Annotated in this window: 50 protein-coding genes and 1 other RNA gene (2 of these 51 cut by a window edge); 19 read left to right on the top strand and 32 right to left on the bottom strand. The window is 65.8% G+C overall.

Annotated elements, in window-relative coordinates; translation table 11 throughout:
- The 5 genes from AB5K84_RS13095 to AB5K84_RS13075 form a co-directional block, all read left to right on the top strand.
- Nucleotides 1–376, top strand: the 3' portion of a protein-coding gene (locus tag AB5K84_RS13095) for a D-galactonate transporter (protein WP_441232462.1). It extends 923 nt beyond the left edge of the window; the window shows 376 of its 1,299 coding nt (coding positions 924–1,299); its start codon lies beyond the left edge, outside the window; it ends in the stop codon at nt 374–376.
- Between the two features lie 24 nt (nt 377–400).
- Nucleotides 401–1,474, top strand: a complete 1,074-nt coding sequence (locus tag AB5K84_RS13090) for a tartrate dehydrogenase (protein ID WP_028176220.1) — start codon at nt 401–403, stop codon at nt 1,472–1,474.
- A gap of 284 nt (nt 1,475–1,758) precedes the next feature.
- Nucleotides 1,759–2,214, top strand: a complete 456-nt coding sequence (locus AB5K84_RS13085; protein ID WP_110117081.1) for an Hsp20 family protein — start codon at nt 1,759–1,761, stop codon at nt 2,212–2,214.
- Nucleotides 2,215–2,333: 119 nt separating this feature from the next.
- Nucleotides 2,334–2,651 (top strand): hypothetical protein, encoded by a 318-nt coding sequence (locus tag AB5K84_RS13080; protein WP_161533711.1) that lies wholly within the window; start codon nt 2,334–2,336, stop codon nt 2,649–2,651.
- 26 nt (nt 2,652–2,677) lie between these two features.
- On the top strand, nt 2,678–2,920 hold the full coding sequence (locus AB5K84_RS13075; RefSeq protein WP_051000309.1) for a hypothetical protein: 243 nt from the start codon (nt 2,678–2,680) through the stop codon (nt 2,918–2,920).
- 340 nt (nt 2,921–3,260) lie between these two features.
- On the opposite strand, the gene AB5K84_RS13070 is transcribed toward AB5K84_RS13075, so the two are convergent.
- Together AB5K84_RS13070 and AB5K84_RS13065 are read right to left on the bottom strand one after the other, a co-directional pair.
- A complete protein-coding gene (locus AB5K84_RS13070) occupies nt 3,261–4,187 on the bottom strand; it encodes a LysM peptidoglycan-binding domain-containing protein (RefSeq protein WP_441232461.1) in 927 nt (308 codons plus the stop codon).
- A 182-nt stretch (nt 4,188–4,369) separates the two neighbouring features.
- On the bottom strand, nt 4,370–4,990 hold the full coding sequence (locus AB5K84_RS13065; RefSeq protein ID WP_441232460.1) for a CGNR zinc finger domain-containing protein: 621 nt from the start codon (nt 4,988–4,990) through the stop codon (nt 4,370–4,372).
- Nucleotides 4,991–5,121: 131 nt separating this feature from the next.
- Here AB5K84_RS13065 and AB5K84_RS13060 point away from each other — a divergent pair, with 131 nt between their 5' ends.
- Nucleotides 5,122–5,973 (top strand): alpha/beta fold hydrolase, encoded by an 852-nt coding sequence (locus tag AB5K84_RS13060; RefSeq protein WP_441232459.1) that lies wholly within the window; start codon nt 5,122–5,124, stop codon nt 5,971–5,973.
- 134 nt (nt 5,974–6,107) lie between these two features.
- On the opposite strand, the gene AB5K84_RS13055 is transcribed toward AB5K84_RS13060, so the two are convergent.
- On the bottom strand, nt 6,108–6,824 hold the full coding sequence (locus AB5K84_RS13055; protein WP_441232458.1) for a hypothetical protein: 717 nt from the start codon (nt 6,822–6,824) through the stop codon (nt 6,108–6,110).
- Nucleotides 6,825–7,111: 287 nt separating this feature from the next.
- Here AB5K84_RS13055 and AB5K84_RS13050 point away from each other — a divergent pair, with 287 nt between their 5' ends.
- Together AB5K84_RS13050 and AB5K84_RS13045 are read left to right on the top strand one after the other, a co-directional pair.
- Complete coding sequence (locus AB5K84_RS13050; RefSeq protein WP_441232457.1) at nt 7,112–8,035, top strand: ABC transporter ATP-binding protein; 924 nt, start codon at nt 7,112–7,114, stop codon at nt 8,033–8,035.
- On the top strand, nt 8,032–8,793 hold the full coding sequence (locus AB5K84_RS13045) for an ABC transporter permease (RefSeq protein WP_011089319.1): 762 nt from the start codon (nt 8,032–8,034) through the stop codon (nt 8,791–8,793). Before AB5K84_RS13050 ends, AB5K84_RS13045 begins: the two co-directional genes overlap by 4 nt.
- A 113-nt stretch (nt 8,794–8,906) precedes the next feature.
- Here AB5K84_RS13045 and AB5K84_RS13040 read toward each other — a convergent pair whose 3' ends face one another.
- Nucleotides 8,907–9,230, bottom strand: coding sequence for a hypothetical protein (locus tag AB5K84_RS13040; protein WP_161533706.1), 324 nt, complete (start codon nt 9,228–9,230; stop codon nt 8,907–8,909).
- Nucleotides 9,231–9,557: 327 nt separating this feature from the next.
- Between AB5K84_RS13040 and AB5K84_RS13035 the strand changes: the two genes are divergently transcribed.
- Nucleotides 9,558–10,337, top strand: coding sequence for a L,D-transpeptidase (locus tag AB5K84_RS13035; protein ID WP_038966441.1), 780 nt, complete (start codon nt 9,558–9,560; stop codon nt 10,335–10,337).
- 17 nt (nt 10,338–10,354) lie between these two features.
- Here the strand turns inward: AB5K84_RS13035 and AB5K84_RS13030 are convergent, their stop codons facing one another.
- Nucleotides 10,355–11,617 (bottom strand): hypothetical protein, encoded by a 1,263-nt coding sequence (locus AB5K84_RS13030; RefSeq protein WP_038966440.1) that lies wholly within the window; start codon nt 11,615–11,617, stop codon nt 10,355–10,357.
- A gap of 156 nt (nt 11,618–11,773) precedes the next feature.
- Between AB5K84_RS13030 and AB5K84_RS13025 the strand changes: the two genes are divergently transcribed.
- Nucleotides 11,774–12,757, top strand: a complete 984-nt coding sequence (locus AB5K84_RS13025; RefSeq protein WP_441232456.1) for a glycerophosphodiester phosphodiesterase — start codon at nt 11,774–11,776, stop codon at nt 12,755–12,757.
- A gap of 75 nt (nt 12,758–12,832) precedes the next feature.
- Here the strand turns inward: AB5K84_RS13025 and AB5K84_RS13020 are convergent, their stop codons facing one another.
- Nucleotides 12,833–15,112: a spermidine synthase gene (locus tag AB5K84_RS13020; protein WP_441232455.1), complete on the bottom strand. Its 2,280-nt coding sequence runs from the start codon at nt 15,110–15,112 to the stop codon at nt 12,833–12,835.
- A 306-nt stretch (nt 15,113–15,418) separates the two neighbouring features.
- Here AB5K84_RS13020 and AB5K84_RS13015 point away from each other — a divergent pair, with 306 nt between their 5' ends.
- On the top strand, nt 15,419–17,029 hold the full coding sequence (locus AB5K84_RS13015) for a phytoene desaturase family protein (RefSeq protein WP_441232454.1): 1,611 nt from the start codon (nt 15,419–15,421) through the stop codon (nt 17,027–17,029).
- Nucleotides 17,030–17,316: 287 nt separating this feature from the next.
- Here AB5K84_RS13015 and AB5K84_RS13010 read toward each other — a convergent pair whose 3' ends face one another.
- Nucleotides 17,317–17,472, bottom strand: a complete 156-nt coding sequence (locus AB5K84_RS13010; RefSeq protein WP_011089327.1) for a Flp family type IVb pilin — start codon at nt 17,470–17,472, stop codon at nt 17,317–17,319.
- A gap of 164 nt (nt 17,473–17,636) precedes the next feature.
- Here AB5K84_RS13010 and AB5K84_RS13005 point away from each other — a divergent pair, with 164 nt between their 5' ends.
- Nucleotides 17,637–18,524 (top strand): 50S ribosomal protein L11 methyltransferase, encoded by an 888-nt coding sequence (locus AB5K84_RS13005; RefSeq protein ID WP_011089328.1) that lies wholly within the window; start codon nt 17,637–17,639, stop codon nt 18,522–18,524.
- 232 nt (nt 18,525–18,756) lie between these two features.
- Here AB5K84_RS13005 and AB5K84_RS13000 read toward each other — a convergent pair whose 3' ends face one another.
- The gene (locus tag AB5K84_RS13000; RefSeq protein ID WP_375762299.1) at nt 18,757–18,936 is read right to left on the bottom strand and encodes a hypothetical protein; all 180 of its coding nucleotides are present in this window, start codon (nt 18,934–18,936) and stop codon (nt 18,757–18,759) included.
- A 188-nt stretch (nt 18,937–19,124) separates the two neighbouring features.
- Between AB5K84_RS13000 and AB5K84_RS12995 the strand changes: the two genes are divergently transcribed.
- Complete coding sequence (locus tag AB5K84_RS12995; protein WP_441232453.1) at nt 19,125–20,954, top strand: aminopeptidase P family protein; 1,830 nt, start codon at nt 19,125–19,127, stop codon at nt 20,952–20,954.
- 331 nt (nt 20,955–21,285) lie between these two features.
- The gene (locus tag AB5K84_RS12990; RefSeq protein ID WP_441232452.1) at nt 21,286–22,563 is read left to right on the top strand and encodes a multidrug effflux MFS transporter; all 1,278 of its coding nucleotides are present in this window, start codon (nt 21,286–21,288) and stop codon (nt 22,561–22,563) included.
- A 104-nt stretch (nt 22,564–22,667) separates the two neighbouring features.
- On the opposite strand, the gene ligA is transcribed toward AB5K84_RS12990, so the two are convergent.
- Nucleotides 22,668–24,815 (bottom strand): NAD-dependent DNA ligase LigA, encoded by a 2,148-nt coding sequence (gene ligA / locus AB5K84_RS12985; protein WP_441232789.1) that lies wholly within the window; start codon nt 24,813–24,815, stop codon nt 22,668–22,670.
- A 113-nt stretch (nt 24,816–24,928) separates the two neighbouring features.
- Between ligA and AB5K84_RS12980 the strand changes: the two genes are divergently transcribed.
- Nucleotides 24,929–25,216, top strand: a complete 288-nt coding sequence (locus AB5K84_RS12980) for a GIY-YIG nuclease family protein (protein ID WP_011089332.1) — start codon at nt 24,929–24,931, stop codon at nt 25,214–25,216.
- Between the two features lie 91 nt (nt 25,217–25,307).
- Here AB5K84_RS12980 and recN read toward each other — a convergent pair whose 3' ends face one another.
- The 18 genes from recN to rsmH form a co-directional block, all read right to left on the bottom strand.
- Nucleotides 25,308–26,981 (bottom strand): DNA repair protein RecN, encoded by a 1,674-nt coding sequence (recN, locus tag AB5K84_RS12975; RefSeq protein WP_441232451.1) that lies wholly within the window; start codon nt 26,979–26,981, stop codon nt 25,308–25,310.
- Between the two features lie 13 nt (nt 26,982–26,994).
- A complete protein-coding gene (locus tag AB5K84_RS12970) occupies nt 26,995–27,885 on the bottom strand; it encodes an outer membrane protein assembly factor BamD (protein WP_028176240.1) in 891 nt (296 codons plus the stop codon).
- A gap of 247 nt (nt 27,886–28,132) precedes the next feature.
- Nucleotides 28,133–29,095: a UDP-3-O-acyl-N-acetylglucosamine deacetylase gene (lpxC, locus tag AB5K84_RS12965; RefSeq protein ID WP_011089335.1), complete on the bottom strand. Its 963-nt coding sequence runs from the start codon at nt 29,093–29,095 to the stop codon at nt 28,133–28,135.
- A 357-nt stretch (nt 29,096–29,452) separates the two neighbouring features.
- Nucleotides 29,453–31,258, bottom strand: coding sequence for a cell division protein FtsZ (gene ftsZ, locus AB5K84_RS12960; protein WP_011089336.1), 1,806 nt, complete (start codon nt 31,256–31,258; stop codon nt 29,453–29,455).
- Nucleotides 31,259–31,345: 87 nt separating this feature from the next.
- Nucleotides 31,346–32,668: a cell division protein FtsA gene (ftsA, locus tag AB5K84_RS12955; RefSeq protein WP_011089337.1), complete on the bottom strand. Its 1,323-nt coding sequence runs from the start codon at nt 32,666–32,668 to the stop codon at nt 31,346–31,348.
- Nucleotides 32,665–33,693, bottom strand: coding sequence for a cell division protein FtsQ/DivIB (locus tag AB5K84_RS12950; RefSeq protein WP_028176241.1), 1,029 nt, complete (start codon nt 33,691–33,693; stop codon nt 32,665–32,667). The genes ftsA and AB5K84_RS12950 overlap by 4 nt, the downstream gene beginning before the upstream one ends.
- 339 nt (nt 33,694–34,032) lie before the next feature.
- The gene (locus AB5K84_RS12945; RefSeq protein WP_375762307.1) at nt 34,033–35,019 is read right to left on the bottom strand and encodes a D-alanine--D-alanine ligase family protein; all 987 of its coding nucleotides are present in this window, start codon (nt 35,017–35,019) and stop codon (nt 34,033–34,035) included.
- Nucleotides 35,020–35,175: 156 nt separating this feature from the next.
- A complete protein-coding gene (murB, locus tag AB5K84_RS12940; protein WP_441232450.1) occupies nt 35,176–36,093 on the bottom strand; it encodes a UDP-N-acetylmuramate dehydrogenase in 918 nt (305 codons plus the stop codon).
- Nucleotides 36,094–36,205: 112 nt separating this feature from the next.
- Nucleotides 36,206–37,609, bottom strand: coding sequence for a UDP-N-acetylmuramate--L-alanine ligase (murC, locus tag AB5K84_RS12935; RefSeq protein ID WP_441232449.1), 1,404 nt, complete (start codon nt 37,607–37,609; stop codon nt 36,206–36,208).
- Between the two features lie 289 nt (nt 37,610–37,898).
- Entirely contained in the window at nt 37,899–38,999 is a 1,101-nt protein-coding gene (gene murG / locus AB5K84_RS12930; RefSeq protein ID WP_011089342.1) for an undecaprenyldiphospho-muramoylpentapeptide beta-N-acetylglucosaminyltransferase, read from the bottom strand.
- Between the two features lie 48 nt (nt 39,000–39,047).
- The gene (ftsW, locus tag AB5K84_RS12925; RefSeq protein ID WP_028176246.1) at nt 39,048–40,199 is read right to left on the bottom strand and encodes a putative lipid II flippase FtsW; all 1,152 of its coding nucleotides are present in this window, start codon (nt 40,197–40,199) and stop codon (nt 39,048–39,050) included.
- Nucleotides 40,200–40,435: 236 nt separating this feature from the next.
- Nucleotides 40,436–41,836, bottom strand: a complete 1,401-nt coding sequence (gene murD / locus AB5K84_RS12920; protein WP_441232448.1) for a UDP-N-acetylmuramoyl-L-alanine--D-glutamate ligase — start codon at nt 41,834–41,836, stop codon at nt 40,436–40,438.
- 112 nt (nt 41,837–41,948) lie between these two features.
- On the bottom strand, nt 41,949–43,052 hold the full coding sequence (gene mraY, locus AB5K84_RS12915; protein ID WP_011089345.1) for a phospho-N-acetylmuramoyl-pentapeptide-transferase: 1,104 nt from the start codon (nt 43,050–43,052) through the stop codon (nt 41,949–41,951).
- 169 nt (nt 43,053–43,221) lie between these two features.
- A complete protein-coding gene (locus AB5K84_RS12910) occupies nt 43,222–44,601 on the bottom strand; it encodes a UDP-N-acetylmuramoyl-tripeptide--D-alanyl-D-alanine ligase (RefSeq protein ID WP_441232447.1) in 1,380 nt (459 codons plus the stop codon).
- Nucleotides 44,598–46,055: a UDP-N-acetylmuramoyl-L-alanyl-D-glutamate--2,6-diaminopimelate ligase gene (locus AB5K84_RS12905; protein WP_441232446.1), complete on the bottom strand. Its 1,458-nt coding sequence runs from the start codon at nt 46,053–46,055 to the stop codon at nt 44,598–44,600. Before AB5K84_RS12905 ends, AB5K84_RS12910 begins: the two co-directional genes overlap by 4 nt.
- Nucleotides 46,056–46,133: 78 nt before the next feature.
- Nucleotides 46,134–47,876 (bottom strand): peptidoglycan D,D-transpeptidase FtsI family protein, encoded by a 1,743-nt coding sequence (locus AB5K84_RS12900; RefSeq protein WP_011089348.1) that lies wholly within the window; start codon nt 47,874–47,876, stop codon nt 46,134–46,136.
- Complete coding sequence (gene ftsL, locus AB5K84_RS12895; RefSeq protein WP_011089349.1) at nt 47,873–48,265, bottom strand: cell division protein FtsL; 393 nt, start codon at nt 48,263–48,265, stop codon at nt 47,873–47,875. Before ftsL ends, AB5K84_RS12900 begins: the two co-directional genes overlap by 4 nt.
- Nucleotides 48,266–48,268: 3 nt before the next feature.
- Complete coding sequence (rsmH, locus tag AB5K84_RS12890) at nt 48,269–49,258, bottom strand: 16S rRNA (cytosine(1402)-N(4))-methyltransferase RsmH (protein ID WP_441232445.1); 990 nt, start codon at nt 49,256–49,258, stop codon at nt 48,269–48,271.
- Between the two features lie 510 nt (nt 49,259–49,768).
- Here rsmH and AB5K84_RS12885 point away from each other — a divergent pair.
- Nucleotides 49,769–50,548 carry an N-acetylmuramoyl-L-alanine amidase gene (locus AB5K84_RS12885; RefSeq protein ID WP_039185808.1) on the top strand — a complete coding sequence of 260 codons (780 nt, stop codon included), beginning with the start codon at nt 49,769–49,771 and terminating at the stop codon, nt 50,546–50,548.
- A gap of 114 nt (nt 50,549–50,662) precedes the next feature.
- On the opposite strand, the gene AB5K84_RS12880 is transcribed toward AB5K84_RS12885, so the two are convergent.
- The gene (locus AB5K84_RS12880; RefSeq protein ID WP_375762312.1) at nt 50,663–51,901 is read right to left on the bottom strand and encodes an RNA polymerase sigma factor; all 1,239 of its coding nucleotides are present in this window, start codon (nt 51,899–51,901) and stop codon (nt 50,663–50,665) included.
- Nucleotides 51,898–52,248, bottom strand: a complete 351-nt coding sequence (locus AB5K84_RS12875; RefSeq protein WP_441232444.1) for a YciI family protein — start codon at nt 52,246–52,248, stop codon at nt 51,898–51,900. Before AB5K84_RS12875 ends, AB5K84_RS12880 begins: the two co-directional genes overlap by 4 nt.
- A gap of 148 nt (nt 52,249–52,396) precedes the next feature.
- Here AB5K84_RS12875 and rnpB point away from each other — a divergent pair.
- Nucleotides 52,397–52,823, top strand: an RNA gene (rnpB, locus tag AB5K84_RS12870) — RNase P RNA component class A.
- Nucleotides 52,824–53,070: 247 nt separating this feature from the next.
- Here rnpB and AB5K84_RS12865 read toward each other — a convergent pair.
- A complete protein-coding gene (locus AB5K84_RS12865; RefSeq protein WP_161533691.1) occupies nt 53,071–53,784 on the bottom strand; it encodes an alpha/beta fold hydrolase in 714 nt (237 codons plus the stop codon).
- Between the two features lie 70 nt (nt 53,785–53,854).
- Nucleotides 53,855–54,313, bottom strand: a complete 459-nt coding sequence (locus tag AB5K84_RS12860; protein ID WP_161533690.1) for a DUF983 domain-containing protein — start codon at nt 54,311–54,313, stop codon at nt 53,855–53,857.
- Nucleotides 54,314–54,362: 49 nt separating this feature from the next.
- Here AB5K84_RS12860 and AB5K84_RS12855 point away from each other — a divergent pair, with 49 nt between their 5' ends.
- Nucleotides 54,363–55,733: a PLP-dependent aminotransferase family protein gene (locus tag AB5K84_RS12855; RefSeq protein WP_441232443.1), complete on the top strand. Its 1,371-nt coding sequence runs from the start codon at nt 54,363–54,365 to the stop codon at nt 55,731–55,733.
- Between the two features lie 7 nt (nt 55,734–55,740).
- Here AB5K84_RS12855 and AB5K84_RS12850 read toward each other — a convergent pair whose 3' ends face one another.
- Nucleotides 55,741–56,001: a hypothetical protein gene (locus tag AB5K84_RS12850; protein ID WP_039186092.1), complete on the bottom strand. Its 261-nt coding sequence runs from the start codon at nt 55,999–56,001 to the stop codon at nt 55,741–55,743.
- Nucleotides 56,002–56,229: 228 nt separating this feature from the next.
- Here AB5K84_RS12850 and AB5K84_RS12845 point away from each other — a divergent pair, with 228 nt between their 5' ends.
- Nucleotides 56,230–56,751, top strand: the 5' portion of a protein-coding gene (locus AB5K84_RS12845; protein ID WP_441232442.1) for a sulfite exporter TauE/SafE family protein. The gene runs 222 nt beyond the window's last position; 522 of the gene's 744 nt are visible here — the first part of the coding sequence; it begins with the start codon at nt 56,230–56,232; its stop codon lies off the right edge, out of view.

Genomic DNA, 56,751 nt, shown 5'->3' with positions numbered 1-56,751 from the left:
GCATGTGGTGTGGGCGTGCCTGCTCGCCGCAGCCGGGCTCGCCTATGCCGGCCTTGCGACCGGCGTCGTCGCCGTTTTGGTTGCGCTCGCGCTCGTCAACATCGGCATCTCCTCGGCAAAACCGCCGCTGTGGAGCATGCCGACGCTGTTCCTGTCCGGTCCCGCGGCCGCGGCCGGCATCGCCACGATCAACTCGATCGGCAATCTCGGCGGCTTCGTCGGGCCCGCCATGATCGGCTGGATCAAGGACCAGACCGGCAGCTTCGTCGGCGGGCTCTACTTCGTCGCCGGCCTGCTCGTTCTCTCCGCGGTCCTCACCCTGCTATTGTCGCGCGCGCAGACCGCGCCCGTCGAACCCGTCCCGCAATCCCACTGATCATCTCTCAAACGGAGCATTTCCATGCGCACCCATTCGATCGCAGCCATCCCCGCCGACGGCATCGGCCCCGAGGTCATCTCGGCCGGCGTCCGCGTGCTGGAGGCGCTGGCCAGGCGCAGCGGCGACCTCGCCTTCAACGTCAAGACCTTCGACTGGGGCTCGGACTACTACAAGAAGCACGGCGTGATGATGCCGGCCGACGGCCTCGCGGAGCTGAAGAAGTTCGACGCGATCTATTTCGGCGCGGTCGGCGCCCCCGACGTGCCCGATCACATCACGCTGTGGGGCCTGCGCCTGCCGATCTGCCAGGGCTTTGACCAATACGCCAATGTGCGGCCGACAAAAATCCTGCCGGGCGTCGCCTCGCCGCTGCGCAATGTCGGCGTCGGCGATCTCGACTGGGTGATCGTGCGCGAGAACTCCGAAGGCGAATATGCCGGCATGGGCGGCCGCGCGCACAGAGGTTTGCCGGAAGAGGTCGGCACCGAAGTCGCCGTCTTCACCCGCGTCGGCGTGACGCGGATCATGCGCTACGCATTCCAGCTCGCGCAGTCGCGTCCGCGCAAGTTCCTGACCGTCGTGACCAAGTCGAACGCGCAGCGCCATGGCATGGTGATGTGGGACGAGATCGCGGCCGAGGTCGCCGGCGAATTCCCCGATGTGACCTGGGACAAGATGCTGGTCGACGCCATGACGGTGCGCATGACGCTGCATCCGAAGAGCCTCGACACCATCGTGGCGACCAACCTGCACGCCGACATCCTCTCCGACCTTGCCGGCGCGCTGGCGGGAAGCCTCGGTGTCGCGCCGACCGGCAACATCGACCCGCAACGCCGCTTCCCGTCGATGTTCGAGCCGATCCACGGCTCGGCCTTCGACATCACCGGGAAGGGCATCGCGAACCCCGTCGCGACCTTCTGGACCGGCGCGCAGATGCTCGAGCATCTCGGCGAGAAGGACGCCGCGTCACGGCTGATGACGGCCGTCGAGCGCGTCTGCGCGGCCGGCGTGCTGACGCCCGATGTCGGCGGCAAGGCGACGACGAAGGAGGTGACCGACGCCGTCATCGACGCGATCCACGGTTCGAACGTGTAGTGGGTTCAGCAACGCCGGCGCGGCGACCATGGTGGGCTCCGACGGCGTTGCCGGCGGCGCCCGGCGCCTGACCTTGGTCGCAGGCACGACCACCTCCCTCCGCGAGGCGCGGGAGGGTCCAAAAATTTTAGCCCCCCTCTTGAAACCGAAACTGCGTTTTTTTATTTTTCCGTTGCCGCCGAGAGGTGGCGTCCCCGACGCCTCATGGGTCGGGAACGACTGAGACGGGCACCGGTCGTGTCCGGTGCCGCTCGTATCCATTTTGCTCCTTGGAGGATTTGGCTATGCGCACTTACGACTTCTCTCCCCTGTGGCGTTCGACCATTGGCTTCGACCGCCTTTTCGACCTCGTTGAAACGGCACAGCGTGCCGGCGAGGATAATTATCCCCCCTACAACATCGAACGCGTCAGCGAGGATCGCTACCAGATTTCGCTCGCGATCGCGGGCTTTTCGCCCGACGAGGTCTCCGTGACTGCCGAGCAGAATGCGGTGATCGTCGAGGGAAACAAGGCGGACAAGGCCGAACGCGAGTATCTCTACCGGGGCATTTCCGCGCGGCCCTTCAAGCGGCAGTTCAACCTGGCAGACTATGTTCAGGTGCAGAGCGCCGCGTTCGAGAACGGTCTGCTCAAGATCGAACTGATCCGGGAGATTCCTGAAGCCATGAAGCCGCGGCGAATTGCCATCAAAGGCGCGCCGTCCGGCACCGTGCATCAGATCGAGGGCAAAGCCGCCTGATTTTCGTTTGTCGAGGGCTTGGTGATCCCGCCTGATCGTCGGGCGGGACCGACCGTGGCCTTCGACCGCGCCCCCCAATGCAAACAGAGGTTTTAGCGAAAGGAGAAGGAGGACCTCTCATGATCGATCATGCTGACAACATCATCGACCTGAACGCAATACTGCACCCCGGCTCTGTCTATGCTCATCCCCGCGACGTCGTCGAGGATCCGGCTCTGTCGATCGGCGAGAAGCGAGCGATCCTCGCGTCCTGGGCTTCAGACGCCGCCAGCGTTGCCTCAAACCCGGCGCTGAGAGAACTGCCGGGCTCGGACAAGCCCGTCACCATCGACGAGATTCTGGACGCGCTTGCGATGCTGGACCACCATCCAAAGGGTCCTCCGGGCGGCAAGCCGGTCCGCACGCGGTCCATCTTGCGAACCGGTCTCGCAGCCTAGGCAACGGCCGCTCAAGGGGGATTGCGATGATGATTGATGAAGAGCTGGCCTTGTTGCGCGCACACCGCAACAACATCGGCCGTTACCAACGATTGCTCAAGACCGAACTGACGGAGGTCGAGCGGCGGTTCATTGAAAGGCGCCTGTCCGAGGAGCGTTCCGCGATCGAAAAGCTTGCAGCCTCTGCGTTTCCCCTCACCCTTCGAGCTCCAAAGAGGGCGATCGGGAAGGCAACCATGCTCATGACGCAAGCTGACACGGCGAATTGAAATGTCCGATAACCTCCCGACCTTCGAAATGTTCTTGAGGAGATACGGCCGAAGGACATGGCGCTGGCGTGTCTGCACGACCGAAGGACATCTCGTCATGCACGGGTCCGAAAATGGCCGGCCTGCGGCGAAATATGCGGCGGAAAGGGCATTGTTTCTGATGCTTCTCGCCGCGCCCTATCGACCGGCGAGCCAAGCTTCCGCCATGGCTCGCTCGTCCTTGGCGACACCAGCACCAAGATGGCTGCCGCGGCAGCGGTTGCGTGAATGACAAGGCAACACACGGAATGGCGCTCGGCGTCAGGCCACGTCCGTCCCGGCGATCTCCGCTGCTAACCGCTTACCGCCGCGCCGGAGGCGGCGGCGTCGTCAGCGCTGCCGTCGGCTCGGGCGGCGTCAGATGGCGCGGGACGACGATGGACTGGCCGGGCGTGAGGGTCGCGTTCTCTGCAAGCGAGTTGCTCTGCGCGATCGACCACAGCGGCACGCGATTGGCTGCGGCGATGCTCTCCATGGTGTCGCCGCGGCGTACCGGCACCCGCACGCCGGAGTCCCACAATTCCACCAGCGTATTCGCCGGCACGAGATAGCGCAGCGGCACGGCATCGCCCTGGGCCTGCGCGGGAATGCGCGGCAACTGCGTCACCATCTCGACGATCTGGCGATGGATGTCGTCGGACTTCTCGATGTTGATGTGCGAGACGCGGCTGTTCTCTTTGAGATCGTAGCTCGCGTAATGGCCGCGATAGCCGGGCACGGCCACGACATCGCCGCCGCCGAGCACGCTGTCGGACAGGAAGATGTTGATGAAGCGCTCGACATTGAGCGGCACGTCGCCGGTCGCATGGGCGGGATCGATAGCGATGACGAGGCTGATCGGGATGTTCTCCTTGGCCGCCATCTCGGAGATGACGACCGAGCACAGCCCGCCCATGGAGTGACCGATCAGCACGATCGGCGCCGGCGTTTCCTTGTAGCTGGAGATGGCACGATCGCCGATCCATCGGCAGATGGTGAATTCGTAGACGTCGGCGGAGAAGCCGGCCTTCGTCAGCTTCTCGCCAAGCCGGTCCATGCCGGTCGAGAAGATCGGCCCCATGGCGCCGCGGAACAGGTAGATCTTCGGCGGCGGCAGCGGCTCGGCCGGCGGCGCAACGGGCGCGGCCGCGGCAGGCTTTGACTTGGCGGGTGAGGCAACGGCCGCACCGGTGCTCAAGGCGAGCAGCGCAACCGCTGCCAGCACGAGGATTCGCCTTGGATCAAGCATCAGTCCAGCAGTCCCACCACGGAAGGCAAACGCCGTCCCCCGGTTGCTTAGTGACCACCGATTGGGTGGAATTTGGGGCACGGAACGCGGTCGCGACACGCGGTCCCCCCATCCCATCAGGAGCCCGTGATCTGCCGGACGCGCCCAACAGGCAGCACGAAGCCACCACCTGCCTGCCCTCGTCACTGCCTGCTCTTGAGCCGATTGCGGTGTGCGGCCTGCTTGGCGCGGTTGCCGCAGACCGCCATGATGCACCATCGCCGCGCGCGCCTGCGGGTGTGGTCGGCGAACAGCATCGTGCAGTTGTGGCCCTCGCACGCCTTCACGTCGGAAAAGTCCTCGTCGCAGACGAACGTGGCCAAGGCCTCGCCGACCGGCAGCAGCAGGGATTCGGCCGAGCGCCAGCGCCGCTTCGTTTGCAGCTTCAGAACGCCGCCAACATCACCGTGTCCCGGCTCGATCTGGCGGAATGACTCCTCGCGCTCCAGCAGGCCGTTCAACGGACCGAGTTCGCGCAATGCATCCGCCGTGAGCGGCCGGCCGGCATGCTCCAGAACGAAACCACGAAACCATTCGCGCAGGGCACGCGCCCGATCCGCGACCTCATCCAGCTCACCCGGCGCCGCGCGCGCCTTCAGTGCGTGCAGTTCATCCGCCGGCACCAGCTTCGCCTGCTCCAGCCAGTCGATCAGGCCATCGCCATCGTCGATCCAATCGACGGGCGTATCGACCGGCGTCGCCACCGAATTCAGGAAATCGAGGCCAAGCGAGTCGGCGATGAACATGGCGGGTGGGCGGTCCATGAGCGGTCCTTGGCCGGTCTGAAGAGGCAGGGCAGAAGTAACCTGATAAACACCAATTGACAAGTTACTCGCCAACGAAGTAACCTTATTAATGACATTAAACAGGTTACTTGGACGAACGGAGACTGGCTATGGCCCCGACCACCTATCGCACCGCAGACGTTGATGGCTTCAAGGTGTTCTATCGGGAGGCAGGCACTGCCGGCGCGCCAAAGCTCCTGCTGCTGCACGGCTTCCCGAGCGCCGGCCACATGTTCCGCGATCTGATCCCGCTGCTCGCGGACAGGTTTCACATCGTGGCACCGGACCTGCCCGGCTTCGGCCAATCCGACATGCCCTCGCGCGAAACCTTCCGCTACACGTTCGACAACATCGCTACGGTGATCGAACGCTTCACCGAGGTGATCGGCTTCGATCGTTTCGCTGTCTACGTCTTCGACTATGGCGCGCCGACCGGCTTCCGGCTCGCGCTGAATCACCCCGAGCGGATCACGGCGATCATCTCGCAGAACGGGAATGCCTACGAGGATGGACTCAGCGACGGCTGGACTCCGATAAAAGCCTATTGGCAGGATCCTTCGCCCGCCAACCGTGAGGCGCTGCGCGGCTTGCTCACGCCGGACGCGACGCGTTGGCAGTACACGCACGGTGTCCCCAATCCGTCCCTGGTGTCGCCGGACGGGCAGAACCTCGACAATTTCTACCTGGCTCGACCGGGCTCGGACGACGTGCAACTCGACCTGTTCGGCGACTACAGGAGCAACGTCGCGCTCTATCCGTCATTCCAGGACTATTTCCGCACCTACAAACCACCGTTCCTGGCCGTCTGGGGCAAGAACGATCCGTTCTTCATCCCGCCCGGCGCCGAGGCGTTCAAGCGCGACAATCCCAACGCAGTGGTTCAGTTCTTCGACACCGGACATTTCGCGCTGGAAACGCACGCGAGGGAAATCGCGGAGAGCATTCGCGCGTTCTTGGGATGACGATGTGAGCGCGCCATGACGCGCGTCCGCTCACTTCCACTCTTCGCGATCACTCTTCGCGATCTCTGAGCTTGCCGGTCAATGCAGAGAGACAGCTGCGCGGTCGAACAACATGGCTCGCCGCGCAAAGCTCCTCAGTTCCGCGGCGCCGCCGCCGCTGCCGAGCGCGCCTGCCGGGGGGCGCCGGGTTCGGCCGCAACCGGTGCCGGCGCGCGCGAGCGCATGATCGCGGCGTCGATCTCGGCGATGACGCGGCGCTGGATCGCCTCGTTCTTGTCGATCGAGATGTGGCCGACGCCGGTGCCGCGCACGTCGACATTGTCGAGCTTGCCGCGCAGGCCGGCCGCCGGCCGCACCGGCTCGCCGGGACCATCGCCGATATAGATGTTGATGTAGCGTTCGGCGCCGGTCGAGAGCCTGGTCTTGAACACGGAATCGAGGCCGATCGCGAGCTTCACGGGCACGCCGAGCTGGTTGAGCTTGGCGATCATGTCCGGCAGCGCAGTCGCGCCCGAGGAATGGCCGACCAGGATGATTGTCTTGACGCGGCCGGCCCTGTAGGCGGTCGCAGCTTCATTGGCGAGTGAGGACCAGGAGACGAAGTTCGCGACCGTCACCGGGATGCCCTGCGCCTCGAGCCGGGCGCCGATAGTGTCGAGCCCGAGCGAGAAGATGTTGAGCACGCCACGGAGCAGGTAGACATGCGTGGTCGCGGCCGCGGCCTGGCTCGGCGCCGCCCTTGCGGTGGTCGGGCTCATGGCGACAGCTGACAGCAGGAGCAGGCACATCGCCCACACACGGATGGCGGGCAATTGGCTGGCGCCGGCGGTGTGACGGCCGTTCGGTCTCATCGATGGTTTCCCTGGGGACAATACGCTTTGCGATTGGCCGGAATCGTAGCCACGGCCTGCTCGCAGACGCAACAAAGAGCCGCGTGAGCGACAATCTTAGCAGCAAGCCGTGACCATCGCGCAACACTTGCCCGAAACCTGCCACCGAAGGGCCTGTTTTGAGACCATTTTTCTCCGGCCAATTGCGACCGGGCAATGGCATTCCTATCTCAGGGCACCGCTGACCGGCCCGCCTGGGCGGGTTCCAGCTCCATTCCCCAGCCTTTCCCCTCAGACTTGCGGCCATCATGTCTTCCATCATTTCCGTCGCCAATTTGTCGAAGACCTATGGGTCCGGCTTCAAGGCGCTCAAGAACGTCAATCTGGATATCAAGCGCGGCGAGATCTTCGCCCTGCTCGGGCCGAACGGCGCCGGCAAGACCACGCTGATCTCGATCATCTGCGGCATCGCCAATCCGAGCGAGGGCCGCGTTCTCGTCGGCGGTGAGGACATCCAGACCTCCTACCGCAAGGCGCGCTCGCTGATCGGCCTGGTGCCGCAGGAACTCCACACCGACGCCTTCGAGAGCGTCGGGGCGACCGTGAGCTTCTCCCGCGGCCTGTTCGGCAAGCCGAAGAACCCAGCCCATATCGAGAAGGTGCTCAAGGACCTCTCGCTGTGGGACAAGAAGGACAGCAAGATCATCACACTCTCCGGCGGCATGAAGCGCCGCGTGATGATCGCCAAGGCACTGTCGCACGAGCCGCAGATCCTGTTCCTGGACGAGCCCACCGCCGGCGTCGACGTCGAGCTGCGCAAGGGCATGTGGGAGGTGGTGCGCACGCTCCAGCAGTCCGGCGTCACCATCATCCTCACCACGCACTACATCGAGGAAGCCGAGGAGATGGCCGATCGCATCGGCGTCATCAACAAGGGCGAGATCGTGCTGGTCGAGGACAAGGCGACCTTGATGCAGAAGCTCGGCAAGAAGCGGCTGACGCTGCATTTGCAGAACAAGATCTCCTCGCTGCCGGAGAGCCTTGGCCATTACGAGCTCGACCTCTGCGATTCCGGCGCGACGCTGGTCTACGACTACGACACCAAGGGCGAGCGCACCGGCATCACCAGCCTGCTCAGCGACCTCCGCACCGCCGGCATCCGCTTCAACGATCTCGACACGACGCAATCGTCGCTCGAGGACATCTTCGTCGACCTCGTGAGGACGTCATGAATCACCGCGCCATCCGCGCCATCTATCTGTTCGAAATGGCGCGCACCTGGCGCACGCTGCTGCAAAGCATCGTCTCGCCGGTGGTCTCCACCTCGCTCTATTTCGTGGTGTTCGGCGCCGCGATCGGCTCGCGCATCAGCCAGGTCGAGGGCGTCAGCTACGGCACCTTCATCGTGCCGGGCCTGATCATGCTATCGGTGCTGACGCAGAGCATCGCCAACGCCTCGTTCGGCATCTACTTCCCGAAATTCACCGGCACGATCTACGAGATCCTGTCGGCGCCGATCTCCTATTTCGAGATCGTACTCGGCTATGTCGGCGCCGCCGCGACCAAGTCGATCATCCTCGGCCTGATCATCCTGGCCACCGCCGGGCTCTTCGTTCCATTGCATATCCACCATCCGGTCTGGATGCTGGCCTTCCTGGTGCTGACGGCGGTGACGTTCAGCCTGTTCGGCTTCATCATCGGCATCTGGGCCGACGGGTTCGAGAAGCTGCAGATGATCCCGATGCTGGTGGTGACGCCGCTGACCTTCCTCGGCGGCAGCTTCTATTCCATCGACATGCTGCCACCCACCTGGCGCACGGTGGCGCTGCTCAACCCGGTCGTCTATCTGATCTCCGGCTTCCGCTGGAGCTTCTACGAGATCGCCGATGTGAGTGTGGCCGTCAGCATCTGCATGACGACGGCGTTCCTGGTGATCTGCCTGGTCGCGATCTGGTGGATTTTCCGCACCGGGTACCGGCTGAAGAATTGACCCCTGTCGTCATTCCGGGGCGTGCGAAGCACGAGCCCGGAATCCATTGTGCGACAGAGCTGGTGGATAAATGGATTCCGGGCTCGCGACTTCGTCGCGCCCCGGAATGACAATCACCGATAGCAATGGAAGCGGTGATAGCCGTCATAATACCCGCGGCAGTGACGGTAGTGACGGTGGGGAATGCCCAGCACGCCCTCGACCGCGCCCACGGCGCCGCCGACACCGGCGCCGACCGCGCCCCCGACCACACCGCCCACCGGGCCGGCAATGCGGTTGCCTTCATGGGCGCCTTCCTGGGCACCGCGCACGATGCCCTGGGCATGGCCGGCTTGCGGCAGCGATAACAGCGCGAGCAGGATGGCAGCGGCTGCGAAAAGCAGGCGGACTGGTAAACCGGCCGGCAATTGCGCAGCGGCGATACGGACTTTGTTCATCTTCGATCCCAAGGGAAATACAAGAGGTCAACGGCGGCGAAAACCGCCTGTCAGGTAGGCCATGTTCAACGCCCGGAGCGGCCAAATGGTTGCGCCTTTGTGACGAATTGTCGGCGTCGTGAACGCATCTCCGCTCGCGAAAATGTCAGCATCGCCGCGGGCGGCGCGGCACAAAGCGGCCTTGCTTACATCAGGCATCACGTTAACGATGGCCGGGCCGGCTGCTGGAACGAAAGCCGGATTGCAGGCATAGTGCACGCCGGGGGACGGAGAGCCGCGGCGCTTAGCGTGAACAGGCCGGAGGCCAGAACTCAAATGCGTTTTCAGATGCGTTCGTTTTTCATTACTTTCACCTCCCTGCTGCTTTTGAGCGCGGGCACCGCGCAGGCCAAGGTCGAAATCACCATCGACAAGGACAATCAACAGATGACCGTCGCCGTCGACGGCGTCGCGCGCTATCACTGGCCGGTGTCGACGGGCATTCCCTCGCGCGAGACGCCGAACGGAGCGTTCCGCACCTTCCGCATGGAAGAGGACCACTACTCCAAGGAATTCGACGACGCGCCGATGCCGCACGCGATCTTCTTCACCAAGGTCGGGCACGCCATCCACGGCACCGACTCGGTCGGCCGTCTCGGCACGCCGGCATCCCATGGCTGCGTGCGGCTGTCGCGCCAGAACGCATCGACGCTCTATGCGCTGGTGCAGCAGCAGGGCGTGCTCAACACCACGGTGACGCTGACCGGCTCGGCGCAGGTGGCGCTGGCGCGCAATCCCCGCGGCCGCACCAACAATGCGGTGGCGCGCGCACCGCAGCCCGCGGAAGAGCAGTACGCCACATCAGGCGATCCCGTGAATCTGACGCCGCCGGCGCAGCCCGCCCGCCGCTACATGCCGCAGGACGACAATTACATCTACCCAGCCGACGGCAGCGACACCGGTGCGCGCTATCCGGCGCCGCGTCCGGCCAGCCGCCCGCTCTATGACGCGCAGGTCTATCAGCAGCAGCCGCAGCAATATTACAATCAGGGCTACGGCCAGCAGGGCTACTATCAGCCACAGCCCCGCCAGTACTACCAGCCGCGCGGCTACTACTATCAGAACTGACGCTACCTGAACTGACGCTATCTGAACGCGGCGTCGCCGCGTTCGACGATCTTTCGCGCAGCATCGACGAAAGCGCGGGCGACCGGCTCGAGGATCTCGGGGCCGGTCGCGCCGAGATCGTCCGACGGCGTGTGGAACGTGCGATGGCGGCCGGCCATGCCGAGGAAATTGGGATAGCCCGCCGCGTGCACGTCGCGCAGCTCGCCGACCGCCTGCTTCTCCGTCACCAGACGTTTTGCCGCGACCCCGGCGAAGGCCTCGTCCGTCAGCGCAACGGCGGATTTGCTCAGCACGAGATAGCGCTCTTCCTCCGGCCGCTCGGTGCGGGCGCCTTCCGCAAAGCCATAGCACGCGTTCGACGAACCGAAATGGATCCACGCCAGCGTGTCCTTCGGCGCCGGCGCGCCGTGCTTCAGGAACAGCTCCATGCCGCCGTGACCGATTTCATGGCCTGCGGTGGCGATGAAGACGAGATGCGCCGGCCATTTTTCGGCAGCGACGGTGCGCGCCAGCGCGAGGAAGTTGGCGATGCCGGGGCCACGCTCGCAGACGCAAGAGTACCAGCCGGTCATCGGCGTCGAGACGACGATGGTCGGCCCGCGGCCGGCGCCGGTCTCGGCGATCACGTTGCGGCCGGCGACATCGCGCTCATAATGCCCTTTGACGTCGAAGGTGACGGGTTCGCCCGAGGCGATTGCGCGCTCGAATGTCGCGCGCGACCTGGCACCGACCACCATCACCGGCACCGGCCAGGGCGCATCCTCCTGCGTGACGTTGTAGGCGAAACGATCGTCCGCGGGATTGCCGATCGTCAGCAGGATGGCCGCCGGCTTCCTCGCCGCCGCTTCCGCGATCGCGTCGCGATGGGCGGGGCCGAGATAGGCGCCGCGATCGAATGGCAGCTCCAGCCAGAGGATCTTGCCGGCAACGTCACCGTCGCGCGCAAGCAGCGCGGACAGATGGAAGCTGGCCTTGTCTTCCGGCGGCCACCAGAATGGCGTCGCCTCGATGCTCGTGCCGCTCGCCTCGGCGCTGGCCTGCTCGACGACATATTGCCGGCCGAGCACGACGGGCTGGAAGCTGACCTCGAACCCGGCCTGCTTCATCTCGCCGGCAATCCAGTCCGCCGTCGCGCGGTCGCCGGGCGAGCCGAAGCGGTGCAGGCCGAAGGATTCGTAGCGCGCGACGTCCGCATAGAGGCTCGCGCCCGAAAGCACATCCTTGGCTGCCGCCTGCCCGACCATGAGAACCGCCATCGTTGCGATGAAGATGAGCCGCATATGAATCGTCCCCGGACCGATCCTTTTTTTGGAGGGCCAGTTTCGGCCTTCCACGGCCTCCGTCAACCGCCTGTCGACCACGGGACTGGACGAAACAAGCGAAGATTTCATATGCTTTCCTTTCCCTTGGTCCTTTCACTTGGGCTGCGAACTGTGATGCCGTCACGTGCCGCGACGATCCTGACCGTGCTCTCGGTTCTCACAGCAGGAGAAGCCATGGCCTTGGATCTCGAGGCGCATCGCGGCGGGCGGGCGCTGCTACCGGAAAACACCCTGCCGGCCTTCGCCAACGCGCTGTCGATGGGCGTGGACACACTGGAGCTCGACGTCGGCGTCACCGCCGATGGCGCGGTCATCATCTCGCATGAACGCGGGCTCAATCCCGATCTGGCACGGGATGCGAACGGCGCCTATGTCGCTCCGCCCGGCACGCCCTTCGTACGACTGCGGCTCGAAGAGGTCGGGAGCTATGACGTCGGCCAGCTCCGTCCGGACAGTGCCTACGCCAAGCAATTCCCCGAGCAGCGCGCCGTCCCGGGGACACGCATTCCCACCTTGAGGCAGCTGTTCGCGCTGGTGCGCAAATCCGGCAACGATCGCGTGCGCTTCAACATCGAGACCAAGATCGATCCGAACCATCCGGACGAATCCCTCGACCCGCAAGGTTTTGTCACCAAACTGCTCGGGCTGATCGAGGCCGAGAAGTTTTCCGAGCGCGTCATGATCCAGTCGTTCGACTGGAGGACCCTGCAGCTCGTCCAGCAGCAGGCACCGACCATTCCGACCGTGTACCTGACGCTCCAGCGCGGTTCAGGACAGACCGTGGTGCTGGACAAGGCCACCAACTGGACCGCGGGTTTCAGCCCCGCCGATCACGGCGGCTCGCTGCCGCGAACCATCAAGGCTGCGGGCGGCGCGATCTGGTCGCCCTATTTCGACGATGTGACTGCGGCCCTCGTCTCGGAGGCTCACGGGCTCGGGCTGCGCGTCGTGGTCTGGACGGTCAACAAGCCCGAGGACATGACGCGCATGATCGAGATCGGCGTCGACGGAATCATCTCGGATAGGCCCGACCTGTTGCGGCAGGTTGCGGGCGAGAAGGGACTTGCGCTGCCGGCGGGAACGCCGGTGGCGCCTTGAGCGGTCTCGTGTCCCGGACGCAGCGCAGCGTGCAACGCTGCTCTGCAGAGCCGGGGCACGAGACATCGCAAAAACCTACTCCCCATCCCTCAAGCGCCGGTACAGCGCGCCCAGAATGTTGGAATAATCGTCGGTCCAGACCCGCACCCTGTCGTCGGCTTCGGTCTGCTCCCAGACCTTGGACGAGGCGATCTTGCCGACGTCGGCCTCCTCGCGCGCGGAGATGACGACGTCGGTCGAGAAGATGTAGTCGGCATCCCGCCCGGAATCCTCGTTGAAGACCCAGCTCTTGAGATCGTTGGCATCGGCGATGCCGACCACGACGGTTTCGAGATCGAGATGCCGGTTGGACACGTGCATCACCACGGCGCCGTGCGGAGCGAGCTTGTCCTTGTAGATCTTCATCGCCTCCTCGGTCGCAAGATGGATCGGGATCGCATCCGACGAATAGGCATCGACGATGATCAAGTCATAGGCGCCGTCCGGCTCCTTCGCGAAGGTCAGGCGTGCGTCCCCGATCACCGGCTTCAGGTCCGGCAGGCAGCTCGAGATGTAGCGGAAATTCTTCGGGTCGCGCGCCGCATCGACCATCGACTGGTCGATCTCGAAGAATTTCCAGCTCTCCCCTGGCTCGGCGGCACAGGCGAGCGTGCCCGATCCGACGCCGATCGCGGCGACCTTCAGCGGCGCGCCCTTGCGCTCGCGGAGCGCGGTGATGGCCTGGCCGATGCCGCCGTCCTTGTGATAATAGGTGATCGCCTCGGGCCGCCCGGTGACCGGCGTGCCGTCATTGTTGCGGAAGCGCTCGGCGCCGTGGATCGTGGTGCCGTGCATCAGCACGTGGAAATAGCCGCCGGGCGTCTCCACGATCTTGTGGACGCCGAAGAAGCTGCGCACGGTGGTGACGCGGCCCTCATCCGCCGGATAGACACGGATCAACGCCAGCGCGAGCGCAACCGTGGCAGAGATCTTCCAGCGGCCGGCATTGAGCGCCAATGCCAGCAGCGCGGCGAGCACGCCGACGGAGCCGGCGAACCAGACGCGGTGATCCTCGAACCAGGTCGAAAGGCTGCCTGTGGTGTAGGACGGCGCAACGAGCGCCACCGCGAGCGCGGCGAGCGCCAGCCAGTACCATTTGACGATGCCGGCAAGACGCTCGTTGGCGGACGGGCGGCACAGCGCCGCGAGCGCGATCAGGATCGGATATTCGGCGATCCACGAGAAGGTGAATGGAGCAACGAGGCCTGCAAAGAGGCCGCCGACCATGCCGCCGAACGACAGCGCGACATAGAAGCCGGTGAGATATTTGGCGGCCGGCCGGGTCCGCGCCAATTCGCCGTGACAGGCCATGGCGATGACGAAGAAGCACAATTGATGACCGCCGAGCGTCAGCAGCAGATTCTGTTCGCCCCCGAAGGCCAGCAGGAAGACCACGCCCGCGATCGCCACCGGCTGGAGCATCAGCATCCATTTATGCGGCAGCAGCGGCCGCGACTGGAACACCACCACCCAGGTGAGCAAGTACAGCGACAGCGGCAGCACCCACAGAAGCGGCGCTGCCGCGACGTCGGTGGAGATGTGCGCGGTGACGGCGATGAGCAGTCCCGACGGCACCGCGGCGAGGAAGATCCAGCGCAGCCGCGTCACGAGGCCGGGGGCCGGCGCATTGATCTCCTCGGTCCGCGCATCGACCACCGCCAGTTTTGGCGAGCGCAGCAGCAGCACGCCACAGGCGGCGATCAGGAGAATCAGGAGGCCATAGCCGCCGGTCCAGAACCGGTTCTGCGTGTGCAGCGTGAACATCGGCTCCAGCAGGAACGGATAGGACAACAGCGCCAGGAAGCTGCCGATGTTGGAGGAGGCATAGAGGAAATAGGGATCGTGTCCGGCGGGATGGCCGGTGCGGACGAACCAGGCTTGCAGCAGCGGATTGTTGGCGGCGAGCGCGAAGAACGGCAGCCCGATCGAGACCACGAACAGGCCGAGCAGCCAGACCGCATAGCCCGACGCGGGCGGCTCGCCATAGGCGGTGGCGATGCCGAGCGGCAGCGTGGCGAAGGCCAGGGCCAGCAACACCAGATGCACCACCACCGGAACGATCCGGTTCCGGACCTGCATCAACAGATGCGCATAGGCGTAGCCCGCCAGCAGCAGCGACTGGAAGAACACCATGGCGACCGACCACACCGCCGGCGAGCCGCCCAGACGCGGCAGCACCATCTTCGTGAACAGCGGCTGCACCGAGAACAGCAGCAGCGCGCTGACGAAGATCGCAGCGGTGTAGACCGCCAGCAGCAGCCGGTTGCGCGACGACGACGGCTGCTCCGTGGCGGCGGGTTGCACGATCGAATCCATGAAAGCTCCGGCAAAAGCGTTTTCCGGCGAAGTGGGCACCGGTTCGCGTCGGATAGTTCCTCCGGCGGGCGCCGGACGGGGCGCAATGGAGCACAAGGCGCCTGAACGGGCAATAAAGGGGCTCGTGATGTTGCAGCGAGGAATGCTTGATATAGAAATGTCATTCCGGGATGGTCCGAAGGACCAGACCACAGGTGCGCAGTTGCGCACCGGGGAATCTCGAGATTCCGGGTTCGATGCTCCGGGCCGCGCTACGCGGTCCCGTCGCATCGCCCCGGAATGACTGTGGAACATTCAGAAGCTCCCATGACCGAAACCGACGTCGTCATCATCGGCGCTGGCCATAACGGCCTCACCTGCGCGGCCTATCTCGCGATGGCGGGGTTGCGCGTGCGCGTGGTCGAGCGTCGCAAGGTGGTCGGCGGAGCGGCGGTCACGGAGGAGTTTCATCCGGGTTTCCGCAATTCTGTCGCAGCCTACACCGTGAGCCTGCTCAATCCGCAGGTGATCCGCGACCTCGGGCTTGCCGAGCAGGGCCTGCGTATCGTCGAACGGCGGGCGCAGAATTTTCTGCCAGCGCCGGACGGCAGCTATCTGCTCACCGGCGAGGGACGGACAAAAGCGTCAGTCGCGCGGCTGAGCGCGCATGATGCGGACGCACTCGACGGCTTCTCGCGCGAGCTGGAAGACATCGCCGACGTGCTGCGGCAGTTCGTGCTGCGCGCGCCGCCGAACCTGCTCGACGGTTTTGGCACCAACGCGATCCGCGAGGCCGTGAACGCATTGCAGAGCGCCAACATCCTGCGCGGCCTCACGCTGGAGCAAAGCCGCAGCCTGCTCGATCTCTTCACCCGCTCGGCCGGCGAGATGCTTGACGAGCGCTTCGAGCACGATCTGGTCAAGGCGCTGTTCGGCTTCGATGCCATCGTCGGCAATTATGCGAGCCCCTACGCCGCCGGCTCGGCCTATGTGATGCTGCATCACGCCTTCGGCGAGGTGAACGGCAAGAAGGGCGTCTGGGGCCACGCCATCGGCGGCATGGGCGCGATCACGCAGGCGATGGCGCGCGCCGCGCAGGGCCGGGGCGTCGCGATCGACACGGACGCCGGCGTGCGCGAGGTGATCGTCGAACGCGACCGCGCCGTCGGCGTCGTGCTGGACAACGGCGCGACGATCCGGGCGAAATACGTCGCGGCCAACGTCAATCCAAAGCTGCTCTATACGCGGCTGATCGCGGCCGACGCCCTGCCGAAGGACTTCCTCGCCCGCATCCGGCACTGGAAGAACGGCTCCGGCACCTTCCGCGTGAACGTGGCGCTGGACCGCCTGCCCTCCTTCACGGCGCTGCCGGATGACGGCGATCACCTCACCTCGGGCATCATCCTGGCGCCGAGCCTCGGCTACATGGACCGGGCCTTTCTCGATGCGCGCGCGCACGGCTGGAGCCGCGAACCCGTGGTCGAGATGCTGATCCCCTCCACGCTCGACGACACGCTTGCGCCCGAAGGCAAGCATGTCGCGAGCCTGTTCTGCCAGCACGTCGCGCCGGAGCTTCCCGACGGCAGATCCTGGGACGACCATCGCGACGAGGTCGCCGATCTCATAATCGCGACGGTGGACAGCTACGCGCCGGGTTTTGCGTCAAGCGTGCTCGGCCGCCAGATTCTCTCGCCGCTGGATCTCGAACGGCAGTTCGGCCTCCTCGGCGGCGACATCTTCCACGGCGCGCTGACGCTGAACCAGCTGTTCTCGGCACGGCCGATGCTGGGCCATGCCGATTATCGCGGCCCCCTGAAAGGCCTCTATCACTGCGGCTCCGGCGCCCATCCCGGCGGCGGCGTCACCGGCGCCCCCGGCCACAACGCAGCACAAGCGATCCTGCGGGATCACCGGTCGCTGTTCGGAAGCCGTGGATAGGTCTGTGGATGGGCTGTGGACAGGCTGTCGAGAGGTGTGTGCCCGGGAAGAGGATGGCGGCACCGGACCATCGGGACAAGTCTGGGGAAAGGCGGTGGAAAACCGCTGGCCAACGACGGGACGAGCCGGTGGATAACGCTCTGGCAAATGGCGGACAACCCGTGGATACCGGCCGGGAATCGCACGCGGGAAAATGACTTCGCCCGCCAGGAGCAATTCCTGAGCGGGCGCTAGTCAGACATAGCCTACGAAGAAAGGTGCCCCCGCTGGGAAATGGGAGGCGGAAATTACTTCAAGGAGGTGCTAATCGAAGTGAACTTTTCGTTCATCGTGGTGCCCAGGCCGTTCACCACGGTGATGATCGCCAGCGCGATACCGGCCGCGATAAGGCCGTACTCGATTGCGGTCGCACCGGATTCATTGGACCAGAACTTCAAAATCATGCGCGTCAAGACTCGCCTCCATTTCTATTTCAAGCTGCGTTGGTTCGCCCCAACATCCGAAAATCTACGGAGCGCAACCTTCGGACGGGTTAATCCCGGAACCGCAAGTTATGCGGAAAATTGGGAACAAAAGTTCCAAAAATTGAACCTGACGGAACCCTAGCATGCAGCCTTCCCCCACCCATCGCGCCAGCTTTTCGATCGGCAGCGAGGCCGCGGCCCGGCGCGTCGTCGACGTGCTCACCGAGGTGTTTTTCGAAGGCGATGCCGCGGTCGCCGCCTTCGAACGGCCGGACGGACAATGGGACGTCACGCTGCATTTTGCGGATGCGCCGGACCAGGCTTGGCTGCGCGAACTCGTTGTAAATTCGGCAGGAAATGAGATCGCCGACACGCTTGCCTTCGACACCGTCGAAGCCAAGGACTGGGTCAAGGCCAGCCTGGAAGACCTCGTCCCGGTGCCGGCCGGACGCTTCGTCGTGCACGGCAGCCATGACCGCGACCGCGTCGCGCCGAACAAGCTCAAGATCGAGATCGAGGCGGCGCTCGCCTTCGGCACCGGCCATCACGGCACCACGCGCGGCTGTTTACTCCTCCTTGACCATGTCCTGAAGAGTTCCCGCCCGAGCAACGTGCTCGACCTCGGCACCGGAACCGGCGTGCTGGCCATCGCGGCGGCGAAGGCACTGCATCGCGCCGTGCTTGCCTCCGACATCGACCCGCCCTCGGTGCGGGTGGCGGCCGAGAACGGCCGGCTGAACGAAGTCGGTCACCATGTGCGGGTGATCCGCGCCACCGGCTTCGCCGCGCCGGATTTTGCCCGGGCGGGCCCGTTCGACCTGGTGCTGGCCAACATCCTTGCCAATCCGCTGCGGCACCTGGCGAGCCCGATGGCGCGGCACCTGGCGCCCGGCGCGCGCGTCATCCTCTCCGGCCTGCTGACGCACCAGGCCCCCGCCGTGATCGCCGCCTATCGCGCACGCGGCCTCGTGCCGCTGCGGCATCTGCGGATCGAGGGGTGGAGCAGCCTGCTGCTGCGGAAGGTGGGATAAGCCGATCAAGCATCCGCGACGGCGGTGTGCTCCCTCGCCCCGCTCTTGTCCGCCGAAGCTATGGCGAAGCGGATGCGGGGCCGCGACGAGCTTCGCTCGCGCTGAGAGGGTTGGGGTGAGGGGGAGTCTCCACGGGGGCGGTGAGAACTGGACTCGCGGAGAGTCCCCCTCACCCGGATTGCTTCGCAATCCGACCTCTCCCCGCAAGCGGGGCGAGGTGAACAAACACCGCCTACTCCGCCGGCTTCTCGTCCCGGCGCATCGCGCGCTCGCCCTGCAAGGCGCGCCGGGCGCGGCGCTCGGCGAAACGGTCGATCATCTGGCTGATGAGACCGCGCGGCTTCTTCGGTGTGGTTGTGGCCGGGGCCCGGCGGGCCGGCGGCGAAATCTTCTCAAACGTGAACGCTGGCATCGTGTGTCCCCTCGCCGTTGAGTAGAAACACTTGCTCGAATTTCCCTGTTATCCGGACGGAGCTCAAAGGCCGCATCCCTTTACTCCACTCGACTCAAGCGGAACTTTTTCAAGCACAGTCCATGCCAGATGCGCCGCGAATGCGTCCACATTGCGGAGCGATCCCCATAATCCTAAAGTGGTCCACCATGTTCGAAGCACACTTCCAGACATTCGAAGAGCCCGAGGCCGGCGTCGCATTGACGGCGCGCCTTGCGGCGCTCCGCGAAGAACTCGCCCGCCGCAAGCTGACCGGCTTCGTCATTCCGCGCGCCGACCAGCAGCAGAATGAATATGTGGCGCCCTCGGAAGAGCGGCTCGCCTGGCTGACCGGCTTCACCGGATCGGCGGGACTGGCGGTGGTGCTGACCCGCGAAGCCGCATTGTTCGTGGACGGCCGCTACACGATCCAGGCGGCCAAGCAGGTCGACGCAAAGGCCTGGGCGGTGGAGTCGCTGATCGACCCGCCGCCGGAGAGCTGGGTGTCGGCGCATCTGAAAGCCGGCGACCGCCTCGGATTTGATCCATGGCTGCACACTTTTGCAGCAGCCGAGCGCCTCGCCGCCGCCTGCACCAGGGCCGGCGCCGAGCTGGTGGCGGTCGACAGCAACCCGGTGGACGCGGTCTGGCACGACCGGCCGCAGCCGCCGCTTGCTCCCGTCGCCGTGCACGGAGTGCAACATGCCGGCATCGGCGAGGCCGAGAAGCTGGCTCAGATCAAGAGCGAGATCACCAAGCTCGGCGCCGATGCGCTGGTGCTGTCGGACAGTCATGCGGTGGCCTGGACTTTCAACATCCGCGGCGCCGACGTCGCGCATACCCCGCTGCCGCTGTCCTACGCGCTGGTGCCGAAGGACGGACGGCCGACCATCTTCATCGACCACCGCAAGCTCTCCAACCTGACGCGCGACCATCTCGAGCAATCGGCCGACGTGCGCGAGCCCGATGCGATGGCGCCGACGCTGATGGCGCTGGCCAAGAGCGGCGCCGCGATCGCGCTCGACAATGCCACCGCGGCCGACGCGCTGAGCCGGCTGATCGCCGGCGCCGGCGGCAAGCCGGTGCGCGGCAGCGATCCGATTGCGCTGCTCAAGGCGGTCAAGAACGCGACCGAGATCAAGGGCACGCAGACGGCGCATCGCCGCGATGCCGTGGCGCTGGCGCGCTTCCTCGCCTTCATCGATCGCGAGGCGCCCAGCGGCAAGCTCACCGAGATCGACGCGGTGGAGGCGCTGGAGACATTCCGCCGCGACACCGGCGCGCTGAAGGACGTGTCGTTCCCGACTATATCGGGCACCGGCCCGAACGGCGCCATCGTGCACTACCGCGTCACCCGCAAGAGCAACCGGCGCATCGCGCCCGGCGACCTGCTGCTGATCGATTCCGGCGCGCAATATGAAGACGGCACCACCGACGTGACGCGCACCATGGCGATCGGCGAGCCCACGGGCGAGATGCGCGACCGCTTCACCCGCGTGCTGCGCGGCCACATCGCGATCGCGCGCGCGATCTTCCCCGACGGCACCAATGGCGCTCAGCTCGACACGCTGGCACGGCAATATCTCTGGGCCGCCGGCGTCGATTTCGAGCACGGCACCGGCCATGGCGTCGGCAGCTATCTCAGTGTTCACGAAGGGCCGGCGCGGATCTCGAAGCTCGGCACCACGCCGCTGAAGCGCGGCATGATCCTCTCCAACGAGCCCGGCTACTACAAGACCGACGGTTTCGGCATCCGCATCGAGAACCTCGAGCTGGTCGTCGCCGCCGACATCAAGGGTGCCGAGAAGCCGATGAACGCGTTCGAGACGCTGACCCTGGCACCGATCGACCGCCGGCTGATCGACGTGGCGATGCTGAGCAAGGACGAGCTCGACTGGCTCAATGCCTACCACGCGCGTGTGCGGGCCGAGGTAGGGCCGGCGCTGGACGAGGCAACGAAGGCGTGGCTCGATCAGGCGACGGCGGAGCTGAAGGCGTAAGGTCGTCATTCAGAGTGCAGCGCATAGCACTACGCGATTTGTGCAAGGCTGCTTCCCGGGTCTCGCCTTCGGCGAGCCCGATGACAGGCTCCGGCGGGGCATCCAGTACGCCGCAGCGTCTCCCTATCCCACTTCCGTCCCTGGAATACTGGATTCCCCGCCTTCGCGGGGAATGACACCGCATTTGTGGAACGAGACGTGCGCCCAGTCGGTCTCCATCGCGCTGTTATTATAACCGTCCCAAAATCCGAATAGCCGCATTCCGAAACGCCGATATCCGTCTTGCGCGAGCACGCTACAGTCCGATTCGAACTGTCAGAGACGGACACGCATGCACGGCATGATCAGCAGGCCGCCGGAAGCGGCAATGAAGACCATCGCGACCTCGCGCGTGGTGTTGCTGCTGCTCGTCGTCATGACCGGCATTGCGCCGATCTCGCTCTACATGCTGGTTCCGGCGCTGCCGGTGCTGGCGACGAACTTCGGCAGCGACATCTCGATCGCGCAGATGACTGTGTCGCTCTTCATGGTCGGCATCGCCTGCTCCCAGCTGATCATGGGGCCGCTGTCGGACAAGTTCGGGCGGCGCCCGGTGCTGCTCGCAGGGCTCGCGCTGATGGTGGCGGCGAGCGTTGCCTGCATCTTCGCGCAGAACCTGCCGCAACTGATCGCCGCACGCTTCTTCCAGGCGCTGGGCGGCGCCACCGGCATGGTGGTGAGCCGCGCCATCATCCGCGACATCTACGAGCGCCAGCGCGTCGCCTCCATGATCAGCCTCGTCGTCGCGGCCCTGATGATCGGACAGATGCTCTCGCCGCTCACCGGCGGCCTGATCGAGACCGCGTTCGGCTGGCGCGCGATCTTCTACGCCATCACCATCGGCGCAGTTGCGGTCGCCGTCGGCATCGCCGTGGCGCTGCCGGAAACGCGTCGCAGCCGCGCCGCCGGCAGCGGCTTTCGCGCCGACATCGGCACCCTGATCAGGAACCGCGCCTTCGTCGGCTACGTGATGTGCCAGGTGCTGGCCTCGCAGATCATCTTCACCTTCGCCGGCGGCGGCCCCTACATCGTGGTGACGCAGATGGGCCGCAGCAGCGCCGAATACGGCGCGTGGTTTGCTACGTCAGGCTTTGCGTATCTCGTCGGCAATCTGCTCTGCGTGCGCTTTGCGCCGCGCCATTCGCTGGAAAAGCTGATCTGGTTCGGGCTCGGCCTTCAGCTCGGCGGCAGCCTTTTGAACCTGTTCTGGAGTTTCGCCGGCTGGAATGAAGCGCCCGCCTGGCTGTTCGGCACGCAGATGATCGTGATGGCCGGCAATGCCTTCGTGATGGCGAATTCCGCCGCCGGTGCGATCAGCATCCGCCCCGAAGCGGCCGGCACCGCGTCCGGCGCGATGGGCTTCCTCCAGCAGGGCATCGGCGCGCTGATGTCGCAATTCGGCGCCTATCTCGGCGGCCACTCCTCAACGACACTGCCGCTGACCTCCGCCGTGCTCGCGATCTCGCTGCTCTGCGCCTGCATGATGATCTTCGTCGTCCCCCGCCGCGAGGTCGTGGTGAGCGACGCGCTGATCGAACAGGCGGAGGAGGAAGAGAGCGGGATGATGTAGAGGGATTTTTCTCCGTCATTCCGGGGCGCCTCAAAGAGGCGAACCCGGAATCTCGAGATTCCGGGTTCGATGCTTCGCATCGGCCCGGAATGACGGAATCAAGATCACTCCGCGATCAGCTTCAGCCACTCGTCTTCGGTCAGCACCTTGACGCCGTGCTTGTTGGCCTCGGCGAGCTTCGAGCCGGCGCCCGGGCCGGCGACGACGAGATCGGTCTTCTTCGACACCGAGCCCGACACCTTGGCGCCGAGCCGCTCAGCGGTGGCCTTGGCTTCATCCCGCGTCATCTTCTCCAGCGAGCCCGTGAACACCACGGTCTTGCCGGCGACGGCCGAGTTGCTCTTCGGCTTCTCGGCGTCGACGATCTCGACCTCCTTGGTCAGGCGCTCGACGATGCCGCGGTTGTGGCTCTCGCCGAAATAATCGGCGATGCTCTTGATCACGGTGTCGCCGATCTGGTCGAGCGCATCCATGTCCGCCATCGCCTCCTCGTCGCCCTTGGCGACCTTGAGGCAGGCGTCGTGGAACGCCTCCCAGGAGCCGTAGCCGCGCGCCAGCGCCAGCGCGGTGGTCTCGCCGACATGGCGCATGCCGAGCGCATAGACGAAGCGCTCGAGCGCGATTCTGCGCCGGCTCTCGATGGCGGCGAAGAGGTTGCGCACGGAGGTGGCGCCGTAACCCTCGATCTCCTCGAGCTTGAGTTTCGCGTTGCGCTTCTCCAGCGTGAAGATGTCGGCGGGCTCTTTCACAAAACCTTCGTCGAAGAAATACTGGAGCTGCTTCTCGCCGAGGCCGTCGATGTCGAAGGCCCGCCGCGACACGAACAGCTTGAGGTGCTCGATCTTCTGATAGGGGCAGGCGAACTCACCGGTGCAGCGGGCGCGCGAGCCCTCTTCGCCCGCGGCCGTCTCCTCGCGCGTGACGTCGGTGTGCAGCGGGCACGGGCACGTCTTGGGGAAGTGGAATTCCTTGGCAGTCTTCGGCCGCTTGTCGAGGACGACGTCGACCACCTGCGGGATGACGTCGCCGGCGCGCTGGATCACGACGGTGTCGCCGATCCTGATGTCGCGCCCCTCGCGCAGCACCTCGCCCTTGTTGCCGATGCCCTTGATGTAGTCCTCATTGTGCAACGTGACGTTCTGCACGATCACGCCGCCGACGCCGACCGGCTCGAGCTTGCCGACCGGCGTGAACGAGCCGGTGCGGCCGACCTGGATCTCGATGTCGCGCAGCACCGTCATGGCCTGCTCGGCGGGGAATTTGTGCGCGATGCCCCAGCGCGGCGTGCGCGAGACGAAGCCGAGGCGCTCCTGCCAATCGATGCGGTCGACCTTGTAGACGACGCCGTCGATGTCGTAGTCGAGCTCGGCGCGCTCTTCCTCGATCCTCTGGTGGAACGCGATCAGCTCCTCGACCGAGTGGCACAGCCTGGTCAGCGGATTGGTCTTGAAGCCGCAGCGCTCGAACCAGTGGATCATGCCGGTCTGCGTCTCCTCCGGCATCGCGCTCATCTCGCCCCAGGCATAGGCGAAGAAGCCGAGGGGGCGCGAGGCGGTGATGGTCGGATCCTTCTGGCGGAGCGAGCCGGCCGCCGAGTTGCGCGGATTGGCGAAGATCGTATCGCCGGCGGCCTTCTGCCGCTCGTTGAGCGCGAGGAACGCCTTCTTGGTCATGTAGACCTCGCCGCGTACCTCGCAGATGTCGGGGACATTGCGGCCCTTCAGCTTCTGCGGCACGTCTTCGAGCGTGCGGATATTGGCGGTGACATCCTCGCCCTCCGCACCGTCACCGCGCGTCGCGGCAGTGACGAGCTCGCCGCCCTCATAGCGCAGCGACATCGAGAGACCGTCGATCTTCGGCTCGGCGGAGAAGTCGATCTTGTCGTCGTCGAGCTTCAGGAAGCGCACGATGCGGCCGACGAAGTCGCGCACGTCCTCTTCGGCAAAGGCGTTGTCGAGCGACAGCATGGGGACGGCATGCCGGACCTTCCTGAAGCGGCCTGACGGCGCCGCGCCGACCTTCTGCGAGGGCGATTCCGCGCTGACGAATTCCGGAAAGCGTTTTTCGATCGCATTGAAGCGCTGGCGCAACGCGTCGTATTCGGCGTCGGTGACGGTGGGCGCGTCATCCTGATAGTAGCGCTTGTCATGCCCTTCGAGCTCCAGCGCGAGCCGCATGAGCTCGACCTTGGCCTGCGCCTTGGTGAGCTCGGCGACGTCACGGAGCGGTTTGGATTTTGCTGCTCTTGCCATCATACTTAAGGTTCTAGCTCGTCGTTCCGGGATGGTCCGAAGGACCAGACCCGGAACCTCGAGATTCCGGGTTCGCACTTCGTGCACCCCGGAATGACGGTGGGGAGGGGCTCATGGCGTATTACGTCTATATCCTAGCAAGCCGCCGCGATGGAGCAATCTATGTCGGCATCACCAACGACCTCGTACGCCGCACCTACGAGCATCGAATCAAGGCTGTTCCCGGATTCACAACGAAATACAATATTACTCGGCTGGTCTGGTTCGAGATTTATGATGATCCGATTTCAGCGATATCGCGTGAGAAGGAGTTGAAGAAGTGGAAGCGAGCCTGGAAGGTTCAGTTGATCGAGAAAACGAACCCGACTTGGGATGATCTGTACGAATCGATTTGCAGCTAAGCCCGTCATTCCGGGGCGGCGAAGAGCCGAACCCGGAATCTCGAGATTCCGGGTTCGATGCTTCGCATCGCCCCGGAATGACAGTGTGTAACTAAGCCGTCGCCGCCTTGAGCAGCCGGTCCGCGGCCGCCCGTGCCTCGGCGGTGATCTCGGCACCGGCGAGCATGCGGGCGATCTCCTCGCGGCGGTGGTCGGCGGCCAGCGCGTTGACGCGGGTGGCGACGCGCTTGCCCTTGTCGAGGGCGTCCTTGGAGATGAGCAGATGCTGGTCGGCCCGCGCGGCGACCTGCGGGGCGTGGGTCACGGCCATCACCTGGACCTTGCCGGCAAGCCGCGCCAGGCGCCCGCCGATGGCGTCGGCCACCGCGCCGCCGACGCCGGTGTCGATTTCGTCGAACACGAGCGTCGGCGCCGAGCCGCGGTCAGACAGCACGACCTTGAGCGCCAGGAGAAAGCGCGACAGCTCGCCGCCGGAGGCGACCTTCATCAGCGGGCCCGGCTTGGTGCCCGGATTGGTCTGCACCCAGAACTCGACGCGATCAAAACCTTGCGGCCCCGGCGCGGCCTCGTCGGTCTCGACCTGGGTCATGAATTTCGCGCGCTCGAGCTTGAGCGGGGCGAGCTCGGCATTGACGGCCTTGTTGAGCTTCTCGGCCGATTTCTGCCGCGCCATCGACAGTTTCTTGGCGGCCGCGGCATAGCGGCTATCTGCCTCGATCGCAGCCTGCTCCAGCTTCTTCAGGCGCGAGGCACCGGCATCGATCAGCACGACGTCGGCGGCGTATTTGGCGGCGAGCGCGGCGAGCCCGTCGACCGGCGTAGAATATTTGCGCGAGGCAGCGCGCAGGGCGAACAGCCGCTCCTCGATGCGTTCGAGCTCGGCCGGATCGAAATCGGTTGCGGCGAGCGCGGCCAGGAGATGCTGGTCGGCTTCCTCCAGCGCGTTGATCGCGGCGTCGATCGCCTTGACTGCGGGCTCGACCAGCGCCGGCGAATTGACGCCGCGGCGCTCCAGCCGGCGCACCGCGGCCGACAGCGCCGCGACCGGAGAGTGGTTGCCGCCCACCGCCTCCTGCGCCTCGCGCAGGTCGGAGGCGATCTTCTCGCCCTGCATCATCGTGGTCCGGCGGGACGCCAGCGAGGTCTCCTCGCCGTCCTTGGGGGCGAGCTGCTTCAGCTCGTCGGAGGCGTGGCGCAGGTAGTCGGCCTCGCGCGCGGCCCGCTCCATGCCGGCGCGATGCTCCTCCAGCTCGGTGTTGGCGGTGCGGCGCGCATCCCAAAGCGACTCGACGACCGCAACGTCCTTCTCGAGGCCGGCAAAGGCATCGAGCAGGCGGCGGTGCGTGGCGGCATCGACCAGCGCGCGCTCGTCATGCTGGCCGTGAATCTCGACCAGAGCGGCGCCGACCGCTTTCAGCGTCTGCACGCTGATCGACTGGTCGTTGATGAAGGCGCGGGTGCGGCCGTCGGCGAGCTGGACGCGGCGGAGAATCATCTCGCCGGTGTCGTCGAGACCGTTCTCGGCGAGGATCGCCGCCGCGGGGTGATTTTTGGGGATATCGAAGACGGCCGTGACCTGCCCCTGCTCCGCGCCGTGGCGCACGAGGCCGGCGTCGCCGCGGCCGCCGAGCGCCAGCGCAAAGGCATCGAGGAGGATGGATTTGCCCGCACCGGTCTCGCCGGTCAAAACCGCGAGGCCCGTCGCGAATTCGATATCGAGCCGTTCGATCAGGACGATGTCACGGATCGACAGACGCGCTAGCATGGAACCAAATTTCCTAGCCGAGGCCCATTTTCTTGAAGGTCTTGCTGATCCAGGACCCCTGATTCTCGCTCGGCTCGAGACCACCCGATTTTACAAGATTATAGGCGTCCTTGTACCAACGGCTGTCAGGAAAATTGTGGCCAAGCACAGCGGCCGCGGTCTGCGCCTCGCCGACGATGCCGATCGCCATATAGGCTTCGGTCAGCCGGTAGAGCGCCTCCTCGACATGGCGCGTGGTCTGGTACTGCGTGACCACGGCCTTGTAGCGGTTGATCGCCGCCGTGTAGTCGCGCTTCTGCATGTAATAGCGGCCGACGTTCATTTCCTTTCCGGCGAGCTGGTCGCGCGCGCCCTCGATCTTGGCCTTGGCCGAGGTCGCGTATTCGGACGTCGGATATTTGCGGATCACCTCTTCCAGCGAGGCGATCGCCTTCTCGGTGCGGCTCTGGTCGCGGCTGATGTCCGGGATCTGGTCGTAATGCGAGGCGGCGATCAGGTATTGCGCATAGGCCGCGTCCGGGCTGCCGGGATGCAGCGTGACATAGCGGGTGGCGGCGCCGATGCAGCCGTCATAGTCGCCGCCCTGGTAGGACGCATAGGCGGACATCAGCAACGATTTGCGGGCCCAGTCGGAATAAGGATGCTGGCGGTCGACCTCTTCGAACTTCTTGTTCGCCGCCTTCATGTCCTTCTTCTCGTTCATGAGGTACAGGCCCTCATTGTAGATCTTGTCGGCGGGCTCCTCGACGAAGGTGTCGTCCTTGGCGGTGAACTTGTCCCAGAGCGCGCCGGTGCCGCAGCCGGCCAGCGGCAGCGCGAGCATGATGAAGGTGACGGCCTGAAGCCCCCCGCGCGCGCGAGGCGAGATCGAAAGATATCCGCGCGTCATACGCTGTGCCGACATGAGTTTTAAGCCCTGACGCCCTGTGATGCGGTGCCCGCCAGCCCACGAACCCCGTCATGGGCGCGAAATGATGCCGTGGTGCCTGCCATGCGACCACGCCGATGTATCCGAAAAACGATCGTTAACCAACCGTATGGGCAGGCATTTCGCCCGGATTAAGGCGAACGTGCCGCAATGCTAGTCGATCATGGTTACCAGGAGTTTCCCGGGGACAGCCGCCGCCAGACGCCCGCGGCCACAGGTGTCTTCAGGACACGTCCGGCCCGTAGGCCGCGGCAATCCGGCCGCCGACAATACCGCGACCGGTTTCGGCCACGGGACGCGTGGTGCGGCGGACCGCCTCGCCCTCGACCACCCGCCAGGCGGTACGATCGGCAAGCAGCGCGGTCAGAACGGCGTGGTTGAGCTTGTGGCCGCCGCGCACCGAGCGGTAGGCGCCAAGCAGCGGCAGCCCGGCCAGCGCGAGGTCGCCGATCACGTCCAGCACCTTGTGGCGGACGCATTCGTCGGCGTAGCGCAGGCCCTCGGTGTTGAGCAGCCGCTCATCGTCGAACACGACGGTGTTGTCGAAGGAGGCGCCGAGCGCGTAGCCCGCGCTCCAGAGCCGGGCGACGTCGCACATCAGGCCGAACGTCCGGGCGCGGCCGACTTCGCGGCGGAAACGTTCCGGGTTGAGGTCGAAGGCGTAGCTCTGCCGGCCGATGACGGGGTTGGCGAAATCGATCTCGACCTCGGCGCGGAACCCGTTGGCGTGGGGCCGTATCTCGCCGAAAGAGTCGCCGATCTTGACTGAGATCGGCTTCAAAACCTGAATGAAGCGGCGCTGCGCCGGCTGGGTGACGATGCCGGCCTGCTCGATCGCCGCAATGAAGGCCGCGGCGCTGCCGTCCATGATCGGCACTTCCGGCCCGTCGATCTCGATAGCTGCGTTGTCAACGCCCATACCCCGCAGCGCAGCAAGCACGTGCTCGGCGGTGGAGACCAGCGGACCGTCGCGATCGCCGAGGACGGTGGCGAGATCGGTCGCGATCACCTGCTCGGCGGTCGCCTGAACCTCGCGGTCACTTCCCTCAAGGCCGGTACGGACAAAAACAAAACCTGCGTCAACAGGCGCAGGTCCAAGCGTGAGGGTGACGGGAAGACCGGAATGAACGCCGACGCCAACCACGGTGGCTTGCGCACGAAGCGTTGTTTGCCGGCTAAATTTCATCAGGAACCGCCCCACTACGACCACTGCGACTTATACAAACCTGACAGACTGGCCAAGGCCGCCGTCCGAATCCGTATCCCCAAGTCACGGCAAACCATAGTCACTGCCTCAAACAGCGCCAACTCACGCTTTTTTACCGATTGTTACCCCAAACCTGCCGTATTCGCGCCAAGGCTTAACCAAATTGCGCCGAGGTTTTGGGCTGCTGCCGGCGGTTTTACTGAACCACCCAATGCATAATTAATGATTTAAAATCAGTTGCTTGGCCATGCAATCCGGGCATGCCCGGTGAAAATGGAAAGGCCCCGGCAAGCTTGCTGCCGGGGCCTCTTTGCGTCTGCCTTATTGTAACAATCCTCAGGTCGCCTGACGCCGCAGGAAGGCCGGGATATCAAGATGGTCGTCACCCTGTGGCGCCGGCGCAACAGGCGCGGAACGGCCATGCACGTCGAGGCCCTGCGGCGCGGGACGCCGCGCATACTCCGATACCGGTTCGGTGGCCGCGATCTGCTGTGCCACGCTCTTCTGCGGACGACGCTCCGGCAGCGGCGGTATCGCCGGACCAGCGGTGCGGGCGGCGACCGGCGGCTCACTCTCCTCGTCGCGGCGGCCAAGGCCGACATTGGCGAGGCGCTGGAGCAGCGACAGGCGGGTCTTCTGCGGGGTCTCTTCTTCGACTTCGCCGCGGGCCTGACGAATCTCGGCCTGGGCCGGCATCGGCAGCTCCTCGAGGCGCGGCATCCGCGGCGCACGCATCGGCGCACGCTCGGCCTGCGGCGGGATGAAGGTTTCCGGCGTCATCGGCTCCTGCATCGCGACCGGGGCCTGCTCAGGCTCCGGGAACAAGGTCGGCTTCTGCGCGATCGGGCGCACGGTGACGTCGCCATAGGTCTGCATCGGCGCGGGCGCCTGCGGAACGTCGGCAACGGCAGCCGCGATGGCGGCGAGCGCAGCACGCTCGACGTTCGGACGCGGCGCCACCGGCGCGGCAGCGGCCGGCGCGAATCCAGACACTGGGGCCTGCGCATCCAGCTTCTGGGCACGTTCGGCCAGGCGCTGGTTGTCGGCACGCAGACGCGCGGTCAGGTCGGCGAGACGGCTCTCGGCGGCGGCGGCCGGAGCTGCGGGAGCCTGCTGCACCTGCGGCGCTGCGTTCGCGACCGGAGCGGAGGTAGCCTGGCTGTTGCGGGCGATCGCGGCCTGCTCGATGCCGGTGGCGACGACCGAGACGCGGATCAGGCCATCGAGCGCTTCGTCGAAGGTGGCGCCGACGATGATGTTGGCGTCCTGGTCGACTTCCTCGCGGATGCGGGTTGCGGCCTCGTCGACCTCGAACAGCGTGAGGTCCTTGCCGCCGGTGATGGAGATGAGGAGGCCCTTGGCGCCCTTCATCGAGCTATCGTCGATCAGCGGGTTGGCGATCGCGGCTTCCGCGGCGGTCAGCGCGCGCTTGTCGCCGGAGGCCTCGCCGGTGCCCATCATCGCCTTGCCCATCTCCCTCATCACCGCTCTCACGTCGGCGAAGTCGAGGTTGATCAGGCCTTCCTTGACCATCAGGTCGGTGATGCATGCGACGCCCGAATAGAGCACCTGGTCGGCCATCGCGAAGGCGTCGGCGAAGGTGGTCTTCTCGTTGGCAACCCGGAACAGGTTCTGGTTCGGGATGATCAGGAGCGTGTCGACAACCTTGTGCAGCTCGTTGATGCCGGCTTCGGCGGTGCGCATGCGGCGGCCGCCTTCGAAGTGGAACGGCTTGGTGACGACGCCGACGGTGAGGATGCCCATGTCGCGCGCAGTCTTGGCGATGACGGGAGCAGCGCCGGTGCCGGTGCCGCCGCCCATGCCGGCCGTGACGAACACCATGTTGGCGCCCGAGAGATGGTCGCGCAGCTCGTCGATCACCTCTTCCGCCGCCGCGGCGCCGACGTTCGGCTGCGAGCCGGCGCCGAGACCTTGCGTGACCGCCGTGCCCATCTGCACGATGCGCTGCGCCTTCGACATCGTCAGCGCCTGCGCGTCGGTGTTGGCGACGACGAAGTCGACGCCCTGCAGGCCCGCCGTGATCATGTTGTTGACGGCGTTGCCGCCGGCGCCGCCGACGCCGAACACGGTGATCCGGGGCTTCAGTTCGTGAATGTCAGGAACATTGATGCTGATGGTCATGTTTGCCTCTCGATCACGCGCGCGTGGGTTCGCCCCGGCCGGCGGCCGCGGGAGTTGGTGAAAATGAGAAATTGCGGAAAGGAGTCATCAGAAGCCCTCGCGTAGCCATCGTCCAACCTTTCCGAAATAACCGCCGGTCCCTGTCCTGACCTGCTGCCGCGTATGCCGCGGTTCGACATGCTCCTGGTGAACATATTGCGGGTAGACGAGGAGTCCGGCGGGCACCGCGAACGCGGCGTTCTTCGCCTCGTTGGGCAGCCGGCCGAAGCCGAGCGGACGTCCGACCCGCACGGGCCGGCCGAGAATCTGTGTTCCGAGTTCGACGAGACCGGTCAGTTGCGAGGCGCCGCCCGAGAGCACGACGCGGCCGTTGGGCTCTGATGCGAAGGGCGAATCCTTCAACCGGTCCCGGACCATTTCGAAGATTTCCTCGGCACGGTGCTTGACGATGTTGGCGATGGTGGCGCGGGAGACGATCTGTGGCAGATCCTGCTCGTCACCGGCTGTCGGCACAGACATCAGCTCACGCGAGTCCGATCCGCCGGTGATGACGGTCCCGTATAACGTCTTGATTCGCTCGGCATCGGCAATGGTCGCGGACAGTCCGCGCGCGAGATCCATCGTGATGTGTTGCCCGCCGACCGCAAAACCGGCCGCGTGCACGAAGCGGCCGCCGGCATAGACCGCCATCGTGGTGGTGCCCGCGCCCATCTCGACGACGGCCGCGCCGAGATCGGCCTCGTCGTCGGTCAGCACCGACAGGCCGGCGACATAGGGGCTCGCCGCCATGGCTTCGACATTGATGTGGCAGCGCTCCACCGCGAGCATCAGGTTCCGCGCCACGGTGGCGTCACAGGTGACGACGTTCATGTCGACACCGAACTGATGCGCGACCATGCCGCGGGGATCGCGGATGCCCTTGACGCCGTCGAGCGTGTAGCCGACCGGCAGCGCGTGCAGCACGGTGCGGCCCTCGCCGGTGGCGTGGCGCATGCCGGTGGAAGTGACGCGGCTGACGTCGGCCGGCGTCACGGCGCCGCCGCGGATGTCGGCGGCGGCTTCGACCAGCTGGCCGGAGAGCCGGCCGCCGGAGACCGAGAGCAGCACGGACTCGACCCGCACCTTGGCCATCTTCTCCGCAAGCCCGACGGCCTGGCGCACCGCCTGCTCGCATTCGCCGAGATCGACCACCGCGCCGGCCTTCATGCCGCGCGACTGGATCTGGCTGTAACCGATCAGCTCCACCGCGTGGGTGCGGCCGCGCAACGCCTCGCTCGGCGCCGACGGCTTCAGCCGCGCGATCATGCAGGCGATCTTGCTGGTGCCGATGTCGAGGCAGGCGACGAGCCCGCCGCGCTTGTGCGGCATCTGGCGCGTCTTCGGCGTCTGGGTGCGATCGAGACCGGTCATGCAGCGTCCCCGGCCTTCTTTTTCTTCTTGTCCTTGAACTGCTCTTCGCGCGCCTTGGCGGCGTCCTCGGACAGCTGCACCACCAGGCGATCGGGCAGGCGCATGTCGACGGCGACGATGTCGCGGGAGAACAGCTTGTCTTCCTTGTCGAGCCTGGACAGCATCGCAAGCGCGTTGCCGACGTCCTGCTCGGGCAGGCGGATGTCGAGGCCGTCCTTGAGCCTCAGGTTCCAGCGCCGCTCGCCGACGAAGATCGCGGCCTTGGTGATCGAGTTGACCTGCGGATAGCGCGCCAGCAGCGCGAGGAAATCGCGGGCCTGCGTGTCGGCGCCCTTGCCGACCACGAGCGGCAGCGACAGGAACCGGCGCGAGACATAGGGCTCGAGCACGGCGCCGTCATCGGCGATAACGGAGAGGCGGCCGGCCTCCTGCCACAGCGCGAACGCCTTGCGCTCGGTGAGCTCGATCATGAGCTGGCCCGGATAGAGCTTGAGCACGGTCGCATCCGCGATCCAGGGATTGGCCTTGAGCTTGTCGCGCACGGCGTCGGCGTCGAGGAACAGCAGCGAGGAACGGCCGCTGACGCCGCCGATTGCGAGGATCTCGTCCTGGGTGAGCTGCTTGCGGCCGTTGATCACGACGGAGGTGATGCGGAAGCCGGCGGAATTGGCCATCGCGTTGCGGGCGTCGCTGACCGCCGTGACGAAATCCTGGAGATGGCCGCCTTTGACGATGCCGAAGCCGCAGCTGCCGATCAGCAGCAGCACGGTCATGCTGATCCCGACCCGGCGCGGCAGATAGCGCTCGACCAGCGCGACCACGCGCGGCGGCGGCTCGCGCTCGACCACGGCCTTCGCTTTGATCTTGTCCTTGGCGGCAGCGCGTGCGGCGTGAAGTCTTTCCTGGCGCTTGTCCTGCACCCACTCGCGCAGAAGCACGACCGCTCCGATAGCGGCCGCCTTCAGATCAGCTTGGGGCCTCAGCGATCTGAAAAACGACCGGGTGAGGCTTCCTGCACCATCCATTGCACGAGCTCGTCAACAGTTTGCCCGCGACATCGCGCGGGTCCTGGCGAACATGACGTCTCGGACTTGCCGGGTCGGATCAGCAGACGAAGCCTCTCCCATCAAAGCGTTCGCTGGAGGTGACATCACCCGCAACAGCTCACGCGCCGGCAGCCAAAGCGCCATATGCGCCGCCAGCGTTAACCTTCGGATGTCCTGGTAAACAAAAGGTAAAGTTCGTTAACGCGGGACGCTTTTTGCCCAGCCATGTGAGGCATTTATGCCGCGATCTCCGGCATTTTACCGGATTTGGGGCCCAAAACGGGCCGTTTCGCCCGTTTGGCCGTTAACCAGTCCTAATTATTTCCGTACACCCCGCCCGGCGAGCTCGACCAGGCCGCGCAGGAAGTCGACGAACGCGATGCCCTCGGCCTTCAGCGCCTTGGGGTAGAGCGAGGACTTGGTCAACCCGGGGAGCGTGTTGGTTTCGAGATAGACGAGCCCCTTGGCCGAGACGATGAAGTCCGAGCGGGAATAGCCGGTGCAGGACATCGCCCGGTGCGCCAGCATCGCCTGCTGCTTCAGCGCGGCGGTGATCTCGGGCGTGAAACGGCCGGGGCAGATCTCCTGCGTCGTCGACAGAAGGTACTTTGCGGCGTAGTCGAAATTGCCCTCGCCCGGAATGATCTCGATCGGCGGCAGCGAGACGATCGAGCCGTCGGTGCGCTCCAGCACGCCGCAGGTCGCCTCGACGCCGGCGATATAGGGCTCGATCACATACTCCTCGTGCTTCGCGGCATTGCGGACGGCGACGAGGTCCTGCCTGGCGTTGACGAAGATCAGGCCATAGCTCGACCCGTCCCGCGCCGGCTTTGCGATCAGCCGGCCGTATTCGGCGAAGGCCTCGTCGATATCGTCCAGCGCGATGTTTGCGGGCGGCGTCACGCCGCCGAGCGCGGCGAAATGCTTGGCCGCGATCTTGTCGAAGGCGAGATGCGAGGAGGCCGAGCCCGAACCGGTGAACGGCACGCCGCGCGCCTCGCACATCACCTGCAATTCGCCGTTCTCGGCACATCCGCCATGCAGGCCGAGCACCAGCACGCGATCTTCCGCCTTGGCCTGGTCGAGCGCCTGCACCAGCGGAATGCCTGATGTGCCGGGCTTGAACTCGTCCTCGAACGGACGGGCATGTTCGAGCAACTGCTTCGACTGGACGACATGCACCCTGTCCTCGACGTCCCACCACCACAGATCGGCCTCGGGCAGCGCCTGATGCAGCGCCTGGGCCGAGGCAACCGAAACCAGACGCTCCCGGTTGGAGCCGCCGAAGAGGATGGTGATGCGCATGTTCATAGTCCGCAATCTCTCTAGTTCGTCATTCCGGGGCGCGACGAAGTCGCGAACTACGATGCGCAATTGCGCATCTGAGAATCCATCTCTCCACCGTCTCTGCCGCCCGATGGATTCCGGGCTCTCGCTTCGCGAGCCCCGGAATGACGGTGATCATGAAACCCCGATCCGCTTGATTTCCCAATGTAGCTCAATTCCGGAATTCGCCTTCACGCGCGCACGCACGGTCTCGCCCAGCGTCTCGATGTCGTGCGCGGTGGCATCGCCCGTGTTGATCAAGAAATTGCAGTGCATCTCGGAGACCTGCGCGCCGCCGACGCGCAAGCCCCGGCAGCCGGCGGCGTCGACCAGCTTCCAGGCGGAATGGCCGGGCGGATTCTTGAAGGTCGAGCCGCCGGTCTTTTCGCGGATCGGCTGCGCGGTCTCGCGATGGCTCTGCACCTCCGCCATGCGCGCGCGGATCGCATCCGCATCCTTGACCTCACCGCGAAAGCGCGCAGACGTGAAGATGACGGAGGGATCGACGCCGCTGTTGCGATAGGCGAACTTCATGTCGGCATTGGAGAAGACGTGCTTCTTGCCGTCGCGCCCGACGCCGCGCGCCTCGATCAGCACGTCCTTGGTCTCGCCGCCATTGGCGCCCGCGTTCATGCGCAGCGCGCCGCCGATGGTGCCGGGAATGCCGAAATAGAATTCGAGCCCGCCGATGTTCGCGCTCGCGGCAACCTCCGCCACGCGCTTGTCGAGCGCGGCAGCGCCTGCGGTGACGATGTCACCGCTCGCGCTCGCCTCGCCAAAGGCGCGCGGCGCGAGGCGTATCACCACGCCCGCAATGCCGCCGTCGCGCACGATCAGGTTGGAGCCGACGCCGACGACGTAGACCGGAATGTCGGACGCGAGATGCGCGAGGAAATAAGCGAGATCGTCCTCGTCCGCCGGCGTGAACAGCACCTGCGCGGGGCCGCCGACGCGAAACCAGGTCAGCTCGGCCAGCGACTGGTTGGCCAGCAGCCGGCCGCGCAGATCAGGCATCGTCGCTTTGAGTGAGGGTGTGATGTCGGGGAAGCTCATGCGCGAACGCTCCCCAAAAGTGAGGGACGCAGACTGCTTCCGTTCCCTCCCCCCTTGTGGGGGAGGGAGCGCACCATTCCGTGTGGCAAGCAACGAGTGCAGCATCGCCGCCCTACCCCAGCGCCTTCAATTCGCCAGGCAGTGCATACGCCCATTGCGTGATGTTGCCGGCGCCAAGGCACACGACGAGATCGCCCGACTTCGCGAGCCCCTTGACGATGCCCGCGAGCTCCGGCGCCGCCGGCAGCGGGATCACCTCGCGGTGGCCATGGGCGCGCAGGCCCACGACGAAATGATCGCGGTCGATGCCGTCGATCGGCGCCTCGCCCGCGGCATAGACGTCGGCGACGATCACCGCATCGGCGTCGTTGAAGCAGGTGCAGAATTCTTCGAACAGCGATTGCAGGCGGGTGTAGCGATGCGGCTGCACCACGGCGACGATCTTGCCGTTGGTGGATTCCCGCGCCGCCTTGAGCACCGCCGCGATCTCGACGGGGTGGTGGCCGTAATCGTCGATCACGGTGACGCCGTTCCATTCGCCGGTCTTGGTGAAGCGCCGCTTGACGCCGCCGAAGCCGGCGATCGCGCTGCGGATCGCTTCGTCCGACACGCCGAGCTCGCGCGCGACCGCGATCGCGGCCGTGGCGTTGGAGGCGTTGTGCCGACCCGGCATCGGCAGCATCAGATCGGGAATCTCGTGCACGGCACCGGTCTTGCGATCGCGGAACGCGACCTTGAACTTCGATCCACCACCCATCGGGGTGAGGTCGACCAGCCGCGCATCGGCCTGCGGATTCTCGCCGTAGGTGATGATGCGGCGATCCTCGATCTTGCCGACGAGACTCTGCACCACGGGATGGTCGATGCACATCACCGCAAAGCCGTAGAACGGCAGGTTCTCGACGAAATGGCGGAAGGCGTCCTGCACCGCCTCGAAGGTCTTGAAGTGATCGAGATGCTCGGGGTCGACATTGGTGACGATCGCGACATCGGTCGGCAGCTTCAGGAACGTGCCGTCACTCTCGTCCGCTTCCACCACCATCCAGTCGCCGGCGCCGAGGCGCGCGTTGGAGCCGTAGGCGTTGATGATGCCGCCGTTGATGACGGTGGGATCGAGACCGCCGGCATCGAGCAGCGTTGCAACCATCGTCGTCGTGGTGGTCTTGCCGTGCGTTCCGGCGATCGCGACACAGCTCTTCAGCCGCATCAGCTCGGCCAGCATCTCGGCGCGGCGCACCACGGGAATGCGACGTTCGCGCGCCGCCATCAATTCCGGATTGTCGCGCTTGATCGCGGTGGAGACCACGACGACCTCGGCGCCGTCGACATTCTCGGCCTTGTGGCCGACCGAGACCTTGGCGCCCTTCTTGCGCAGACGGTCGAGATTGTAGTTGTCGGAGGCGTCCGAGCCCTGCACGGCATAGCCGAGATTGACCAGCACCTCGGCGATCCCGCTCATGCCGATCCCGCCGATCCCGACGAAGTGGATGGGTCCGATCTCGCGCGGCAGTCTCATGCTCTATCCCGTCGTTCGGTCGTCATGCCCGGGCTTGTCCCGGGCATCCACGAATCCCAGCGTCTTTCTTGCAAGACGTGGATGCATAGGCACTCGGTATACCGAGTGCCGTCATTTTTAAAAGAACCAAGTCGGATAAATCCGACTTGGTCGGACAAGCCCGGCCATGACGAGTAACATTCAAAAGTCGGCCCTTTTTCGTCATTCCGGGGCGCTCGCAACGCGCGCGAACCCGGAATCTCGAGATTCCGGATCGGTCCGCTTTGCGGCCCGTCCGGAATGACGAGTGCTAAAGGCCCGCGACCTTGACCACCAGATCGGCCAGCCGCTCGGCGGCATCGAGCCGCCCCGCCCCCTTCGCGGCCGCGGCCATGGCGGTAAGGCGCGCCGGCTCGGCGGCCAGGGCGGAGATTTCGGAAGCCAACCGATCCGAGGTGAACTCGGTCTGCGGGATGCGGATCGCGCCATCGACCTTGGCCAGCACGCCGGCATTGGCGAACTGGTCCTGGTCGATCGAGCCCGGCAGCGGCACCAGGATCGAGGGCCGGCCGATGGCGGCGAGCTCGGCGACCGTGCCGGCGCCGGAGCGCGACACCACCAGATGGTTGGAGGCGAGCCGCGCCGGCAGATCGGTGAAGAACGGCGCGAGCTCGGCCTTGATCTTGAGCTTGTCGTAGACGGCGCGCACCCGATTCATGTCCTCGTCGCGCACCTGCTGGGTGAGGATGAGCCGGCCCCACAGCGCTGGCTCGAGCCGCTCGATCGCGCCCGGCACGATGTCGGCCATGATGCGCGCGCCCTGGCTGCCACCGACGACGAGCAGGCGCAGCGGACCGTTCGCCTCGGGCGCGGCATAGGGCACGGCGGCAGCGGCAAGGACCGCCGGCCGCATCGGCGTGCCGACGGTCGTGGTCTTGCCCGATAGCGCGGGGTCGCGGTCGAGCACGCCCGGCAAGGACGTCGCGATGGCGCGGACGCGGCTCGACAGAAACCGGTTGGCGCGGCCGAGCACCGCATTGGCGTCATGGATGATGCCGGGCACGCCGGCGAACTTTGCCGCGACCAGCGGCGGCAGCGTCGGATAGCCACCGAAGCCGACGACGGCGACGGGCTTCAATCGCTTGATCAGGCTGTAGGCCGATAGCGTGCCGGCGGCGAGCGTGAGGCCGGCATAGGCGACTTGGAACGGATTGCGGCCGCGCGCGGTCTCGCTCGAGACGACGTCGATCATATCCTTGCTGAACAGCCCGCTATAGCGCAGCGCCCGCTCATCCGTGACGAGGCGGACGCGAAAGCCGCGCCGGATCAGCTCGACGCCGAGCGCCTCGGCCGGAAACAAATGGCCGCCGGTGCCGCCCGCGGCGAGAAGAATCAAAGGGGAGGTTTCCATAAACGCCCTTTTACAGGGCCTCCGCCGTCATTGCGAGCCGGGCAACGGTCACGCGTAGCTGCGCATCGCCTCGGCGTGGCCGCTTGCCTCGACCTCGGTGCGCGGGCGCAGCCGCGTCAGCGCCAGCATCATGCCGACGCCATAGGCGAGCGACACGATCGAGGAGCCGCCGTAGGAGATGAAGGGCAGCGTCATGCCCTTGGCGGGGATGAGCTGGAGATTGACCGACATGTTGATCGCCGCCTGAACGCCGAACAGGATCGCAAGGCCGGAGGCCGCAAAACGCGAGAACATGTCCTCATTGGCGTAGGCCCGCGACAGCGTGCGGATGACGACGAAGGCGAACAGCGCCAGCATGGCAAGGCACAGGATGATGCCGAACTCTTCGGCGGCAACCGCGAACACGAAGTCGGTATGACTGTCCGGCAGGCTGCGCTTGGCGATACCCTCGCCCGGTCCGAGCCCGAACCAGCCGCCGTTGTAGAAGGCCTCCATCGCGGTATCGACCTGGAAGGTGTCGCCCGAGGCCGGATTCATGAAGCGCTTGATGCGGCCGGCGACGTGCGGGACGAACAAATAGGCGCTGAACAGCCCGGCGGCGCCGAGGCCGGCGAGCCCGAACACCCAGATCATGCGCATGCCCGCGATGAAGAACAGCGAGCCCCACACCATCAGGATCAGCATGGTCTGGCCGAAGTCCGGCTCCATCACCAGCAGCGAGACCAGCATCAGGAGCAGCACCAGCGCCATCGAGGTCGCCGGCATCTCAGGCCGCCTGGTCGATTCCGCGAACAGCCAGGCAGCAATGACGACGAACGATGGCTTTGCGATTTCGGAGGCCTGGATGTTGACGCCGAGCAGCGTGATCCAGCGCCGCGAGCCCTTCACTTCGGGGCCGATCGCGAGCGTCACCGCGATCAGGATGATGCTGACCGCGAAGATGAGTAGCGCGCTTCGCCGGATCGCGCGCGGCGACAGGAAGGAGACGCCGAGCAGCACCAGGCAGGACGGCGCCAGGAACATCACGTGCCGGCTGAAGAAGTGGAACGGGTCGAGCCCGATGCGGGTCGCAACCGGCGGGCTCGCCGCCAGCGACAGGATCACGCCGGTCAGCATCAGCGCCAGGATGGCGCCCATCAGCGGCTTGTCGACGGTCCACCACCACTCGGAAAAGGGGGTGCGTTCTTCACGGGAGAGCATGGGCGGCCGCTTTCGGACAGAGGTCGGTCCATTGGTCGCCGAGGTTGGTTACCGGGGGGTTAAGGAAAAGCGGATGTTTCGAGATAGGGGGAGCGCTCACCTCACATGCTCGTCATGCCCCGCGCAGGCGGGGCATCCAGTACGCCGCGGCCGCTCGGCTCAAGCACCGTCTCTGGGATACTGGGTCGCCCGGTCAAGCCGGACGACGACAGCGGAGATGTGGAGCCAGTGCGCCCTCACACCACCGGCTTCACACCCGGCAGCGCCTGCACCAGTTCGCGGAACTTGGTGCCGCGGATCTCGAAGTTGCGGTACTGGTCGAAGGACGCGCAGGCCGGCGACAGCAGCACGACCGCGTCGGTGAGACCCGAGGCTTCCGCATCGCGCGCGGCGTGTTCGACGGCGACGTCAAGCGTCTGGCTGATCTCGTGGGCGACCTGTGTCCCCAGCGTGCCGGAAAACTCCGGAGCGGCTTCGCCGATCAGATAGGCCTTGCGGATGCGCGGGAAGTAGCCGGTCAGGCTGGTGATACCGCCCGCCTTCGGCTTGCCGCCGGCGATCCAGAAGATTTCCGAAAAGGACGACAGCGCATGCGCGGTGGCATCCGCATTGGTGCCCTTGGAGTCGTTGACGAACAGCACGTTGCCGCGGCGGCCGACCTGCTCCATGCGATGCGCGAGGCCCGGAAAGCTGCGCAGGCCGTCCTGGAGCACCTCAAAGCTGATGCCCATCGCGAGCGCCGCGGCGGCGGCGCAGGCCGCGTTCTGCGCGTTGTGCAGGCCGCGCAGCGAACCGATGCCGCCGAGCTTGGCGACTTCGCTGCGGGCGCCGCCCGCGGTGCGCACGATGGTACCGTGCTCGACATGGATTCCGCTCGCCAGCGGGTTCTTGACGGAAATGCGCACCACGTTCTTGCCGGCGCGGTCGAGCCGGTCGGCGATGTCGCGGCAATAACCGTCGTCGACGCCGACGATCGAGGTGCCGCCTGCCTGCACGCCCGCAACAAGGCGCTCCTTCACCGCGGCGTAGTGCGCGATGGTGCCGTGGCGGTCGATGTGGTCTTCGCTGACATTGAGCAGGATGCCGACGGAGGGATCGAGCGAGGGCGTGAGGTCGATCTGGTAGGACGACATCTCGATGACGTGGACGCGGCCCGTGCGCGGCGGCTCCAGCGACAGGATCGCGGTGCCGATATTGCCGCCCATCTGGGTATCGTAGCCGGCGACCTTGGTCAGGTGCGCGATCAGCGCCGTCGTGGTCGACTTGCCGTTGGTGCCGGTGATGGCGACGAACGGTGCATCCGGCGCGTGCCGCCGCCGCTCGCGGCAGAACAGCTCGATGTCGCCGATGACTTCGACACCGGCCTCGCGTGCCTTCAGCACGCTCCAGTGCGGCACGGGATGGGTCAGCGGCACGCCGGGCGCGAGCACCAGCGCTGCGAAATTCGTCCAGGAGACGTTGCGCAAGTCCGCGGTGATGAAGCCGGCCTGCGCGGCCTTGGCGACGTTCTCGGCATTGTCGTCGGCGGCGATCACCTCGGCGCCGCCCGCTTTCAACGCGTGACAGGAGGCGAGCCCCGAGCCGCCGAGGCCGAATACCGCGACTGTCTTGCCGGCGAAGGATGTGACCGGGATCATGATTGGGTTCCTGTCATTCCGGGGCTCGCGAAGCGAGAACCCGGAATCTCGAGATTCCGGATCGCCGCTTCGCGTCGTCCGGAATGACAGCGAAAATCAACCGCCATAGAAGTCACCGCAGCTTCAGCGTCGACAGGCCGGCCAGCGCCAGCATCACCGAGATGATCCAGAAGCGGATCACGATCTGCGGCTCGGTCCAGCCGAGCTGCTCGAAATGGTGGTGGATCGGCGCCATGCGGAAGATGCGTTTTCCGGTGAGCTTGAACGACACCACCTGCACGATGACGGAGACCGCCTCCAGCACGAACAGGCCGCCGATCACCGCGAGCACGATCTCGTGCTTCACCGCGACCGCGATCGCGCCCAGCATGCCGCCGAGCGCCAGCGAGCCGGTGTCGCCCATGAAGATCGAAGCCGGCGGCGCGTTGAACCAGAGGAAGCCGAGGCCGGCGCCCAGCAGCGCGCCGCAGAGCACGGCGAGCTCGCCGGTGCCGGCGACATATTTGATCTGGAGGTAGTCGGCGAACACCGCGTTGCCGGCGAGATAGGCGATCATCGCAAAGCTCGCGGTCGCGATCATCACGGGCACGATGGCGAGGCCGTCGAGACCGTCGGTGAGATTCACCGCATTGCCGGCGCCGACGATGACGAAGGCGCCGAACACGACGAAGAACCAGCCGAAATGCAGCACGGTGTCCTTCAGGAACGGAATCGTCAGCGCGGTGGACGCGGGATCGCGGTTCAAGCGTACCAGCGCGTAGCAGGCCACCAGCGCGATCGCCGCCTCGATCAGCAGGCGAAGCTTGCTGCCGAACCCGGTCGTGGTCTGCTTGGTCACCTTGAGGTAGTCGTCATAGAAGCCGACGAAGCCGAAACCAAGCGTCACCGCGAGCACGATCCAGACATAGGGATTGAGCGGGTTGGCCCACAGCACCGTGCCGACCGTGAGGCCGGACAGGATCATCAGCCCGCCCATGGTGGGCGTGCCCTTCTTGGCGAGATGCGATTGCGGGCCATCGGTCCGGATCGGCTGGCCCTTGCCCTGGCGGATGCGCAAATGATCGATGATCCAGGGCCCGAACAGGAACACGAACAGCGCGCCGGTGACCACCGCGCCGCCGGTGCGGAAGGTGATGTAGCGGAAGACGTTCAGGAAGGTGCGAAAGGCACCGAAGCCCGGAAATGTGTTGGAGAGCTCGATCAGCCAGTAAAACATTCAGACGGTCCTATGGCGCCTTTCGCACGCGGCCTTGTTATCGGCCTTGGCCTTATCGACGTGCCTCACGCGCATTCGCTGGTCTTCATCATGGGTCGGGCGACCTGTGGGAAAACGGACGGCTTCGCGCCGAAAAGGGAGGATTCGGAAACAGCGCCTTCCAAGCAGTTTACGCCTTTGCCTGCAAGGCGGCCACTAGGCGCGGCACAAACTTGTTGACCCAGAACATCTTCTTGCTGCCCTTGACAACCACCACATCGCCTGCCTTTAGCAGGCTTGCGACCTCGCCCGGCTTCAGCGTGGCGGGATCGTCGTGCCAGCCAAGCGCCTTGCCCGATGGAAGCACCTCGAAGAGGTGACGCATCAGGGCGCCGACACAGTACACACCGTCGATGCCGTCCAAATGCTTGGTGAGGCCGGTGTGGTAGCTTGGTGCGTCATCGCCCAGTTCCAGCATATCGCCGAGCACGGCAATGCGGCGGCCGCCGGTTACGTTGCGCGCCTGCAGGCTTTGCAGCGCAGCAGCCACGCTGGCCGGGTTGCCGTTGAAGCTGTCGTCGATCACGGTGACGCCGCCGACCGCCTGCTCGACGCCGCGGCCGGTCATGATGCCGACCCGATCGAGCTTGATCGCGAGCGTCGCGGCATCGAGGTTCGCCGCGCGGATCGAAGCGAGCGCGGCGAGCGCATTCTGCACGCGGTGCGGCGCGCCCGGCGTCAGGCTGAAGGCGATCTGCTTCTTGCCGATCATCGCCACGACCTGCCAGCTCTCGCCATGCGGCGCGTGCGTGACCTCGTGCACCTCGGCATGCTCGCCGAAGCGGACCACCTTGCCCTTCCATTCGGACGCCTTGAGCCCGGCGGGCAGCACCAGCACGCCGTCCTCGGGCAGGCCGAGCGCGATCGACACCTTTTCGCGCCGGATCGCCTCCAGCGAGCCGAGCTTTTCCAGATGCACGGGCTGGACGTTGACGACGAGCGCGACCGTCGGCCGCGTCAACTCGCTGAGCCGCGCGATCTCGCCGGTCTGGTTCATGCCCATCTCGAGGACCCAGAGGCTGGCATCGGGCCGCGCATTGCACAGCGTCAGCGGCACGCCCCAGAAATTGTTGAAGCTCGACGGGCTGGCATAGGCGTTCGGATAGGCCGCCAGAAATTCCTTGGTGCTGGTCTTGCCCGCGCTGCCGGTGAGCCCGATCACCGGCCCGCCAAAGCGCGCGCGTGCGGCGCGCGCGAGGCCCCAGAGGCCGTCGATCAGCGTGTCCTTCACGACGATCTGGGGGACGCGGATGCCCGCGATCTCGTGCGGCACGATCATCGCGGCCGCGCCCGCGGCTTCCGCCTTGTCGGCGAATTCCCAGCCGTCGCGCGCGCTGGCGAAGGCCGAGATGAAGCCGCCGCTCGGCGTGCCGCTGAGCGCGACGAACAGGCTGCCGGGCTTCACCAGGCGGCTGTCCTGCGTCACGAAGTCGATCGGCGTGTCCGGGAATGATCCGGCAGCGCCCAGCGCGCGCGCGACCTCCGCAACCGTCCATATTGGCGCGCTCATGCAACCCTCGACGCTAGGGCGGCGGCAACCGCCTCGTGATCACTGAAGGGCAACACCTCGCTGCCGACGATCTGCCCGGTCTCGTGGCCCTTGCCGGCGATGAGCAGCGCATCGCCCTGTTCCAGTTCCTCGATCGCGGTGCGGATCGCCGCGGCGCGGTCGCCGATCTCGCGGGCGCCTTTTGCGGTGGCGAGGATCGCCGCGCGGATCGCTTCGGGCTGCTCACTGCGCGGATTGTCGTCGGTGATGATGACGCCGTCGGCATTCTCCGCGGCGATCTCGCCCATGATCGGACGCTTGCCGGCATCGCGGTCGCCGCCGGCGCCGAACACGACGACCAGCCTGCGCTTGGCGTAAGGCCGCAGCGCCTGCAACGCCTTCGCCAGCGCGTCGGGCTTGTGCGCATAGTCGACGAAGATCGGCGCGCCGTTGCGCTCGCCGACGCGCTCGAGCCGGCCCTTGGCACCTTCGAGATGTTCGAGGCTCGCGAATACGTTGGCGGCATCGCTGCCGGTGCCGATCGCGAGGCCGGCCGACACCAGCGCATTCTCGATCTGGAATTCGCCGGCCAGCGGCAGCAGGACCACATAACGCTTGCCGCGATGCTCGACCGTGAGCTTTTGCGAAAAGCCGTCGACCCCGACCTCGGTGAGGCGAATGCCCTCGCCCACCCCGTCGCCGTTGCGGCCGACCGCCATCACGCGCAGGCCACGCGCCTTCGCGGCACTGATCGCTTCGGCCGAGCAATCATGATCGGCCGAAATCACGGCGGCGCCGCCAGGCGGGACCAGTTCGCGGAACAGCCGGAGCTTCGCCGCAAGATAATGCGCGACGGTCGGGTGGTAATCCATGTGGTCGCGCGACAGATTGGTGAAGCCGCCGGCGGAGACGCGCACGCCGTCGAGGCGATATTGATCGAGACCGTGCGAGGACGCTTCGAAGGCAAGATGGGTGACGCCCTCGCGCGCGATCTCATCGATCTGCCGGTGCAGCGCGACCGGATCCGGCGTCGTCAGCGAGCCGTAGACGGTGCGCTTCGGCGACACGAGACCGATGGTGCCGATGCTGGCGGAGGCATGGCCCAGCCGCTCCCAGATCTGGCGCGTGAACGCCGCGACCGATGTCTTGCCGCTGGTGCCGGTCACCGCAGCGATGGTCGCGGGCTGCGCGGGAAAGAATCTTGCCGCGGCCAGCGCCAGGGCGCGACGCGGATTGGCGACGGCGATGAACGGCACCTTGCCGCCATCAGGCGCATGATCGCCGACAATCGCAACCGCACCTGCGGCGACCGCCGCATCGATGAAGCGTGCGCCGTCGGTCTTGCTGCCCGCGAGCGCGAAGAAGAGATCGCCCGGCCTGACCACGCGGCTGTCGAGCGCAAGCCCCGTCACCTCGAGCGCCGCGATAGCGGGCTCGATTGCGGCGTCATTGCCTATGAGATCGCGCAGCTTCATGGTCGTCCAGTCGACATGCCGGAAAGCCGAATCGCCGGAAACTCCCGACTCAGCACCGGCGATGGCCTACCCGGTTGATTACTGGGTTGTCCTGGATGCTGCAAGAATAAGGCGCTCGGACGGCGGCAGGTCGAACCGCGGCTCGACGCCCAGAAGCGGCGCGATCCGCTCGATCACCCGGCCGCCGGTCGGCACCGCGTTCCAGCCCGAGGTGATGAAACCCTTCGTTTCAGGGATCGCCTGCGGCTCGTCCAGCATGATCAGGATCTGATATTTCGGATCGTCGCAGGGCATGATCGCGGTGAACGAGTTGAGCACGCGCTTCTTGGCATAGCGGCCGTTGATGACCTTCTCGGACGTGCCGGTCTTGCCGCCGACATAGTAGCCCTTGACGTCGGCGGTCTTGGCGGTGCCGATTTCGGCGTTGAGCCGCATCAGGAACCGCATCTTGTCGCTGGTGTCTTGCTTGACCACGCGCTTGGCCAGCGCTGCCGCTTCCGCTTCGCTGCGCTTCATGAAGGTCGGCGGAATCAAATAGCCGCCGTTCACCAGCGCGTTGATGCCCATCACCGCCTGGAGCGGCGCGACCGAGAGGCCCTGGCCGAACGCGGCGGTGACCGTGTTCAACTCGCTCCAGCGGCGCGGAATCAGCGGGGCTGCGCTCTCCGGCAGCTCGGTGCGCAGCCGCGTCAGCTGGCCCATCTTGGCGAGGAACGCCTTGTGCGCCTCCACGCCCTGGCCGAGCGCGATCCGCGCGGCGCCGATGTTGGACGAGAAGGTGAACACTTCCTTGGTGTTGATGAACCGTCCGAGCGGATGGCTGTCGTGGATGGTGAACTTGCCGTAGTGCAGGTTTCCGCGCGCATCCCACGACGAGTTCAGATTGATCTTTCCGGAATCGAGCGCCATCGCCAGCGTGAACGCCTTGAAGGTCGAGCCCATCTCATAGACGCCGGTGGTGAGGCGGTTGATGCGGTCGGGGTCGTGCGCTTCCTTCGGATTGTTCGGGTCGAAGTCCGGAAGCGAGACCATCGCCACGATCTCGCCGGTCTTGACGTTGGAGACGATGCCGGAGGCGGCCTTGGTGTGGTACTTCTCCTTGGCCTTCAAGAGCTCGTCGCGCAGCGCGTGCTCGACCCGCAGATCGACCGAGAGCTCGATCGGCTTTTGCAGGCGGTCGGTGGCAAAGCCCGCGCGATGGAGATCGGCGAGCCCTTGATTGTCGAGCCACTTCTCCATGCCGGCGATGCCCTGGTTGTCGATATTGACGAGACCGATGAGGTGGGCGACCTCGTTGCCGGTCGGATAGACGCGCTTGTTCTCGCGCAGGAAGCCGATGCCGGGAATGCCGAGCTTGTGGATGTCCTGCTGCTGCTTCGGCGTGATCTCGCGCTTGAGCCAGACGAAGCCCTTGCGTGTCTTCAGGCGCTCGCGCACCTCGGCCTCGTCGAGGTCGGGCACGGTGGCGGTCAGGAGCTCGATCGCCTCGTCCTTGTCGATGATGCGGCGCGGCTCGCCGAACAGGCTAGCCGCCTTGACGTCGGTCGCAAGGATGGCGCCGTTGCGGTCGACGATGTCGGGCCGCGCCGTCGCAACCACCTCCTGCGCCGCCGCTCGGCGCGCACTGTGGGCGTCGGCACCGATCGCGAACATCACGAGCCGGCCACCGATCAGGGCGTAGACCGAGGCGAAGGCGAGCATCGCAAGTCCGACGCGCGCGCGCGCCTTCGCGGCGCGGTCGACGTTGCGCCCGTAGAGCAGGCTGCGGATCAGCCGCTGCCGCCAGGGCTCGGTGGGTTTTGCAGGCGTCGCCGGGCTCATTGCTTGTCCTCGGGCTGAGGCACGGAGCCCGTCACGGTATCGGGATCGCTCGCGGCTTCGATGGTGTTGAGCATGGCCCCGATCGGGTCGGGCTCGCCGGGCCTGAACATCCGCGGCGGGCGCTCGGGCAGGTTCTTCAGCGAGTCATATTGCGTGCCGTTGACCGGCTTGAGCGGCAGGTGCCGCTCGGACAGGCCTTGCAGGCGCAAGGGCGCATCGAGCTTGGCCCATTCGGAGCGGAGCGAGGCGATCGCATCGCGCTGCTCGCGGATTTCCGCATGCAGCCGCAATACCTTCTCCGTGCGCGCGGTGGAGTCCATCTTGATCCGGTAGACATAGGCTGCCGCGAAGATCAGCGCGCCGATGACGAGGAGGTGGATGAAGCGCATGCGCTAGCCTCCCCTCATCACGTCGGAGAGTCTTGGCCAGGACGAAGACTGATCGTCCTTGTGCGCCGGCGCCGAGGTGCGCTCCGCGGCGCGCAGTTTTGCCGAACGCGCGCGCGGGTTACGCGCAACTTCGTCCTCGCCGGCGACGACAGGCCGTCGCGTCAGGAGATGGAAGCTCGGCGCGGTTTGCGCGACTTCCGGCAGGTGCCGCGAGCCGCCGCCGGTCTTCGACCGCTCGGCGAGGAAATTCTTGACGATGCGGTCTTCCAGTGAATGGAACGAGACCACCACGAGGCGTCCGCCGGGCTTGAGCACGCGCTCGGCCGCGGTGAGCGCGGTCTGGAGTTCCTCGAGCTCCTCGTTGACGAAGATGCGCAGGGCCTGGAACGTCCGCGTCGCGGGGTGAATGTCGCCCGGCTTGGAGCGAACCACCCTGCCGACGAGGTCGGCGAGCGCGCGCGTGGTCGTGAACGGCGTCTCCTGCCGGTCCGCGACGATGGCGCGGGCGACGCGGCGCGAATGCCGCTCCTCGCCGAGGAGATAGATGATGTCGGCGAGATCGGCTTCCGAGGCGCGCGCGACGACGTCGGCCGCGGTCGGGCCCGCCTGCCCCATCCGCATGTCGAGCGGACCGTCGAGGCGGAACGAAAAGCCTCGGCCGGCCTGGTCGAGCTGCATCGAGGACACCCCGACGTCCATCACGACGCCGTCCACGGCATCGACGCCTTGTGCGGCGCAGACGTCGGCGAGATGGGAGAAACGGTCCTCGACCAGTGTCAGCCTACCGGCAGAGCGCTCGACCAGCTCGGCGCCGCCAGCGATTGCGGTGCGGTCGCGGTCGATGGCGATGAGTCGGGTTCCAGGCACGTCGAGGATGGCACGGCTATAGCCGCCGGCGCCGAAGGTGGCATCGACATAGATCCCGCCCTCGCGCGGCGCGAGATGATCGATGGCCTCGCGACCGAGCACGGGAATGTGAGGAGCGGAGCTCATGCGCCACGCCTGCCGAACAACCAAGCCAGATCCGGGGCGAGCCAGCCCATAACGCCTCGAATGATTCCGCGTCGCGGCGGTTCCACGACCCAACCCTTGTCCAGCATGGTTACCGAGCCCGGTCGTCCCGGGCCGCCAACCCAGTGTTCCCAGTGGAATTTGTCGGGCAGCCATGGGATTTCGAGCCAAAATACGCTTTGGCCGCCTCCGGACGCGGGTCGGCTCTTCATCCCTCAGTAACGGCCCTTAGCGTTAAGAAAGCGTTGATCGGCCCGTTACAAGTCGAAAAGGTGAAGCGGCAGTGATGCCTCATCCACACACCCGCCCAAAATGCATCCGTTAACCGCGACGCGCGATTGCGCACGGCGGAGGGTAAAGGAATAGTAAAGAGAAGGGCTTGGCCCTCTCCTATTCCGACTTGAGCTGTTTATGTCGTCCGGTTCGTCCACGCCATCTGGTTCTGATTCGAAGCGTCAACGCGTTCTCCCGGTTCCCAAGGCCGCGGCGAACATGCGGACGTTCGAGCCGGATTCGTCGATCGTCTCCGACATCATTCCTTCGCCGAACCATGGCGAGCGCAGCAAGGGACGCCAGCCGGACATGATCGTGCTGCATTACACCGGCATGCCCGACGTCGAGGGCGCGCTGGCGCGGCTGTGCACGGCGGGGACGGAAGTGTCGGCGCATTACGTCGTGCTCGAGGACGGCCGCATCGTGCAATGCGTGCCCGAGGCGAGGCGCGCCTGGCACGCCGGCGTCTCGTCCTGGGCCGGCGAGGACGATGTCAACTCCTGCTCGATCGGCATCGAGATCGTCAATCGCGGCCACGACTGGGGCTATCCGGAGTTTCCGCTGCGCCAGATCGCCGCCGTGATCGCGCTGTGCCGCGGCATCATGCTGCGCCGAAAAGTGCCGGCGCACCGCGTGCTCGGCCATTCCGACGTTGCGCCCGCGCGCAAGAAGGATCCCGGCGAGAAATTTCCGTGGCATTCGCTGGCCAATTCCGGCGTCGGGCACTGGGTCACGCCCACGCCCGTCGTGCGCGGCGAGAGCCTGATGCTCGGCACCATCAGCGACGAGGTGCTGAGCCTGCAGCAGGCGCTCGCGCGATACGGTTATGGCGTGCCGCTGACCGGCAAATACGACGCTGCGACCATGGAAGTCGTCACCGCCTTCCAGCGCCATTTCCGCCCGGCACGGCTGGATGGTGTTGCGGACCATTCGACACTGTCGACGTTGCAGGCGCTCCTGGCGAGCCTGCCGGACGGGACGGCGGTCGCGTCGAAGTGACGGCGTAGCCGTCATTCCGGGGCGCACGAAGTGCGAACTATGGTGCGCAATTGCGCACCTGAGAATCTCGAGATTCCGGGTTCGATGCTTCGCATCGCCCCCGGAATGACGGTGCTAGTTGCCCATCTCCCTCATCCTTCGCGCATAGAGCCGCCGCAGCGGCTCGAGCTGCGTCGCTGCCGTCGCCGCGACATACGCCTCGCGCGCCTCGTCCTTGCGGCCGAGCCGTCGCAACAGATCCGCGCGCACCGCGGGCAGCAGCTCGTAGCCGCCAAGCCCGCCGCGTGCGGTGATCGCGTCGACGAGATCGAGCGCGCGCGCCGGGCCGTCGACCATCGAGATTGCGGCGGCGTGGTTGAGCTCGATCACCGGCGAAGGATTGATCCGCAGCAGCACCTCGTAGAGCCCGGCGATCTGCGGCCAGTCGGTCGCCTCAAAGCTCGGCGCACGCGCATGCAGCGCGGCGATCGCGGCCTGCACCGCATAGGGTTGCGGCCGGCCGGGTATGCGCAGTGCGTCGTCCACGAGACGCAGACCCGCCTCGATCTGCGCGCGATCCCAGAGCGTGCGGTCCTGCTCTTCCAGCAGCACGATGTCGCCGGCCGACGTCGCGCGCCCGGCGCGGCGCGCGTCGTGCAGCAGCATCAAGGCCAGCAGGCCCTTGATCCCGGCCCGGTCAGGCATCAGCCGGTCGAGCAAACGGCCGAGCCTGATGGCTTCGACCGCGAGATCCGGCCGCATCAGGTCTGCGCCCGAGGTTGCGACATAGCCTTCGGTGAAGACGAGATAGATGACGGCGAGCACGCCGTCGAGCCGCTGCGCCAGCGCGTCGCGTTCGGGCACCTCATAGGGAATGCCGGCGAGCCTGATCTTCTGCTTGGCGCGGACGAGGCGCTGCGCCATCGCCTCCTCTCCGACGAGGAACGCGCGCGCGACCTGCGCGGTCGAGAGGCCGCAGACGGTGCGCAGCGTCAGCGCGACCTGGACCTCCGGCGCGAACGCGGGATGGCAGCAGGTGAAGATCAGCCGCAGCATGTCGTCGTCGAGCGTCGCCGGAGGCTCGTCGGGCGCCTGCGCGTTGAGCTCGAGCTCATGCACGAACGCCTGCTGCTTGCCGCGGAACACGGCCTGCCGCCGGATGCGATCAATCGCCTTGTTGCGGCCGACATTGACGAGCCAGGCGCGCGGATTATCGGGCACCTCGCCCGCCGACCAGCGTTCGAGCGCGACCGCGAAGGCATCCTGGAGTGCGTCCTCGGCGAGATCGAAATCGCCGACGAGGCGGATCAGCGTGGCAAGCACCCGCCCCGCCTCGTCGCGAAAGATCCGAGCGATGTCGGCAGGAGAGATCACTTGTAGATCATGACCGGCCTGACCTCGATGGATCCCTCCTTGGCCCCGGGAATCCGCGCGGCCAGCCCAATGGCGGTGTCGAGATCCTTGGCCTCGACCAGATAGTAGCCGCCGAGTTGCTCGCGGGTCTCGGCGAACGGACCGTCGGTGGTCAGGGTCTTGCCATCGCGCACGCGCACGGTGGTCGCGGTCGTGGTCGGCTGAAGCCCGTCGCCGGCCTTGAAATGGCCGCTCTGGACGATGGACTGCGTATAAGTGCCGTACTCCGCCGACATCGCCTGACGGTCTGCGGGGGTCATCTTGTTCAATTCCGCTTCGCTCCGGTAGATCAGCAGCAGATACTGCATCGCTTAACTCCTGTTGTTCGGGGGATCACCGACATCCAGTCGAACGGGGCGCACATCGAACGACATCTTCAGGATAAATTATTTGCAGATCGCGTGCGCGACGATCTCGGCTTGACGAAACCGTCACAAATGCCCATGCCTAACCCCGTCAGTCGGCCGGACGGCCGCTCCGGCAACGGTCGAAAGGCCGCCGGGGAGGAAAGTCCGGGCTCCCTTGACATACGGTGCCGGATAACGTCCGGCGGGGGCAACCCCAGGGAAAGTGCCACAGAGAACGAACCGCCCTGCTTCGCCTTCGGGCTTCGCAGGGTAAGGGTGAAAAGGTGCGGTAAGAGCGCACCGCGGCTGCGGCAACGGAGCCGGCATGGTAAACCCCACCGGGAGCAAAACCGAATAGGGACGGCGTAGCGGGCTGTTCGCGCAAGCGATAACGCCGCGGGGCGATGTCAGGCCCGCCGTCCGGGTAGGTTGCTCGAGGCCATGTGCAAACATGGCCCCAGAGGAATGGCCGTCACGTATCGTGCGCGCAAGCGAACGGTGCCCTACAGAACCCGGCTTACAGGCCGGCTGATGTTCTAAAGCGTTTTCGAGCGAAGTGGTTTTTCCGGCTCGCGTGAAGAAAACGCGTCTTACTAAGAAGTGACGAGGGGTTCGATGCTGACCGCATCGGACCCCTCACCATTTTGTCCGAGCGCGCAGCCATTCAAATGGTGTCATTCCGGGGCTCGCGAAGCGAGAACCCGGAATCCATCAGGCGGCAGAGACGGAGGAGAGATGGATTCCGGGTTCGTGCTGCGCACGCCCCGGAATGACGGCTGTGGGTCACGCGGCGATCTCGTTCAACACCGCCATCAACGCCGCCGGCGCCGTCACGTTCGGCGCATGACTCGCGTCGAGCTCGAAATAGCGCCAGCCATCCTCGTTCTTCGTGCGCTTCGCGAACTGCCCGAACACGTCGCCCGGCGGAAAGCGCGTGCAATAGATGTAGCTGCGCGGCATGGCCGGCTCGCCATGCTCCAGCTTCAACTTCGTCTCGAAGCATTTGATCGGCATGTTGATGCGGCGCGCGTTGAGCCAGTCGAGATCGGCCTGCGGCGTATCCGGCGGCGGCGGGTTCGGCGGGATGCGGTAGCCATCGCCGGCGGCCGCCGCCTTGCGCATCGGCTCGCGCCCGCTCTCGTTGAGATCGAACAGCGACTGGCCGTCGCGCGGCACGAAGGCATCGAGATAGACCAGTTGCGTCACGCGCTCGCGTGCGCGGTCGGCAACGCCGGTCGCGACCATGCCGCCATAGCTGTGGCCGAGCAGCACGAGATCGCTGAGGTCCTCGAATTTGATGACGTTGAGGATGTCCCGGATGTGCGTCTCGAGATCGATCGCGGGATTGGCCAGATGCGCGCGCTCGCCGAGCCCGGTGTAGGTCGGCGCGACCAGGCGGTGGCCCGCCTGCGCCATCAGCGGATGCATCTTCTTCCAGGCCCATCCGCCGGACCACGCGCCGTGACAGAGCAGGAAGGTCTTCGCGCGTGCGGCCATCGGCGTTTCCATCGTTCTTGTTTGTACGATGGAGTGTAGCGGCCGCACGCGCGATGTAAACGCTACCCGCTCAGACCGCGCGCGTATTCACTTTTGCGAGGACGAGCGCACCGGCCTCGCGCCGCAACTTGCCAGCCTCAAAGCCATGCATGCCGATCTGCCATTGCAGGCCGACGATGGCGCCTTTGGTCGGTTGCAGCAACGCAAGCGAAGCGAACAGCGTCACCGGCAGCCACACGGCCAATTGCAGCCAGACCGGCGGGGCATAGGCGGTCTCGACCGCGAGGATCGCCGGGACCACGAGATGGCCGACCACGACCATTACGAGATAGGCCGGAAAGTCATCGGCGCGCTGATGGAACAGCTCTTCGCCGCAATGATCGCAGCTGTCTGCCACTTTCAGGAAGCGTCCGAACATGTGCCCTTCGCCGCAGTTCGGACACTTGCCGCGAAAACCGCGCCACATCGCCTTTGCCAGGGAAACCGAACCGGTCGTCATGACGACACCTCTTCCGTTCTGATGATCCATACAATAATATCCTGCATCCATACATTCAAAGGATATGGGCCTAAATTGCATGGATTGGACCCCTACAATCTCGGAGCTGAGCGGGCCGCGCTACCAGCGCATCGTCGATGCCATGGAGGCCGACATCGCAGCCGGCCGGCTGGTGCGCGGCCAGCAGTTGCCGACGCAGCGCGCGCTCGCAAAAGCGCTCGACATCGACCTCACCACGGTGACGCGCGCCTACACCGAGGCGCGGCGCCGCGGCATCCTGGAGGCCCGGGTCGGCCAGGGCTCGTTCGTATCGGAGACCAGCGCGCGCCGCGCGGTCGATCTGCCGCATCCCGTCGCGATCGACCTCTCGATGAATGTGCCGCCGCATCCGCTCGAGGCACAACTCGACGAGCGCATCGTCGCAGGGCTGGAAGCTCTCCGCGCCCAATCGGGCCTGACCGCGTTCCTGAACTACCAGCCACCCGGCGGCAGCGTGCATGAGCGCGAGGTCGCAGCGCGCTGGATGCGCGCACGCGTCCCGCACGCGCATGCCGACAGGCTCGTGATCTTTCCCGGCACGCAGACCATCCTGTTCAACCTGCTCGCCCATCTCGCGCGGCCCGGTGACATCGTGCTCACGGAAGCGCTCACCTTCCCCGGCATCAAGGCCGCCGCGGCGCGGCTCGGCGTCAAGCTCGTCGGCGTCGCCATGGATGACGGCGGCATCCTGCCCGATGCACTGGCGAAGGCCTGCCGTGTCCACAAGCCGAAGGCCGTCTATCTCATCCCGACGCTGCACAATCCGACCACCGCGACGCTTCTCCCCGAACGACGCAGCGCGATCGCAAGGATCATCCGCGATGCCGATACGATCCTGATCGAGGACGACGCCTACGGGCTGCTCGACCGCTCTGCAGCGCCGATCGCCAATCTCATTCCGGAGCGGACTTATCTCGCAACCACGCTGTCAAAATGCATCGCGCCGGCGCTGCGCGTTGCCTACCTCATGACGCCCGACAACGCCGCGCAGCAGGAGATGCGTTCTTATTTGCAGGCCACCGTGCAGATGCCGGCGCCGCTGATGGTCGCGCTGGTGACGCATTGGCTCGAAACCGGCATCGCCGATCGCATCATCACCGCCATTCGCAACGAGGCGGTGGGCCGCCAGCAACTCGCGCAGCGCGCACTGAAAGGCCTTCAGTTTCTGGCCAAGCCCGCGGCCCATCATCTGTGGCTGCGGCTGCCGGAGGGCCGCCCCGATGTCGCGGCGCATCTGCTACGGAATGGACTCGCGGTCGTGGCCGGCGATGCCTTCACCGTCGACGGGACACCGCCGCATGCGGCACGCATCTCGCTGGGCGCAGCGCGCAACAGGGCGGAATTGACGGAGGCGTTGCGCATCCTGGTCGGCGCGCTGCACAAGCCCGCCGACACCAGGCAGATCGTCTAGCAGATACCTATTGGTGCTGGCGGCGATGGCGCGGGCGGACGACCGGCGTCATGCCTGACGGATAGGCCGCATAGGCCTCGCTCGGTGCCACCGTCTCGCCACGGGCTGCGCGCGCCGCGGGCGTGAGCTGGCCGCCATTGAGCACGTCGCGGTCGGGATGGGCGGCCTGATAGGCCGCGGGCTCCGAAAACTGGGCCTGCGCCAATGTCGGCATCAACGCCGCCGCCGACAGCAGCGCGGCCGCAACGGCAATGTTGGTGCGGGTCATGGTCGTTCTCCACCTTCTTATTCGGGGCTGTCCGATCGGAGCGCACGATGGCGTCGGGCGGGCCTTAGGATTGAAGTACGACCATCATGTAGGCATGTCTTTCCCAAAAGCCCGACGCCGCAGATCACGCCTGCGTGCAGCATGGATTGACCTGCACGGCCGCACCCGTGCTATGCGGGCGGTGGCGATCAACAGTTCGGGATCGCCGGTGGCGACAAGGACAATCCGTTGGAAACCTACGCTTACGCGCTGCTGCCGCTCGGCGCATTGGCCGGCGGCTTCGTCTCGGGCCTGGCCGGGTTCGGCACGGCGCTGATGGCGCTCGGCATCTGGCTCTACGTGCTGCCGCCCTCGCTCGCGGTGCCCCTGGTGCTGATCTGCTCGGTGATCGCCCAGACCTCGACGCTGCCGTCGATGTGGAAGAGTTTTGACCTCTCGCTGGTCTGGCCGTTCCTGATCGGCGGGCTGATCGGGGTACCGCTCGGGACCATGATGGTCGCCTCCGCCGATCCCAAGGTGTTCAAGCTGAGCATCGGCGTGCTGCTGCTGATCTTCTCAAGCGCGCTCTATCTGAACAAGAGGCCCCTCGCCATCACGTTCGGCGGCCGGATCGCCGACGGCGCGATCGGTTTTGCCGGCGGCATTCTGGGCGGCCTTGCCGGATTGTCGGGGCCGCTGCCGATCCTGTGGGCCAACATCCGCGGCTGGAACAAGCACGAGCGGCGCGGCATCTTCCAGCTCTTCAATTTC

Source organism: Bradyrhizobium sp. 1200_D9_N1_1 (assembly GCF_052075915.1).
Taxonomy (GTDB): domain Bacteria; phylum Pseudomonadota; class Alphaproteobacteria; order Rhizobiales; family Xanthobacteraceae; genus Bradyrhizobium; species Bradyrhizobium diazoefficiens.
This window is presented reverse-complemented; position numbering and strand designations above follow the sequence as displayed.

Bases quoted from the DNA above. Each gene is read 5' to 3' on its own strand.
- AB5K84_RS13090 (WP_028176220.1), top strand. From the start codon at position 401: ATGCGCACCCATTCGATCGCAGCCATCCCCGCCGACGGCATCGGCCCC.
- AB5K84_RS13085 (WP_110117081.1), top strand. From the start codon at position 1,759: ATGCGCACTTACGACTTCTCTCCCCTGTGGCGTTCGACCATTGGCTTC.
- AB5K84_RS13080 (WP_161533711.1), top strand. From the start codon at position 2,334: ATGATCGATCATGCTGACAACATCATCGACCTGAACGCAATACTGCAC.
- AB5K84_RS13075 (WP_051000309.1), top strand. From the start codon at position 2,678: ATGATGATTGATGAAGAGCTGGCCTTGTTGCGCGCACACCGCAACAAC.
- AB5K84_RS13070 (WP_441232461.1), bottom strand. From the start codon at position 4,187: ATGCTTGATCCAAGGCGAATCCTCGTGCTGGCAGCGGTTGCGCTGCTC.
- AB5K84_RS13065 (WP_441232460.1), bottom strand. From the start codon at position 4,990: ATGGACCGCCCACCCGCCATGTTCATCGCCGACTCGCTTGGCCTCGAT.
- AB5K84_RS13060 (WP_441232459.1), top strand. From the start codon at position 5,122: ATGGCCCCGACCACCTATCGCACCGCAGACGTTGATGGCTTCAAGGTG.
- AB5K84_RS13055 (WP_441232458.1), bottom strand. From the start codon at position 6,824: ATGAGACCGAACGGCCGTCACACCGCCGGCGCCAGCCAATTGCCCGCC.
- AB5K84_RS13050 (WP_441232457.1), top strand. From the start codon at position 7,112: ATGTCTTCCATCATTTCCGTCGCCAATTTGTCGAAGACCTATGGGTCC.
- AB5K84_RS13045 (WP_011089319.1), top strand. From the start codon at position 8,032: ATGAATCACCGCGCCATCCGCGCCATCTATCTGTTCGAAATGGCGCGC.
- AB5K84_RS13040 (WP_161533706.1), bottom strand. From the start codon at position 9,230: ATGAACAAAGTCCGTATCGCCGCTGCGCAATTGCCGGCCGGTTTACCA.
- AB5K84_RS13035 (WP_038966441.1), top strand. From the start codon at position 9,558: ATGCGTTCGTTTTTCATTACTTTCACCTCCCTGCTGCTTTTGAGCGCG.
- AB5K84_RS13030 (WP_038966440.1), bottom strand. From the start codon at position 11,617: ATGCGGCTCATCTTCATCGCAACGATGGCGGTTCTCATGGTCGGGCAG.
- AB5K84_RS13025 (WP_441232456.1), top strand. From the start codon at position 11,774: ATGCCGTCACGTGCCGCGACGATCCTGACCGTGCTCTCGGTTCTCACA.
- AB5K84_RS13020 (WP_441232455.1), bottom strand. From the start codon at position 15,112: ATGGATTCGATCGTGCAACCCGCCGCCACGGAGCAGCCGTCGTCGTCG.
- AB5K84_RS13015 (WP_441232454.1), top strand. From the start codon at position 15,419: ATGACCGAAACCGACGTCGTCATCATCGGCGCTGGCCATAACGGCCTC.
- AB5K84_RS13010 (WP_011089327.1), bottom strand. From the start codon at position 17,472: ATGATTTTGAAGTTCTGGTCCAATGAATCCGGTGCGACCGCAATCGAG.
- AB5K84_RS13005 (WP_011089328.1), top strand. From the start codon at position 17,637: ATGCAGCCTTCCCCCACCCATCGCGCCAGCTTTTCGATCGGCAGCGAG.
- AB5K84_RS13000 (WP_375762299.1), bottom strand. From the start codon at position 18,936: ATGCCAGCGTTCACGTTTGAGAAGATTTCGCCGCCGGCCCGCCGGGCC.
- AB5K84_RS12995 (WP_441232453.1), top strand. From the start codon at position 19,125: ATGTTCGAAGCACACTTCCAGACATTCGAAGAGCCCGAGGCCGGCGTC.
- AB5K84_RS12990 (WP_441232452.1), top strand. From the start codon at position 21,286: ATGCACGGCATGATCAGCAGGCCGCCGGAAGCGGCAATGAAGACCATC.
- ligA (WP_441232789.1), bottom strand. From the start codon at position 24,815: ATGGCAAGAGCAGCAAAATCCAAACCGCTCCGTGACGTCGCCGAGCTC.
- AB5K84_RS12980 (WP_011089332.1), top strand. From the start codon at position 24,929: ATGGCGTATTACGTCTATATCCTAGCAAGCCGCCGCGATGGAGCAATC.
- recN (WP_441232451.1), bottom strand. From the start codon at position 26,981: ATGCTAGCGCGTCTGTCGATCCGTGACATCGTCCTGATCGAACGGCTC.
- AB5K84_RS12970 (WP_028176240.1), bottom strand. From the start codon at position 27,885: ATGTCGGCACAGCGTATGACGCGCGGATATCTTTCGATCTCGCCTCGC.
- lpxC (WP_011089335.1), bottom strand. From the start codon at position 29,095: ATGAAATTTAGCCGGCAAACAACGCTTCGTGCGCAAGCCACCGTGGTT.
- ftsZ (WP_011089336.1), bottom strand. From the start codon at position 31,258: ATGACCATCAGCATCAATGTTCCTGACATTCACGAACTGAAGCCCCGG.
- ftsA (WP_011089337.1), bottom strand. From the start codon at position 32,668: ATGACCGGTCTCGATCGCACCCAGACGCCGAAGACGCGCCAGATGCCG.
- AB5K84_RS12950 (WP_028176241.1), bottom strand. From the start codon at position 33,693: ATGGATGGTGCAGGAAGCCTCACCCGGTCGTTTTTCAGATCGCTGAGG.
- AB5K84_RS12945 (WP_375762307.1), bottom strand. From the start codon at position 35,019: ATGCGCATCACCATCCTCTTCGGCGGCTCCAACCGGGAGCGTCTGGTT.
- murB (WP_441232450.1), bottom strand. From the start codon at position 36,093: ATGAGCTTCCCCGACATCACACCCTCACTCAAAGCGACGATGCCTGAT.
- murC (WP_441232449.1), bottom strand. From the start codon at position 37,609: ATGAGACTGCCGCGCGAGATCGGACCCATCCACTTCGTCGGGATCGGC.
- murG (WP_011089342.1), bottom strand. From the start codon at position 38,999: ATGGAAACCTCCCCTTTGATTCTTCTCGCCGCGGGCGGCACCGGCGGC.
- ftsW (WP_028176246.1), bottom strand. From the start codon at position 40,199: ATGCTCTCCCGTGAAGAACGCACCCCCTTTTCCGAGTGGTGGTGGACC.
- murD (WP_441232448.1), bottom strand. From the start codon at position 41,836: ATGATCCCGGTCACATCCTTCGCCGGCAAGACAGTCGCGGTATTCGGC.
- mraY (WP_011089345.1), bottom strand. From the start codon at position 43,052: ATGTTTTACTGGCTGATCGAGCTCTCCAACACATTTCCGGGCTTCGGT.
- AB5K84_RS12910 (WP_441232447.1), bottom strand. From the start codon at position 44,601: ATGAGCGCGCCAATATGGACGGTTGCGGAGGTCGCGCGCGCGCTGGGC.
- AB5K84_RS12905 (WP_441232446.1), bottom strand. From the start codon at position 46,055: ATGAAGCTGCGCGATCTCATAGGCAATGACGCCGCAATCGAGCCCGCT.
- AB5K84_RS12900 (WP_011089348.1), bottom strand. From the start codon at position 47,876: ATGAGCCCGGCGACGCCTGCAAAACCCACCGAGCCCTGGCGGCAGCGG.
- ftsL (WP_011089349.1), bottom strand. From the start codon at position 48,265: ATGCGCTTCATCCACCTCCTCGTCATCGGCGCGCTGATCTTCGCGGCA.
- rsmH (WP_441232445.1), bottom strand. From the start codon at position 49,258: ATGAGCTCCGCTCCTCACATTCCCGTGCTCGGTCGCGAGGCCATCGAT.
- AB5K84_RS12885 (WP_039185808.1), top strand. From the start codon at position 49,769: ATGCGGACGTTCGAGCCGGATTCGTCGATCGTCTCCGACATCATTCCT.
- AB5K84_RS12875 (WP_441232444.1), bottom strand. From the start codon at position 52,248: ATGCAGTATCTGCTGCTGATCTACCGGAGCGAAGCGGAATTGAACAAG.
- AB5K84_RS12865 (WP_161533691.1), bottom strand. From the start codon at position 53,784: ATGGCCGCACGCGCGAAGACCTTCCTGCTCTGTCACGGCGCGTGGTCC.
- AB5K84_RS12860 (WP_161533690.1), bottom strand. From the start codon at position 54,313: ATGGATCATCAGAACGGAAGAGGTGTCGTCATGACGACCGGTTCGGTT.
- AB5K84_RS12855 (WP_441232443.1), top strand. From the start codon at position 54,363: ATGGATTGGACCCCTACAATCTCGGAGCTGAGCGGGCCGCGCTACCAG.
- AB5K84_RS12850 (WP_039186092.1), bottom strand. From the start codon at position 56,001: ATGACCCGCACCAACATTGCCGTTGCGGCCGCGCTGCTGTCGGCGGCG.